Below are 57,671 nucleotides of genomic sequence, written 5' to 3'. Positions count from 1 at the left end.
CCAACACTCAGTACACCGCCGCTTCGGCCGAGGTGCCGCCCGAGGAGGCGACCTACCGGTTCGCCGGGTTCGCCGACCGGGCCGTGCCCTGGTCGGAGTTGTCCACACATGTGGAGTCCTCGTGGACATTCCGGTCGGCGCATGTGGCCGGGGAGGATCCCGGGCGGCTGCCGCTGATCGCGGTCAAGGCCAAGCCGTCGCTCGATCCGTACAACCGCGTGCCCGCCACGCCGATGACCGTGCTCCCGTTGCGGGTGGAACGGCAGCAAGGCGCGCCCGCACGGCCGCTGAAGTCGGTGAAGGCCGAGGTCTCCTTCGACGACGGCAAGACCTGGGCGTCCGCGCCGGTCATGGGTCTCTGCGCGTTCGTGGCGAACCCCGCGAACGCACACGGCTTCGTGTCGCTGCGGGTCAGCGCTTCGGACACGGCGGGCAGCGCGTTCGAGTCGACGGTGATCCGTGCCTACCGGCTGGGCGCCCCGTGATGAGCGGACGGGATTTAGCGGGCTTTATCCCGGAGCGGGATAAAGCCCGCTAAATCCCGGGCGTGGACCCGACGTCCGGCGGTAGACGCGGCATCCGGGCGGGCGTAGGACTGGACCATGGCGCTGCAGAGGTCCAGACGAGCCTTCCTGTCCGCGTCGGCTGCCGTGTCGGCGGTCGCGCTCACCGGGATTCCCGCGGGAGCCGACGAACTCGGCGACCGCGGGCCCGGTAAACCGATCGGTCCGCAACGTCCGGACGCCGAGCTGCGCGCGATCCTGCGTGAAATCGACGAGCGCCGCATCGAGGCGACCGTGCGCAGGCTCGTCGCGTTCGGCACCCGGCACACGCTGTCCTCGCAGACCGACCCGAACCGGGGCATCGGCGCGGCTCGCGACTGGATCTTCGCGGAGCTGAAGAAGGTCGCGGCGACGTCCGGCGGGCGGATGACCGTCGAGCTGCAGTCGTACGTGCAGCCACCCGCGCCGCCGCGGATCCCGGTGGCGACGACGATCACCAACGTCATCGCCACGCTCAAGGGATCCGTGGCGCCCCAACGGGTCTACGTCGTCTCCGGGCACTATGACTCGCGCTGCAGCGACGTGCTGGACGCGACCAGCGACGCGCCGGGCGCCGACGACGACGCGTCCGGTGTCGCCGTCTCGATGGAACTGGCGCGAGTGCTCGCCCAGCGCGACCCGGCCGCGACGATCGTGTTCGCGGCGGTCGCGGGCGAGGAGCAAGGGCTGTTCGGCTCGCGCCACATGGCCCAGCAGTTCAAGGCGGCGGGCGTCGACATTCAGGCGATGTTCACCAACGACATCGTCGGGGCCAGCCGGGCCGACGACGGCACCCGCGATCCGCGGACGATCCGGTTGTTCGCGGAGGGCGTGCCGACCTCCGAAACGCCTGAGCAGGCCAACCTTCGCCGCTCGATCGGGGGAGAAAACGACTCGGTTTCCCGGCAGCTGGCCCGGTTCGTGCGCTCCGTGGCGGTGAACGACGCGACCGGGATGGACGTGCGCGTCATCTACCGGCGCGACCGGTATCTGCGCGGCGGCGACCACATCCCGTTCCTCGAACTCGGTTACCCGGCCGCGCGGTTCACCGAGCCGAACGAGGACTTCGCGCACCAGCACCAGAACATGCGGGTGGAGAACGGGAAACAGTTCGGCGACCTGCCGGAGTTCTGCGACTTCCCGTTCATCGCGCGCGTCGCCCGCGTCAACGCCGCGGCACTGTGGTCACTCGCGACCGCGCCGGGCACCCCGAAGGGCGCCGGTGTCCGCACGGCCGACTTGACGAACGACACCGACCTTCTGTGGGACGCCGATCCCGCCGCGGCCGGGTACGAGGTCGTCTGGCGGGAGACGACCGCGCCGGACTGGACGCACGCGATCGAGGTCGGAGCGGTGTCATCGGCGAAGATAGATCTGTCCAAGGACAACGTGTTCTTCGGCGTCCGTGCCGTCGGCCGGGACGGCAAGCGCGGGCCGGTCGCGTTCCCGACGCCGAAATGAGCCACTGACCGCTAGTGTCCTGTGATCCCGCTGCCATGCGGCGCTGTGGATCCACGTGGTTCCTGGCGGTGCCGGGGAAAATCCCTCGTACCGGGTTGTACTCGGGGTTTTCCCCGGTGCCGCCAGGGGCCGCGTGGGCCGCAGCGGCGTATGGCAAGTGGGGTCACAGGACACTAGATTGAGGGCATGACGGTTCACCCGCTGCCCTTCGCCTCGTACGTCGACGCCATCGAGACCGAGACCGCACTGTTCGCCGAGGCGGTCGACGGCGCCGATCTCGAGGCGACGGTGCCGTCCTGCCCGGACTGGACGCTGGCGCACCTGGCCGAGCACGTCGGTATGGTGCAACGCTGGTTCACCAAGCTGCTCGCCGAGGACACCCAGGAACGCCCGGCCAGCCGCGAAGTCGAAACCGGCCTCCCGCTCGAGCCCGGCCAGCACCCGGCCTGGCTGCTCACCGGCGCGGCGAAGGCCCGCGCGGTGCTGGACGAACTCGACCCCAACCGTCCGATGTGGACCTGGGGAGCCGACGGCCGCGCCCAGTTCTGGGCCCGCCGCATGCTGTTCGAAACCCTGGTCCACCGCTGGGACGCCGAGCTCACCGTCGGCAAGGAGTCCGTAGTGGACACCACGCTCGCCGCGGACGGCGTCGACGAGTATCTGGTCAACATGCCGCATTCGTGGATCTTCGCGCCGAAGACGGCCAATCTGCGGGGCAAGGGCGAGGTCATCGCGTTCCACAGCACCGACACCGGTGAGGAGTGGCACGTCCAGCTGCGCGAGGACTCGTTCGGGCTGATCCCCGGCGGCCTCCCGGACGCGACGGTCAAGGGGACCGCGGTCGAGTTGCTGCTGTTCCTGGTCCGCCGCACGACCGACCTGCCCTACGTGGGCTCGCGCGAGCTGTACGAGCTGTGGACGGCCAACTCGGACTTCTAGGGCACGACCGGGGTGAGCACGACCGGGATAAAGCGGGCTTTATCCCGGGAAAAGCACCCGGGATAAAGCCCGCTTTATCCCTTGGCGGCGTTGCGCAGGATCGCGTCGATGATCACCGGCCAGGTCTGCCTCGGCAGGTCATGGCCCATGTCCGGCATCGGCAGCCACTCGGCGCCGGGGATCGCGGCCGCGGTCGCCCGGCCGCCGCTCGGGTCGATCAGCGGGTCGGCCTCGCCGTGGATCACCATCGTCGGCACCCGGACGCCACGCAGGCCCTCGGTGCGGTCGGTCGCGGCCGCCATCGCCATCAGCTGCCGGTTGCGGCCCTCCGGACAGTACGACCGGTCATAGCTCGCGGCGACCAGCGCGCGCACGTGGTCCTCTTCGCCGCAGAAGCCAGGTGATCCGACGACTTTCCAGATTTGCAGACCCTGCTCGATCACTTCGTCGCGATTCTTGGGCCGTGGCTGCTTGAACGCGCGCAGCGCGGTCTTGGTCGAGCGCCCGACCTGCGGATCCCCGGTGGTCGAGATCATCGAGCAGAGCGTGCGCACCCGTTCGGGGTAATGAATGGTCAGTTCTTGCGAGATCATCGCACCCATGGACGCACCGACAAGATGTGCTTTGTCAATATCCAATGCGTCCATTAGGCCGATTGTGTCGCGTGCCATGTCAAGTAGGGTGTAGCGCCGCCCTTCGCATTTCGTGGACAAGCCTGCGTCCCGATTGTCGTAACGCACCACGAAGTAACCGGCTTCGACCAGCGGAAAACAGAAAACGTCGGAGCATTCGAGCAGTTGCGCGCCGAGGCCGACGGTCAGAATGATCGCCGGATCGCGAGGATCACCCAGCGTTTCGTATTCGATCTGGATTCCGTTGGCCTCGGCGCGCGACATGCATGAGATTGTTTCATCTTTACGGCAGTCCCCAATAGGGCTTGGCCGGGTTCGTCGTCGGAGCGATGCTCAACTCCGGGCTGGAACCCCGCATGGTGATCACCACGTCGGCGTCGCGGGCCAGTGTGAGCTGGAGTGTTCCGTCGGAGTTCTGGGTGAAAGGAATTGTTCCACCGTCGGGCAGCGAACGGATTTCGTACGGCCCGGCGAGTCCGCCCGGCGCGATTCGGCACGGCTCGCCGGCCAGGCTCTTGATCCGGATGAACTGCGTCTTGCCCGCCTTGCGCACCGCGCTGACCAAGAACGCGCCCTCGGTGCGGAAGTTGTGCACACAGGTGTCGGTCCACGCCGACGGCACCGCGGGGAATACCCGGATCGTGCCGCCCCAGCTTTGCACGAGCATGTCGTGCAGGGTCTGCGCTCCGGACAACGGTGTTTCGATCACCGGACCGGATTCCTTGTACATGGTGTTCGGCTGAATGTATTTGTCCAGCAAAGCGGTCAGCTGCGTGCGTGCTTTGTCGCCGTCGCCGAGCGCCGCGTACATCGAGCCGGATCCGGTGAAGGTGTAACCCTGCTGGGCGCCGGTGAACCCGAGCCAGCGGTCGAGCGATTTCGTCAGCGCGGCGCGGTTGGCGCTGCTCGTGGTCACGTCGAGCCGGTACAGCGGGTAGAACCACAGCAGGTGCGAATAGTGGCGATGCGAGGACGTCAGCTGTTTGTCCGCGCCGATCCAGAACCCGTTCGTCGCGTCCTGGGGCGGTTTCACCAGATGATCGAGGACGTCCTGCCACTTGGCGGCGAGCGGGTCGTTCAGCCCGAGCCGCTTGTTCGCGGCCAGCAAAGTGCCGCAACCCCAATGGATGAGCGCCAGGTCGTAATTACAGTCCTTTGTGGACGCGTATTCCGGTGAGAACGTCTTGGGCAGGTGATAGACGCCGCCCGAGTCCTTCGCGAGGAAATGCAGGTAGTAGTTGATCGCCTTGCGCAGCAACGGGAAGACCAGCTCGCGCAACACCGAGTCATCCATGCTGTGCCGGTACGACAGCCACGCGTTGTGCAACGCCCACGTCAGGTTGCCGACCTCCGGATCGCCGTCAGCGCCCGGCTGTGGCGCCGTGCCGGACCTTAGGTCCTCCTGCGTGGTCCGCGCGATCGCCATCGAATCCGACCGGTACTGCGAGGCCACGTTGTCGACGAGCGCGGTACGCGAGCGGTCCAGTGACTCCGAAAGCGAGTCGAGTTCGGGATGACTGGTCGCGTTGAGCAGCCAATATTCGAGCTGGACGTTCAGGTTCCACCAGGTGCCCGGCCACGGCGTCGGCTCCAGCCACGGCCCGCACGTGCCCAGCACCGGCCGGTCGCGCCGGGTCGCACTGGCGAGCTTGTACAGCTGGATCCAGTAAAAGCCTTCCAACCTCGCGTCCGGAATGGACACGAAACTCTTGGGATAGAAGGCGTTCCACCAGCTCTGGTGCTCGGCCGCGAGCTGCGACTCGCTCAGCGCGCCCGCGGCGTCGAGCGTCTGGTTCGTCACCGCGCCCGCGGTCTTGCCGGGGAAGGTGTGCGCCACTGTGGCCAGCAACGTCTTGGTCTTGCCGTCCGGCTCGGTGCGCAGCCGCCACTGCGTGACGGTCTGCCCGCCTGCGGCCAGGTCCTGCGTGCAGGTCGTGCCGCTGACCGTCGCGGGCGGGTTGGTCTTGAGGCCGGAGGGCGCCGGTTTGAAGTCCAGCCGGGGGCTTTTCGCGACGGCCGCGGCGAACGTCCAGGTCACCGCCTCGGATCCGGACTGCACGCTCGCCGAAACCACGAGCACGTCCCGTTTCGCGTGCACGTAGGCGCGGATCTTCAGCACGCCCTTCGTGGTCGTGACGGTGCCGGTGACCTCGGCGTTCCACAGGGAGAGCCGCAGGTCGACGTCGGTCACGTCGCCGGTGGTCTTGAGCGTGAGCGTGCCGATGGGCAGACGCGCGTTGCCGAAGTTGGTGCCGCCGGTCCCTTGGTGGTCGCGCACCCGGCTGTCGCCCAGCTTGAACGCCAGCCGCTTGCCGCTCGCCTGGTAGAGCGCCGCGCCGAGACCGCCGTTGCCGAGGAACGGGCCCTGGTAGAACGTGGTCGGCACGGACTTCCACACCGGGTCCAGCGCGCCGAGGTAGCGCGCCCAGTCGACCTTGTCGGTGATCACCAGCGCGTTCGCGGAGGCCGATGGCTGCAGGAAGGCGGTGCCCGCCAGTGCGGCGGCGCCGCCGAGCAGGACACGCCGGGTGAACGGGCTACCGGTCATGGGGCACGCTCCCAGGGGCGAGGAAGGTGGTGGTGTGCAGGCGGAGGTCACGCGAGCCGCCGCCGACGGAGATCTGATACGCGCCGCCGGCGAGCCGCCACCAGTGTGTTTCGGTGTCCCAGTAAGCGAAAGCGCGCTGGTGCAAGGTGAAGCGGATGTGCTGGGTCTGGCCGGGGGAGAGCCGAACCTTCTGGAAGCCCTCCAATTCCCTGGGCGCTTCCGGAGCGTGCACTGTGGACGGTGAGCCGACGTAGAGCTGAGCGACTTCGGATCCGGCGCGGGTTCCGGTGTTGGTCACGTCGGCGTCAACGGTCACGACGCCGTACGGATCCTTGGTGAGCTTGAGGTTCGCGTAGTCGAACTTCGTGTAGGACAGCCCGTAGCCGAACGGGAAGAGCGGAGCGATCTTCTTGGCGTCGTAGTGCCGGTAGCCGACGAAGACACCCTCGGAGTAGTGCGCGGTCCCGTTCGTGCCGGGGTACTGCGCGGGCGTGTTCGCGGGCTGGTCGGCCTCGAAGGCGGGGAAGGTGACCGGCAGCTTGGCGGACGGGTTGACGTCGCCGAACAGCACGTCGGCGACCGCGTTCCCGTCTTCCTCGCCCGGGTACCAGGCCTGCAGGAGCGCGGGGACCTGCCTGAGCCACGGCATCAGGATCGGGCCGCCGGTCTTGGCGACCACGACCGTGTGCGGGTTGGCCTTGGCGACCGCGGCGACGAGCGCGTCCTGGTTGCCGGTGAGCGCGAGGCTCGGCCGGTCCTTGCCCTCGCTCTCGGTGTCCTCGACCATGACGATCGCGACGTCGGCCGTCTTGGCGGCCGCCGCGGCGCGGTCGGCCGATGTGCCGTCGTCCGTGGTCACCTTGGCGCCCTTGGCTTTGAGGCCGTCGCTGGGCTTGACGGTGTAGAGCGGCTTGACGCGCGAACTGCCGCCACCGCCAGTCTTGGCCTCGTCCTTGCCGATGAGCGCGATGGTCTTGTTCTTGTCGAGTGGAAGCAGGGCTTTTTCGTTCTTGAGCAGGACCATGCCGTCGGCGGCCAGCTGGCGCGCGACCTTGCCGTGTTCGGCGGCGGGGATCGGCGTGATCGTCGGCGTGCGGTCGAACAGGCCGAACTCGATCATCTTGGTGTAGCGGCGGATCAGTTTTTCGTCGAGCGTGGCGATCTTGATCGTGCCGTCGGCGAGCGCGGCCTTGATCGCCTTGGGGTTGAAGTATTTGTCGGTCGGCGTTTCGAGGTCGAGCCCGCCGTTGACCGAGGGCGCCGTGCTGTGCACCGCGCCGAAGTCGGAGAACACGAACCCGTCGAATCCCCATTCCCGCTTGAGGATCTGGTTCAGCACCAGCGGGTTCTCGCAGTTGAACGTCCCGTTGATCTTCGGGTACGCGCACATCACCGAGCCGACGGCCGCGTCCTTGACCGACGCCTCGAACGCGGGCAGGTAGATCTCCCGCATGGTGCGCTCGTCGATGTCGTTGTTGATGTTGAAGCGGCTGGCTTCCTGGTTGTTGCCGAAGAAATGCTTGACGTTGGCGATCACCTGGCGCGCCTGGATGCCCTTGATGTTGTTCACGGCGAACTGGCTCGCGAGATAAGGATCTTCGCCGTACGCCTCGAAATTGCGCCCGTTGACCGGGACGCGCGCGATGTTGACCGTGGGTCCTTCGAGCACGTTCCGGCCGACCGAAAGCGTTTCGGCGCCTTCGATGTCGCCGTATTTCCTGGCGTGCCCGACGTCCCAGGACGCGGCGAGCGCGAGCGGCGCGGGCAGCGCGGTCGCCTCCGGCTGGACGATCCCGCCGGTGCTGACCCCGGCCGGACCGTTGGTGAGCAGCAGTTTCGGGATGCCGAGCCGTTCGACGGCGGGCACCGTGCGGTACTCGGTGTCGGTCTTGATACCCGCGAGCTGGTTGATCTTTTCGTCTAGCGTCAGCTGGGCTACCAGTTCGGTCGCGCGCTGGTGGGGCGTCGGAGTGGCGTTGGCGGACGTCATCAGTGTGGTTGTGAGCAGCAGGGCCGCACCGATGGGGAACGCTTTCCTCATCAAGGACTCCTCAGGGTTCAGACATCCGAGGTTTAGTCCGTGAATTACCGCATGTCAATCTTTTGAAGGCAGCAAGCTGCGCTTTGCTTCGCTCACTGGGATAATACGTCTGATGAATGTCTCGTTAATACCCAAGCGGTGAGCGCTGTCGCCACGAGCCCGCCCGCGCCGGCGATGATGAGGGTGGCACTGGCGTCGGTCAGATCCAGCAGCAGCCCGCCCGCGAGATACGAGAACGCGGCCGCGGCCCCGATGGCGCCGTGGAAGTTCCCGAACACCCGCCCCAGCAGCGCGGCGGGCACCTTCCGCTGGATCAGCGTGTTCGCGCCGACGTCCATCGCGGCGATCCCGAACCCGCGCACGGTCTGCAGCACGAATGCGGCGCCCACCGCCCACGCGAGCCCGCTGAGCAGGTTGCCGACGCTGCTCACGGCGAGTCCCATGATCAGCCAGACGACCATCTGAAGCTTCGGCGAAACCTTGCTCAGCAGCGCGTATCCGGCCAGCAGCCCGATACCGACCCCCGCCAGCAGCAGCCCGGCCGCCGTCTGCCCGCCGCCCAGATCCTTGGCGAGGAACACCAGCGCGACGTCGTCGACCCCGTTGAACGCGACCACGGCACAGAATCCGACCACGATCGCCCGGATCGCGGGCGCCTTCGCGAGATACCTCAAGCCCGCCTTGGCATCGCCGAGGAAGGTCTCCTGGGTTTCCCCGGCTTCCATGCGCGGCAGAAAGGCCAGCAGCGCGGCCGAGATCGCGAACGTCACGGCGTCGACGAGCAGCACCCCGCGAATCCCCAACAGGGGAAAGAGAAGTCCGGCGACGAGTGGTCCCACCGCTTCGGCGCCATTGGTCCCGAACCCGAGCCGCGCGTTCGCCCGCTCCAGGTCCTTGTCCTCGACGAGCGCGGGCATCGCGGCCCGCGACGCGGGCTGGAAGATCTGCCCGGCCACCGCGCGCAGCCCAACGAGCACGAGCAGCAGTGGCAGCGACGGCAGCGCGAACGCGATGACCGCGACCAGCGCGCCCTGCGCGAGTTCGCAGGCGATCATCACCCGCTTGAGATCGAAGCGGTCGCTGATCGTCCCGGTGAGCGGACTGAGCAACGCGGGCGCGAAGTCCCCGACGAGCAGCAGCAAGGCCACGGCCAGCGCCTCGCCGGTCGTGGCGGCGACGTGGAGCATCAGCGCGACGAGGCTCAGCGAGTCGCCGAGGAACGACACGGTCCGCGCGCTCCACAGCGCCCTGAACGCCCCGTTCCCCCGCATTCGGCCGACCCTAGCGGCCCTTTCCCGCCGCCGCCCCCGATTAAAGGTCGTGAGTGTTCCGGCCGGTTCTAACCGGTCTAAACACTCACGACCCCCGGGGCTTAGTCCAGCGCGGGTTCGGCGGCCCGAGCGCTCGCCAAGGTGCCTTCACGCGTTGGGCGGGCTTGAAGTGAGGGGGCCATTGCGTGCGTAGTACGCACTCGAGGGCACCCTCGCTTCGCTGGCGGGCCGCGAGTGGCAACTCCGCTGCATCCAGCGGAGCAGCGTTACCACTCACCCTCACTGAGCGAGGGGAGCCCCTGCTCCACTCCGTGCAGCAGGGGCTCCCCTCGCCCGTATGAAGGCTCCCTCCATCAACCCCAGGCTGTATGAAGGCTCCCTTCATCGCGTATAGCGGCATGAAGGCTCCCCTCATTCACCCAAACCTGGATGAGGGGAGCCTTCATACACGAAAAGCGGCCCAGCGAGGGAGGCCCTCACTGGTCGTGAGTGCTCCGGCCGGTTCTAACCGGTCTAAACACTCACGACCCCGGGGTTCAGTCCAGCGCGGGTTCGGCGGCCCGAGCGCCCGCGAGAGCCGGGATTTCCGGTCCACGCGGCGGAATGGCGTCGGCCTTCGCCGGGTCCACCCCGCGCAGTGAGCCGTCGGCCGCCTTCTGCGCGATCGCCAGCATCGACGCGAGCGCGTCCTGGATCTGCGCCTGCTCCCGCGAGTCCATGGCGCTCAGCTCGATCAGCACGCTACCGCTGCCCCGCAGTCCGTAGGCATTGCGCGCGATGCCCTCGTAGTCGCCGCCGGGATACTGCGAAACATTCCCGCCGTGCCCGTTGATCGACTGCTGTGCCACCACGGCGATCTGCTTCGCGAAGTCCACGTCGGCCTTCTTCACGCCCGCGTTCGTCGGCCACAGCACGGACGCGGTGATCTCCTTGCCGCCGGCGTCGACATAGCGGCCCTGCATGTGGTAGTCGACCATGATCTCGGGCTGGAACGCCGCGTACCGCCGCTGCACCAGCCCGGATTCGGTGGCCGGGTTGAGCTCCGGCGCGAGGCTCGGGTTGTGGTAGCGGTTGAGGTCGTAGCCCTTGCCGTGCTCGCCGTACTCAGGGAAGGCCTCGGGGTCGTAGTTGTAGCGCCAGTCGTGCTCGTGGCCGTCCGGGTTCGCGCGGACCACGATGTCGACGGTCACCTTCGACCGCAGCCAGCGCTGCCACGGGCTGTGCCCGACGCCGACCTTGCGCAGGAACTCCAGCGCGGCGGGCGTGCCGAGCGGCTCGTCGCCGTGCTGCTGGGTGACGTACTGGACGCGCACCTTCCCGTGGCCGACACGCGCACCCCAGACCGGGCGGCCCTGGTTGCTCTTGCCGAGCGAGGTGACGTCGACCTCGCCGAGGCTCAGCCACTCGAGAGCCCGCAGCTCACGGGCCAGTTTCGCGGTGCTGGGACGCGGGTCGAGGCCGTGGCCCTCCGGCGCGGCCTGCGCGGGCGCGGAGCCGAGTGTCAGCGCGAGCGCCGTCGCGGACAGGAGGGTGACGAATTGCCGCTTTCGGATCATAGTGCGCAGTTTGCCGACCGGTCCGGTCCGTCACAAGGTGCATTCGGCGGTGCGCGTTTCCGTCACCGAGTCTCACCGTCGGTGACAGGGTGGCGTCACGGCTGGTTAGTTTGTACCTTAGTTCATGACTTAGACGAACGGAGTCGCCGTGGACGCCCGCCAGCTCGAGTACTTCGTCACGGTCGCGGAGGAGCTCAGTTTCACCCGCGCCGCAAGGAGATTGTTCACCGTGCAGTCCACGGTGTCGATGGCCATCCGAGCGCTCGAAACCGATCTCAAGGCCACTTTGTTCGACCGCTCGACCAGGCGGGTGGCGCTTTCGCCGGCGGGCAGCGCGCTGCTCCCGGAGGCCAAGGCCGCCCTCGCCGCGCTGGAACGTGCTCGCAACGTCGTCCAGGAGGCGTCGACCGGGCTGCGCGGCAGGCTGCGCGTCGGCACGATGACCAGCGTCGGCCTGGTCGACCTGCCGGACCTCTTCGGCGCGTTCCACGAGCGGTATCCGCTGGTCGACGTCCACCTCGCGGCCAGCCCGACCGGCTCGACCGGGCTCGCCGACGACCTGCGGCACGGCAGGCTCGACGTCGCGCTGCTCGCGTTGCCGCACGAGGACCTCGACGGGCTCGAGGCGCGGCCGCTGCTCACCGCGCCGTACTCCGCGCTCCTGTCGCCTGAGCACCGGCTCGCCGGGCGGGAGAGCGTCACCCTCGCCGAGCTGGCCAACGAAAGGTTCGTCGACCTGCCCCAGGGCTTCGGCAACCGGGTCACAGTCGACCGCGCCTTCCACGCCGCGGGCACACCGCGCCGGGTCGCCATCGAGGTGCCGGACCGGACCGCCGTGCCCGCCTACGTCAAGGCGGGACTCGGCATCGCGCTCCTGCCCAGCATCGGCCCCGACGACCCGGACGTCGTGGTGGTTCCGCTCGCCGGCACCACGCTGACCTGGACCTTGTCCGTCGCGACACTGGCCGGTTTACGGCCGGCGCCCGCCGTGCGCGCGCTGCTCGACCTGGTCAAGTACGTCGCCGACGCGGCGAAGGCCGAGCCCGGTGTCACTCCTGCAGCCGTTCGCACGTGATCGGCAGGTCGCGGACGCGCTTGCCGGTGGCGTTGAACACCGCGTTGGCCACCGCGCCGGTGACCCCGACGATGCCCAGCTCACCGATCCCGCGCGCGCCGAGCGGCGAGATCAGCGGATCCGGGATGCCGAGGAACCGCACGTCCAGCTCGGGGATGTCGGCGTTGACCGGCACCAGGTAGCCCGCCAGGTTGGCGTTGGCGATCCGGCCGGTCGGCTCCAGCCGCATGTCCTCGAGCAGCGCGGCGCCGATCCCCATGATCACCCCGCCCATGATCTGGTTGCGCGCCGCTTTGGCGTTCACGATCCGCCCCGCGTCCATCACCGACACGACCCGCGAGACCCGCGGCTCCCGGGTGCGCCGGTGCACCCGCACCTCGACGAAATGCGCGCCGAACGACATGAACTGGTGCACCGTGTCCGGGTTCTTGGGTGACGTCGCGGTCGCCTCGACCTCGGCCATGTTCAGCGAGGTCAGCAGGCTGCCGAAGGACATCGAAACGCCATCGGCCTTCACGAAACCGCGCTCGTAGACCGGGTTCTTGCCCTGGAACGGCGGATGCTCGTTCGCCACCTTGAGCAGCTCCGCCTTGACCGCGTCCGCGGCCACCTGCACCGCCGTCCCATTGCTGGCGGTGGACGCCGAACCGCCCGCGTTCGCGTTGACCGGCGCCGCCGAGTCGCCGAAATCGGCCGTCACCTGCTTCAGCGGGATGCCCAGGCTGTCCGCGCCGACAATGCAATAGACCGTGGCCTGCCCGGTCCCGGAGTCCGAGCCGGTGCCCGACACCACGGCCGTTCCGTCGGCGCGCAGCCGGATCTTGATCGAGGCCGCCCCGCGCCCTGCGGAGAAGAACGCGGTGCCCATGCCCATGCCGACCAGCCAGTCGCCATCGACGACCGAGCCGGGCACGGGATTGCGCCGTGACCAGCCGAACGCCTCCGCGCCGATCCGGTAGCACTCGTCGAGATGCTTGCCGGAAAACGGTTTCTTGCTCGTCGCCGCGACCGTTGAGTTGTTCTTCTGCCGCAGCGCCAGCGGATCCATGCCGAGCTTGAGCGCGAGTTCGTCGAGCGCGGATTCCAGCGCGAACGATCCGGTCGCGTCGGACGGCGCGCGCATGATCGTGGTCGCCGGGCTGTCCAAGGTGACGGTCTTGCGGTTGATCTCGATGTTCGGCGACGCGTAGGTGTTGAGCGAGATGTTGCCTGCGTTCTCCTGGAAGTTGGCGGACGCTGAACGGCTCGAGACGCCGTCGTGCTTGATCGCGTTGAGCGTGCCGTCGGCCGCTGCGCCGAGAGTGACTATCTGGCTGGAAAACGCTCGGTGTCCGACGACGGTGAACAGCTGCTCCCGGGTCAGCACGGTCTTGACCGGCCGCCCGAGTTCCCGTGCGGCCGCCGCGGTCAGCGGGGTGTGCGCCCAGTTGCCCCATTTACAGCCGAACGCGCCGCCCTGGAACGGGTTGAGCACATGGATCTTCGCCGCGTCCACGCCGAGCGTCTTCGACATACGGCTGACCACGAGCGGAGTGCCTTGGGTGGCCGTGTACAGCGTGAGGTGGTCGCCGGTCCACACCGCGACCGTGGCGTGCGGCTCCATCGGATTGTGGTTCTGCGCCGCGGTCGTGTACATCGCGGTGACCGTGACCGGGCTGGCCGCGATCGCGTCGGCGATCGAGGTCACGCCTGGCGCGAGCACGCCTGCCGTCGGCGAGTTCTTGATCGGGGTCGCGTTCGGCAGTGCCGCCGGGAACGACGCGGCGGGCGGCTTCGCGTCATAACTCACGGTCACGAGCGCGGCCGCGTCGCGCGCCTGCTCGAAGGTCTCCGCCACCACGAGCCCGATGACCTGGCCGTGGTAGCGCACGCCCGTGTCCTGCAGCGGGGGCGTCGATTCGTCGTTCTGGTCGCCGCCGTACGCGAACAGCTTCAGCGGGTTGAACGGTGTGTAGACCGCGAGCACGCCCGGCGAGCCCGCGGCGGCCGCGGTGTCCATCGCGGTGACCGTGCCCAGGCCGATCGTGCTGGTCACGAGGTAGCCGTAGGCGAGCCCGGTGACGTTGTTGTCGGCCGCGTACAGTGCCCGGCCGGTGACCTTGAGCCTGGCCTCGAAGCGGTCGATCTCCTTGCCCAGTGGTGAGCTCATCGCAGACCCGCCAATGCCCGTACGATCGTGTTCTTCAGCAAGTTGAGCTTGAACGCGTTGTGCTCCAAGGGTTCGGCACCGTCCACAGCAGACCGCGCGGCCGCTTCGAAAGCCTCCAGGGTCGGCGGCTTGCCTTTCAGAAGCGTCTCCACGTTCGGGAGCCGCCAAGGCATCGTGCCGACCCCGCCCGCCGCGACGCGGGCGTCGCGGATGCGGTGGCCGCGCACGTCGAGCGCCACGGCCGCCGAACACAACGCGAACTCGTACGACTGCCTGTCCCGCACCTTGACATAGGTCGAGGTCCGCGCCCATTCCAGCCTGGGCAGGATGACTTCGGCGATGAGTTCTCCAGGACGCAGCTGGTTCTCGACGTCCGGGGTGGTGCCCGGCAGCCGGTAGAACTCCGCGAGCCGCACGGTCCGCTCGCCGTCGCGCCCGATCAGCCGGACCGACGCGTCGAGCGCCATCAGCGCGACCGCGGCGTCGCTCGCGTGCGTGGCGACGCAGGCCGTGCTGGTGCCGAGGATCGCGTGCTCGCGGTTGTCCCCGATCCGCGCCGGGCAGCCGCTGCCCGGCTGCCGTTTGTTGCACGGCGTCGTGACATCGCGGAAGTAGCCGCACCGCGTGCGCTGCAACAGGTTCCCGCCGATGCTGGCCATGTTCCGGATCTGCGGGGAAGCGCTTACCGCGAGCGCCTGCGCGAAGACCGGATAGTGGCCCGTGATGGTCCGATCGGCGGCCAGGTCACTCATCCGCTCCAGCGCGCCGACGCGCACACCGTCGCGGCCGGTCCGGATTCCGCGCAGTGGCAAGGAGTTGATGTCGATGACGTGGTCGGGCCGCAGCACACCGAGTTTCATCAGGTCGACCAGCGTCGTCCCGCCCGCGAGGAAAGCGCCGTCGGACGAGGTCGCCTGCCGGATGTCGCGGGCGGTCGCGAAGTCATAGGCGTGCATCAGATCGCCTTTCCGCACGAGCGGGCGTGCTGCACGGCGTCGACGATGTTCGCGTACGCGCCGCAGCGGCAGATGTTGCCGGACATCGCCTCACGGACCTCGTCGTCGGTGCGGGCCCGGCCTTCCCGTAGCAGCGCGACGGCCGACATGATCTGCCCTGACGTGCAGAAACCGCATTGGAAGCCATCGCATTCGATGAACGCCTCCTGCACGGGATGCAGTTCCCCGTCGCGTTCCAGCCCCTCGACGGTGGTGACCTTCTTGCCGTCGGCCGCCGCCGCGAGCGTCAGGCAGGACAGCACGCGCCTGCCGTCGACGTGCACCGTGCACGCGCCGCATTGACCGCGGTCGCAGCCTTTCTTGGTGCCGGTCAGGTTCAGCCGTTCGCGCGCCGCGTCGAGCAGCGTCACGCGCGGGTCGACGCGCAGCGTCCGCGAGGTGCCGTTGACGGTGAGCGTGACGTCGACCAGGTTGCCGGGAGGCGGTGCGGTTTCCTGGCCCGGCACGGCTTCCGCCAAGGTTGGCGTGAGCGCCAATCCCGCGGACGCGGCCGCCGCCGAAGTGAAGAAACGGCGCCTGTTCACCTGGTTTCCGGTTTCTTCGCGAGGCATCAGATCCCACCCTTTCGACCCGATTCAGCGAAGCAGCAGCGGGCGGGCCCGTCAATGTCCCGCTGCCCGGGATTTGACCTCAAGTAATGTGGAGGTTTTACGTTCGGCGCCATGACAACAGGAAACCGGCTGCGGGTGGCCGTCATCATCGGCAGCGTCCGCAAGGGGAGAATCGGCCCGTCCGTGGCGAAGTGGTTCGCCGCTCAGGCCGCGGAACACGAAGGCTTCGACGTGGATCTCGTCGATCTCGCGGACTACGACCTCCCGGCCATGCTCACTGACGATCCGGCGCCCGAGGTGCGGGCGGCGCTGAGCGAGTTCACGCCGCGGCTCGCGAGCGCCGACGCGTTCGTGGTGGTCACCCCGGAGTACAACCACAGTTATCCCGCTTCCCTGAAATGCGCCATCGACTGGCATTTCACCGAATGGCAGGCAAAACCGATCGGTTTCGTCAGTTACGGCGGACTGTCGGGCGGCACCCGGGCGGTCGAGCATCTGCGGCAGGTCTTCGCCGAATTGCACGCGGTCACCGTCCGGGAAACCGTCGGGTTTTCCGGGCCTTGGGGACGCTTCACCGAGGACGGGACGTTGACCGACCCGGCCGAGGCGAACGTGGCCGCGAAGACGCTACTGGACCAATTGGCGTGGTGGGGTGACGCGCTGAAGCAGTCGAGGGAAAGGGTTCCTTACCGAGCGTGATGGGCTTCGGGTGTTACGGACTTTTGAATCGTCCGTAACACCCATAAGTCGCCTGATCGCATGACGGTGGCGGAATACCGACACTGGCGGTAAACCGCCGCGCGCAATTGGTCCAGACCAAGTTAGCGTCATCGGAACACCTCCTGAACGGGAGCCGCCGCCGATGACCTCCATGCACCGCCGCATGCCGTCACGCCGAGTGGTCGCTTTGACCGCCGGCGCCCTGCTACTGCCCGCCGCCGCATTGGCGATCACCCCGCTCGCCGGGGCGGCCACCGCGGCCTCAGCGTCGTTCACCCAGTCGTCCACATGGGACACCGGCTACACCGGCCAGTACACGATCACGGCCGGGACCAGCGCGTTGAATGGCTGGAAGCTCGAATTCGACCTCCCGTCCGGCAGTTCGGTCGGCACCTACTGGGACGCGCTGCTGACCACCAGCGGCGGCCACTACACGTTCACGAACCGGGAGTACAACGGCTCGGTCGGCTCCGGAGCGTCAACGACCTTCGGGTTCAACGGCACCGGCACCGGCATTCCGGTGAACTGCCTGCTGAACGGCCAGCCCTGCGCGGGCGGGACGGTCCCGACCACGAGCAGCAGCCCGACCAGCACGAGTACGACACCGACCACCACCCCGACCAGCACCACGAGTTCGCCACCGGTGCCGCAGGGCGCGATGGCGGGCGCTCCGTACTACATGCCGCTCGACAACGACCCGCAGGACATCGGCGCGGCCATCGCGGCCAGTGGCCAGAAAAGTTACATCCTCGCGTTCGTGCTCGCGCCGAACGGCGGCGGCTGCACGCCGGTCTGGGACGGCAACGCCGCGCAGCCCGTCGCCACCGACACCGCCGTCGCGGCCAAGGTGACGAAAATCCGCCAGTCGGGCGGCGACGTCTCGGTCTCCTTCGGCGGCTACAACGGCCTCGAGCTCGGCGCGGCCTGCGGCGACGCGACCTCGCTGGCCGCCGCGTACCAGAAGGTCGTCGACAAGTACGCGCTCACGCACGTCGACTTCGACATCGAGGGCGACGACCTGGGCGACGTGGCCGCTGAGAACAGGCGTTTCCAGGCCATCAAGACGCTCAAGCAGCGCAACCCGAACCTGCACGTCTCGCTGACCCTGCCGGTCACCACGGTCGGCCTGTCCGACCTCGGCAAGGCGGAGATCGGGCGTGCCAAGGACAACGGCGCCGTGATCGACCTGTACAAGATCATGGCCTTCGACTACGGCGGCCCGGCCGCCAGCATGGCCGCTGACGTCCAGCGCGTCATGGAACTGGTGCATGGCCAGCTCAAAACGCTGCGCCCTGACCTCGACGACGCCGGGGTCTACGCCCGCACCGGGCTGATCCTGATGAACGGGCACACCGACCAGCCCAGCGAACTGTTCACCCAGGACACCTTCCGGACCCTCCTCGGCTACGTGCAGGCGCACAAGCTGGGCCGGTTCTCGTTCTGGGCACTCAACCGCGACCGCGTCTGCACCGGGAACGTCGGCTGGGCCGACGGCAAGTGCAGCAGCGTGTCCCAGCAGCCGTACGACTTCGCCAAGATCATCGCCCAGTACCAGGGTTAGAAGGAGAGAGATGTCCAGAAAACGATGGCACCTTTTCGGTTTGGTGGCAGCGGCAGGCGCACTCGTCGCGGGGGTCGTGGTCGCCCCGGCGAACGCCGCGGGAGGTGTTTCCGCGGCATTCTCCAAAGGCTCTGACTGGGGCACCGGGTACGAGGGCAAGTACACGATCACGAACGGCTCCTCGGCCTCGATCTCCTCGTGGACGGTCGAGTTCGACCTCGCGGCAGGCCAGAAGATCGGCTCGCTGTGGGACGGCAGCTACACCGTCAGCGGCCAGCACGTGACCGTCAAGAGCACATGGAACGGCTCGGTCGCGGCGGGCGGCACCGCCAGCTTCGGCTTCAACGGGGTCTATTCGGGCACCTTCGTGGCGCCTTCGGGCTGCAAGATCAACGGCGGCTCGTGTGACGGTGGCTCGACGCCGACCACCACGCCGACCACCCCGACCACGCCCACGACTCCGACCACGCCGACGTCGAACACCACCCCGACGACGCCGACCACGCCCACGACCCCGACGACCTCGAACCCGCCGAACCCCGGCGGCTACAAGAACGTCGGCTACTTCGTGCAGTGGGGCATCTACGGCCGCAACTACCACGTCAAGAACATCGAGACGAGCGGCTCGGCCTCGAAGCTGACCCACATCAACTACGCGTTCGGCAACGTGAAGAACGGCCAGTGCTCGGCCACCGACGACACCTACGCGGACTACGACAAGGCGTACGACGCCGCGTCCAGTGTGGACGGTGTGGCGGACACCTGGGACGCCGGCGCGCTGCGCGGCAACTTCGGCCAGCTCCGGCGGCTCAAGAAGATGCACCCCGGTCTCAAGGTGATCTGGTCGTTCGGCGGCTGGACCTGGTCCGGTGGCTTCGGCCAGGCCGCGCAGAACCCGGCCGCGTTCGCGCAGTCCTGCTACAACCTGCTCAAGGACCCGCGCTGGGCGGACGTGTTCGACGGCATCGACATCGACTGGGAGTACCCGAACGCCTGCGGCCTCAGCTGTGACACCAGCGGTGCCGCCGCGTACAAGAACCTCCTGGCCGCGCTGCGTGCCAAGTTCGGCTCCTCGTACCTGGTCACCTCGGCCATCACCGCCGACGCCAGCAGCGGCGGCAAGATCGACGCGGCCGACTACGGCGGCGCCGCGCAGTACGTCGACTGGTTCAACGTGATGACCTACGACTTCTTCGGCGCGTGGGCGGCACAGGGCCCGACGGCCCCGCACTCGCCACTGACCTCGTACACCGGCATCCCGCAGGCGGGCTTCACCAGCGCCGACGCCATCGCGAAACTCAAGGGCAAGGGCGTGCCGTCGAGCAAGCTGCTGCTGGGCATCGGCTTCTACGGCCGAGGCTGGACCGGCGTCACGCAGTCGGCGCCGGGTGGCACCGCGACCGGCGCCGCGCCTGGCACTTATGAAGCCGGTATCGAGGACTACAAGGTCCTGAAGAACACCTGCCCGTCCAACGGCACCATCGCGGGGACCGCGTACGCCAAGTGCGGCAGCAACTGGTGGAGCTACGACACCCCGGCGACCATCGGCGGCAAGATGAGCTGGGCCAAGCAGCAGGGCCTCGGCGGCGCCTTCTTCTGGGAGCTCACGGGTGACACCTCGGGCGGCGAGCTGATCACCGCCATGAAGAACGGACTGTGACCATGACCAAGAGGAAATGGCTACCCGCACTGGGCTTGGCCGCCGCGGCCGGCGCACTGGTGGCCGGCATGGTGATCGCGCCGTCTGCGGGCGCGGCCAACGGCGTCACCGCCTCGTTCACCAAGGGCTCCGATTGGGGCACCGGGTACGAGGGCAAGTACACGATCACCAACGGCTCGTCGACGGGCATCTCGTCGTGGACGCTGGAGTTCGACCTCGCTTCGGGGCAGAGCATCGCCTCGCTGTGGGACGGCAGCTACACCGCATCCGGCCAGCACATCACGGTGAAGAGCACGTGGAACGGCTCGGTCGCGGCGGGCGGCACCGCCAGCTTCGGCTTCAACGTCAAGTACTCGGGCTCGTACTCGGCGCCGGCAGGCTGCAAGATCAACGGCGGGTCCTGTGACGGTGGCACCACGCCGACCACCACGCCCACCACACCGACGTCGTCGTCCTCGTCTTCGTCGAGCTCCACCCCGCAGCCCGGCGGGCGCGGCGCGCCCTACCTGTACATGGGCTGGGGTGACCCGCCCAACGCGACCGCGGTGATGAACGCGACCGGCGTCAAGTGGTTCACCATGGCGTTCGTGCTCTCGTCCGGCGGCTGCAACCCGGCATGGGACGGTTCCCGGCCACTGACCGGCAGCGTCGACGCGAACACCATCGCGGCCATCAAGGCGGCGGGCGGCCAGATCGTGCCGTCGTTCGGTGGCTGGAGCGGCAACAAGCTCGGCCCGAACTGCGCCGACGCGACCGCGCTGGCAGGCGCCTACCAGAAGGTGATCAACGCCTACGGGCTGAAGGCGATCGACATCGACATCGAGAACTCCGACGAGTTCGAGAACGCCACGGTCCAGGACCGGATCCTCGGCGCGCTGAAGATCGTCAAGCAGAACAACCCGGGGATCCAGACGATCCTCACCTTCGGCACCACCACGACCGGCCCGAACTACTGGGGCGGGCGGCTGATCGACCAGGCGAAGGCGCTGAACGCGGGCGTCGACGTCTTCACGATCATGCCGTTCGACTTCGGGGGCGGCGCGGACATGTACGCCTCGACCGTCTCGGCGGCGACCGGGCTGAAGGACAAGCTGAAGTCGACCTTCGGCTGGTCGGACGCCACGGCGTTCAACCACGTCGGCATCTCGGGCATGAACGGGCTGTCGGACCAGCAGGAGCTGACGACGCTGGCGCAGTGGACGAACATCAAGAACTGGGCCAAGAACAACGGGCTCGGGCGGCTGGCCTTCTGGTCGGTCAACCGTGACCGGGGCTGCCCGGGTGGCGGTGTGGTGTCCAACTGCAGTGGCATCGCGCAGAACGACTGGGACTTCACCAAGGTCACAGCCGGTTTCTAAGGAGAACGTGAGTTAGCGGGCTTTATCCCGGTCCGGGATAAAGCCCGCTAAATCCCTTACGACCAGTGATCCGCGGCCGCCTCGATGACCATGCCGTTGTCGAGGCGGACCCGGTAGATCGGCTGCGCCGCGCGGACCTGGGCGAGCTTCGCCTCGGCGTCCCGCACGCGGGAGCGGATGAAATTCAGCCGCAGTAGCCCTTTGCTCACCACGCATTCGTGGTTCGGGCCGGCGACCTTGAGAATGTGCCTGCGCAGTTCGTTGGTGCTCTCGGTCTCGGCCTTCTTAAGCGTTAGCTCGACGTCCAGGCCTGGGATCGCGTGCGTCGCCTGGAAGTCGTAAAGCTGCTCCGAAACGGCCGCTCTCGCCTGGTCGTACACCGCGATGGCGCTCGCCACACCCCGCTCGGCCAGCTCCAGGTCGCCTTCCCGGGTGGCCACGTTCTCGATCGCGCCCTGCAGCCCGGGCGGCACCGAGACGAGCAGCTCCCGGCCCTGGCCGATCCGCAGTTCGTGAAGCAGTGCGCAGCGATCGCCGACCTTCATGTGACCTGTCCTTCCGCCGTCGCCTCATCGCGTCGTCCTCGATCGTGACGCCGCATGGACGATCAACGGAAGCCCCTGTTCACAGGGTGCACCCCCTGAATGACTAGGGGTTCCCGCTCAGGGAGGTCCCAGCAGCCCGCGGATGGCCGCCTGGAGGCCCGCCTGGAAGCGCGTGCGGGCGCCGAGCGAGTCCATGACGCGGCGCACGCGGCGTTCCACGGTCCGCTGCGCGACGCCCAGCTTGCGGGCGATGGCCTGGTCGGTCAGGCCCGCCGCGAGCAGCGCCAGCAGCTGCTGGTCGTCGGCGCCGATCTGCGCGCCGGTCGCGCTGTCCGGCCAGAGCGGGCTGGCCCGGTCCCAGAGCTGGTCGAAAAGTGTCACCAGGCCGGTGAGCACGGCCGACGGCCGCAGCAGCACCGCTTGGTGGTCGCTGGGGAGTTCATAAGGAACAAGACCGAGCCGACGGTCGGCAATCACCAACTTGGTCGGCACCCCGGTCATCGCTCGCGCCTGCTCGCCGCAGGATGTCAGCCTGCGCAAGGAATCGAGACGTTCAGGCTGGTCAAGGGTGCTGTGGTCATAAATCGTCCGGTAGCGGACGCCACGTGCCTGGACGTCGCGCTGCAGCTTGTCCTGCGCTTCGTCGGGCTCGACGACGTACGGCGGCTTGTCGAGGATCAGCACCTCTTGCTTCGCGACCTGCTGGAGCTGGCGGAAGCGGTGGGCGATCGCTTCGCGTCCGCGCACCACCTGCAGCACGGGGCCGCCTTCGGTGCGGAACCGCGCGCCGAGCGCGGCCCCGGCGAGCCTCGCGCGCTCGATCTCCTCGCGCCTGCGCAAGGCCAGTATCTCCACCGCGATGTCGGGCGGGGCGGCGACGAGCCTGGTCGGCCTGCCGGGGGTGCGGCTCAGCATTCCCTTGTCCGCCAGTGAGTTCACCAGGCTGCGCAGCCGCTCCGCCGTCATCCGGGTCAGCTCGGTGAGCTGCGCCAGCGTGACATCGGGGTGGCGCAGCAGCACCTCGTAGACCCGTTGCTCGGTGGTATTGACGCCGAGACTGTCCAGCGTCATGTCCACTCTCCTTGATCAGGGGCTGTTCAGCGGGCTGAACAGCCTGTGAGTAGACATCGTCACCGAAGGTCTAGACCTGATCAAGCACCAAAAGTACCGCTATCAGCGACCGAGCATGCGCGCGATGAAACCGGTCACGGCCAGCCAGAACACCGCTGGCAGACCGTAGTCGAGGATGGCCGCGATGTCAGGATTGGACACCGGGAACAGGCCGGGGAAGAACAGCGCGAGCGGAACGGCCAGCGCGCGGATGAATCCGTAGAACGCGTTGCCCGCGTTCGCGCCCGCGATGATCATCAGGATGTAGACGACTTCGATGACCGCGAAGAGCGCGCCGATCCCGGTGATCACCCGGGCGGCGGTCGTGCGGCTGCTTCTGTGACTTCGCCAAGTGGTCATGCCGGGAAATTCCCCGGCATGACGTCACTCAAACGTGTGTTCCCCGGCTACTCTCCGACGTTCACTGAGTCGATCATTCCTCGGTGGCACTGACCGGCGCCGTCGGAGCGAGCGTGGCGACGGTCAGTAATGACGCCAGTAGTGCGAATAGGGGACGGGCGCGCATCCGCGGCTCCTCGGATCAGGCTGCCCGCGCCGGGGTTCCGGCGCGGGGACGGCGGATTCCCGCAGCTCGATGATCCTCTTTCATGACTTATTTTTAGTTGTATATTGACCTTCCGATTGTGACGGCCCTAACATCCTCGCGAGTGCGATGACGCACGGCGCTGAGGAGGTCTTGTGTTCGGCATACAAGGTTTTTCCCGCTCTCGAAGGAGAACGGCGCTCTGGGCGGCGGCCATGCTCGCGGCTGGAACCGCCACGCTGGTCTCGGCGCCGGCCGCGCAGGCCGCCATCACACCGGGCGGCGCGTACACGGTGACCGGGCTGGGCAGCGGCAAATGCGTCGACGCACGCGGCGCCGTCGCGGCCAACGCGACCGCCGTGCAGCAGTTCACCTGTAACTCCAGTGCCGCGCAGCAGTGGACCTTCGACGCCGCGGGCGGCGGCTACTTCCGCGTGAACAGTGGTCTGGACCTCGCGCAAAGCTGGGACGTCACCGACGTTTCCGCCGCCGACAGCGCCAAAGTCCAGCTGTGGGCCTATGGTGGCGGGAACAACCAGCAGTGGCAGGCGGTGGAGGAGTCCGGTGGGACGTACCACTTCGTGAACCGCAACAGCGGCAAGTGCCTCGACGTGCCCGGCGCGTCCACCGCGGACAGCGTCCAGTTGCAGCAGTACACCTGCAACGGCACCGGCGCGCAGTCGTTCCGGCTCGACCCGGCAGGCACCACGCCGCCGAACCCCGACCAGCCCGACCTCGGCCCGAACGTGCTCACCTTCGACCCGTCGATGTCGAGCGCCAGCATCCAGGGCAAGCTCAACAACGTCTTCGGCCAGCAGGAGCGCAACCAGTTCGGTTCCAACCGGTACGCGCTGCTGTTCAAGCCTGGCTCGTACAACGTCGATGTCAACGTCGGCTTCTACACGCAGGTGCTCGGCCTCGGCCTGACACCGGACGCGGTGAACATCAACGGCGCGGTGCACGTCGAAGCCGACTGGTTCCCGCCGCAGAACGCGACGCAGAACTTCTGGCGTGGCGCGGAAAACCTTTCGGTCACCCCGAACGGCGGCTCGGACCGCTGGGCCGTCTCACAGGCCGCGCCGTACCGTCGCATGCACGTGCGCGGCAACCTGATCCTCGACGACGGCGGCTGGGCCAGCGGTGGCTGGATGTCCGACGTCAAGATCGACGGCCAGGTGCGCTCCGGCTCGCAGCAGCAATGGATCACGCGTAACTCGCAGATCGGCAGCTGGGCCGGCTCGAACTGGAACATGGTCTTCGTCGGGGTCAACGGCGCGCCGGGCAACACCTTCCCGAACCCGCCGTACACCACGGTCGGCCAGGCGCCGGTCATCCGCGAGAAGCCGTTCCTCTACGTCGACAACGCCGGCGCGTACAAGGTCTTCGTGCCGTCGCTGAAGACGAACGCCTCGGGCACCACGTGGGCCAATGGAACCGCGCCGGGCTCGTCGCTGCCGATCGACCAGTTCTTCATCGCGAAGCCGGGCATGTCGGCCGCGACCATCAACGCGGCGCTGGCGTCGGGCAAGAACCTGCTGTTCACCCCGGGCGTCTACCACGTCAACGACACCATCCGGATCACCAGGCCGGACACCGTGGTGCTCGGCCTCGGCCTGGCGACGGTCATCCCGGACAACGGCGTGACGGCGATGTCCGTGGCCGATGTGGACGGTGTGAAGGTGGCGGGCGTGCTGATCGACGCGGGCACGACCAACTCGCAGACCCTGATGCAGGTGGGCCCTGCGGGTTCGTCGGCCGATCATTCGGCCAACCCGACCTCGCTGCACGACGTGTTCTTCCGCATCGGCGGCGCGACGGTGGCCAAGGCGACGACCAGCCTCGTGATCAACAGCAACAACGTCATCGGCGACCACAGCTGGATCTGGCGGGCCGACCACGGTGCCGACGGGGTCCCCGTCGGCTGGTACGACAACACGGCCGACACCGGACTGGTGGTCAACGGCACCAACGTCACGTTCTACGGGTTGTTCGTCGAGCACTACCAGAAGTACCAGACCGTGTGGAACGGCAACGGCGGCAAGACGTACTTCTACCAGAACGAAATCCCTTACGACGTCCCGAACCAGGCCTCCTGGAAGGATCCCAGCGGCCGCAACGGTTACGCGGCCTACAAGGTCGGCGACGCCGTGACCTCGCACGAGGCGTGGGGGATGGGCAGCTACTGCTTCTTCAACTCCAACCCGTCGGTCAACCTCTACCACTCGTACGAGGCCCCGAACCGGTCCGGCGTCCGTTTCCACGACCTGCTCACGGTTTCACTGGGCAACAAGGGAACGATCAGCCACGTCATCAACGACACCGGCGCGGTGACCCCGCCGGACACGAGACCGGTCAACGTGGTCAGCTACCCGTAGCGGAGTGAAGGTCGGGGGTGGTGCGAACCACCCCCGACCCCATATCCTGAAACGTTCGGCGATGGTCGCCGGAGGGTGCAAGGGGCCGCAGCGAATGGCGGAAGCCGGGTTCGAGCGGGAACTGAAGAACGCGTGGGCCGAGGTCTGGGTCCTCGTCGCGAGCCGCGACGAGGACGTCGTCCGCGCCGAGACGAGCAGGCTGGCCGGCCTGCTGGGCGGGGCGGACCAGGTGCTCGTGACCGCCGCGAGCGAAGACGTGACCCGGGTCGGGTTCGACCTGACCGAAATCAGCGAAAGCACGCCCGAAGAGTTCCTCGCGGAGCTCGCCGGGCGTTTGGGCTATGAGGGCTGGTCGGCGCCGGTCGAGGAGGACGGCCTCTTACAGACCACTTGGCAGCCATCACCCGCCCCGGCACACGGGGTCATCGGCGTCACGGTGCTCACGATGACCGCGTGGACCGGGCTGGTCCGCACGATCGAATGCGTCAGCGGCTCTTCGGCGTGAGCCGGGGGAGCGTCAGCGTCAACGCCGCCGTGGTCATCCAGCCGACCAGCTCCGGCAGCGGGATCTTCGAAAGCCGCTCCGGCCACTGGTCGGCGACGGTGTGCAGCATCAGGTCGCCGTTGCGGGTCTCGATCCCGGTCAGCCGGATGCCCGGCGGCAGCTCGGGCAGCGGCAGCGTGATCGGCTTGAACCGCCGCGGCAGCTTGTGCAAGGTCAGGCCGAACACGTGGAGCGCGCGCGGCTGGAGCAGGATCGCCTCTTCGCCGATGGTCGGCTCCAGCTCGGCGTGCCCCCAGCGCGGGTGCTTGGCCCAGCGGACCTCGAGCAAACCGTCGTCGCCTGGCTCCGCTTGGATGCCTGGCTTCAATTCGGCCACCCGCTCGCGGAGCACGTGCGACTCGACGAGGATGTGGATCTCGACCGACGCCGGCTTGACCGTCGGCGTCGGCAGCGACCGGAAGCGGACATCGCCCGCGACGACCGTCAGCCGCTTGACCGGGGTATCCGGCCAGGTGATGTCCTCGGCGACGATGCGGACGTCGCCGAGCCTGCCGGTGGCCAGCCGCAGCGAATCGGCCTGGTAGTCGAGCGCGGTCAGGGTCAGGTCGACGTCGTTGTCGCCGACCTTGGTGCTGATCCGGCGCCCGAGCAGCCGTTCACTCGCCATCCGCAGTGCCGATGCCGGGCTCGTCGGCACCTGGGGCAGCAGGGACCGGCCCACCGCGGCGAGGCCGGCGAGCTCGTTCCAGGGCACCAGACCGTCGAACCAGTTCGCGTCGCTCACCCCTCCAGTGTGCCGGACACCCCTGTCACTGCCCCTCGCCGTCATGCCCCGGGCCGCCATTCAGGGTGACGGAGTTGCGCCGTACGGGTGACCACGCACAACCCCCTGTGGGTCCGCTATGCACTTTCGGCCAGTCCGCTCTGGATTTTCGCTGCGCAAATCCTCCATACGCTCGACCTAGAGACGCGAGCCATGGAGGTGCGGATGCCCGAGTTCGACGACCTGCGCCGCTGGAACGACACCGCGGTCGACTTCCCCGCGTTGTCACTGCCCGCGCTGCTGCGCCGGGCCGCCCGGCTGCGTCCGGACACCGTCGCGCTCTCCACGCCCGAGCGGAAGCTCACCTACCGCGCGCTGATCGGCGAGGTCGACCGGGCCGTGTCCTGCCTGCGTGCCCGCGGCGTCGGCCGGGGCAGCCCGGTGGTGTGCGTGCTGCCGCGCGGGGTCGCCGCGGTGGTCGCGCAGGCGGCCGTGTTCGCGCGCGGCGCCGTCTACGTGCCGGTGGCCGAAGAAGCGCCAGTGGCCGTGCTCGAGCAGGCGCTCGGCGGTTTCGGCGCGCCGTTCCTGCTGACCGACCAGGTGGGGCTGGCCAGGCTCGATCACGAGATCGACCCGGCGATCCGGCGGATTTGCTTCGTCGAGCCATGGCTGCACGCCGGCGACGAGTCTGTCGCCCCGTGCCCCGATCCTTCGCTGGACGATCTCGCGTATGTCGTGCACACTTCCGGCCGGTCGGGGCGGCCGAAGGCGGTGATGGTCAGCCATCGCGCGATCGCGAACTCGACGCAGGCGCGGTTGCTTCGGTACCCCTTCCCCGTGGGGGAGTTCGCTTTCCTCACCCCGATGACGGTGGACACCGGCTTCGCGGGCATCTGGTGGACACTGGCGTCGGGCGGCACGCTGCGGCTGCTGTCGGCCGATCCCGCGCGGGCCGTCGGCGAGCTGGCCGAGGTGCTGCGGTCGGGGACCGTCACGCACACCATGGTCACGCCGTCGCTGTATCGCTCCGTGCTGCCCACCGTGGAGCATCCGTCGCCGTCGCTGCGCCAGGTCGTCGTCTCCGGGGAGCCGGTCCCCGCGGATCTGGTCGCCGAGCACTACGCGCGGCTGCCGCGGGTCGACCTCGTCAACGAGTACGGGCCCGCCGAGACGAGCGTCTGGTGCGCGGGCGTGACACTCCGGCCGGGTGAGGACGTCACGGTCGGCACCCCGATCGCCAACACCCAGCTCTGGGTGCTGGACGAAGAACGGCCACTGCCGCCTGGCCGGTTCGGCGAGGTCTGCGTCGCGGGCACCGCGCTCGCGGACGGCTATCTCGGCGACCCCGACGCCACCCGCGAGCGGTTCGTGCCGCACCCGTTCGAAGCGGGCAAGCTGCTGTACCGCACCGGTGACGTCGGGCGCTGGCGCGACGACGGCCGGTTCGAGCTGCGCGGCAGGCTTGACGACCAGGCCCGGATTCACGGGATCCGCGTCGAGCCTTCGGGTGTCGCCATGACGCTCGCGTCGCATCCGGCGGTCCGCCAGGCGGTGGTCGTCGCGCGGCCACTGCCCGGCCACTACCAGGACCGGCTCGTCGCCTATGTGACCCCGCACTGGCGCCGTGACCCGCAACCGGTCGAGCTGACCAGCAGTTACACCGGCGAGCGGCTGCCGGTCAGCGATCGGCGCGAGTGGATAGACCACAGCGTCGGACTGGCCTGCGAACGTCCCGCCGGCAGCGTTCTCGAACTCGGCTGCGGCACCGGCTTGCTGCTGACGCGGCTGGCGCGCGAGTGCACCCGGTATGTCGGCACCGACGCCTCGGCGGACGCTTTGGACGTCCTCGCGGCGCGAGTGTCCGGGATGGAGCAGGTCGAACTTCGTTGTGAAGACGTCCGGACCGCGCTGCGGGACCGGTTCGCCGAATTCGATCTGGTGCTGTGCAACTCCGTGCCGCAGTACTTCCCGAGCCCCGCTTTCCTGACCGAGGTGCTCGAAGGCGCCGTGCGCGCGTGCAGGCGCGGCGGCCGCGTGATCCTCGGTGACATCCTCGATTTCGGGCTGCGGGAGGCGTTTCACGCGTCGGTCGTGCTCGCGGCGGCGGACGAGGACGTGCCCGCGCAGGTGCTCGAGCAGCGCCTGCGGCAGCGGCTCGACCTCGACCCGTTGCTGTGGGTGGACGCGCGATGGTTCGCGCGCGCCGTCGCGTCGCTCGGGCGGTTCGCCGACGTCCAGGTCCGGCCTCGGCGTGGCCGCGGGCGCACCGAGATGACGGATTTCCGGTTCGACGTCGTGCTGTGTCTCGACACCGAGCCCGAGGTGCTCGAACTGGACGATTGGTGGTTCTGGGCCGACGACGCGCTCGACGCGCGTGCGCTGCGGAAGCTGTTGACGGCCAGCACCAGCGAGACCGTTGGCGTACTCGGCATCACCAATCAGCGCACGGCCGGCGCCTGTGCCGTGCGCGACGCGCTCGCCCAGCCCGGCTTCGGCGAGCCGGACTGCCGGGGGCTGCGCTGGCTCGCCGCCGAGGCCGAACGCGCGGCCGTGCACCCGGAGGAACTCGCCGAACTGGCCGAGGAACTCGGCTGGGAGCTGCGGCTTTCTCGGGCGGCGGGTTTGGCCGACGGGGCGTTGGACGCGGTGTTCCACCGGCCCGGTCCGGCCGAGTGGACGGTGCGGTGGCCGAATTCCGGCCAGGTCGTGCCCGAGCGCTGCCTGAGCACCGATCCGCTGCACCGGCACGTCATCGCCGACGCGCGGGAGCGGCTCGTGCCGGAGCTGCGCGAGTACGCCGCCGAGCTGCTCTGCGCCCACGAACGGCCCGCGGAGTACGTGGTGCTCGCCGAGCTTCCGCTGACCGCGCACGGGAAGGTCGACCATGCCGCGCTGCCGTCACCACCGGGCAGGCGGCCCGAGCTGGGCACCGGCTACGCGCGACCGGCGTCGCCGATCGAAGAACGGGTCGCCGAGATCTTCGCCGAGCTGCTCGGGATCGACCGGGTGGGCCGGTTCGACGATTTCGTGGAGCTGGGCGGTGACTCGCTGCTCGCCGTGCGTGCCGCGGTGCTGATCGAAGCCGAGTTCGCGGTGCGGCTGCCCATCCGGATCGTGTTCGACCTGCCGACGCCGCAGCTGCTCGCGGGCCGGTTGAGTGTTTCTCCAGCCGAACCCGCCGCCGTGGAGGCCGAGGCGCCCGACGAGGACGACCGGCTGCCGCTGACGGTGCCGCAATTGCTGCTGTGGGGCCACGATTCGCTGCTCGGCGGCGACATGGTCGCGGGCCCGGACTGCGCGCTGACGATCAGCTACCGCGTGCACGGTCCGCTGAACGTCCCCGTCTTGGCCGAAGCCGTCGACGAACTGGTCAATCGGCATGAAGCGTTGCGTACCAGCCTGCACTTGCCCGGAGGACAGCTCGAAAACGGCTACCAGCGCGTCGGCCCGGCGCGCTCGGGCGTGCTGCGCGTCGTCGACGCCGAGCGGCTGGACGCGGCCGCGGTGCTGCGGGCCCTTCAGGTCGATGAGCCGCTCGATCCCGGCTCGGGCCGGGTGTTCGCGGCCGAGCTGGCGCGAGTGTCCGATGTGGAGGCACTGTTCTCTCTGCGCATTCACCATTTGGTGGCCGACGGCTGGTCGATGGCGTTGATCGAGCGTGAGCTGACGCGGCTTTACGAGGGCATCGTCACCGGTCGCGGCCCGGACCTGCCCACGCCACCGAGCTACCGCGCACAGGTGCGGCATGCGACGACACCGTCGACCCGCGACCCGATCGATCCGGCCGATATCGCTTACTGGGCTTGGAAAGTGCGAGGCGCCAAACCGGTCGAGCTGGTGCCGAGCGAGTATCTGGAGATCCCGGTCGAACCGCCGCGCACGGAGGTGCGCAGCATCCTCGTGCCCCCGGACGAGGCCGAGCCGTTCCTCCGGCTCGCCCGCGCGCGCCGCGCGACGCTGTACACCGCCTTGTACACCGTGTTCGCGTCGATCATCGCCGCCGACACCGCCGACCCGGACGTGCGGCTGCTGTCGGTGAACGCGGCCAGGCGCAGCGCCGACCTCGAACGGACCGTCGGGCTGTTTCTCGACGCGGTGTTCCTGCGCGAGCAGGTGCACGCCGGGCTGTCGTTCGCCGACCTGCTGACCGTGCACGGCCGGGAACTGCACGACGCGCTGCGCCACGACAGCGTGCCGATGCTCGGGCTGTGCCGGGCGCTGCCCGAGATGCTCGACGTGTTCGGCCGGTCCCAGTCGGTCGTGTTCGAAAGCCTGGTGCCGCTGACGGAACTGAGGCTGACCGGCTGCTCGGTCCAGCGCCGTGACCAGTACCAGGAGGGGTTCACGGGGCGGGTGCCGCAGATTCCCGCGCATCTCGCGGTGGCGACGCGCCAGGAGTCGTCCTCGCTGCGGCTGGCCGCGCTGTACGACCCTGGTTTCGTTCCGAAGTCCTATGTGGACGATCTGCTGCGCCGGATGCGCGCGGTGGTGGTGGCCTGCGGGCGCGACGGCGCGCTCGCCCCGGGAGCCGTGGTGAAAGCCGATCACTGGTTGGAGACGTTGCGGATGGTGAGGGTGTGAACGAGGTGACTGGTCGTTTCCGGGTGGTCTGGCCGCCCGCGGTGCTCGCGCGGCGCAAGCGCCTGGGCTCGGTGGCCGATATGCCGCCGGTTCCCGTGCGCTTCGACATGCCGTTCACGGTCAAGCAGAACCCGTATCTCGACCGCGCACGGGCACACACCCTGGATTGGCTGCGTGGCAAGGGAATCGCGCGCAACGACGACGACGCCGCGAGATACGTGCACTCGCGCGTCGCGGACGCGGTCGCGCGGTTCTACCCCGAAGCCGGGCCGGAGGACCTGGAGCTCGCGTCCGACCTGGTGGCGTTGTTCTTCTTCTGCGAAGACCAGTTCGACGGCCTGCTCGGCCAGGACCCCGGCGCGGTCGCGCAGGTCTGCCGCAGGCTGTTCAGCGTCATCAGGCGCAGGCCGCACGCCCCGCCGATCCCGGACCCGACGCCGATGGAGTCCGCGCTGGGTGAGCTGTGGGAGAACAGCTGCCGAGGCATGTCGGAGACCTGGCGGATCCGCGCGGTGCACAACTGGGCCGATTACCTGTTCGCCAACGTCACCGAGGCGCAGAACCGGGTGACCGGCACCTTGCCAGCCCTGCACGGCCTGCTCGAACTGCGGCGCGTCGCGGTGATCGTCTACGTGCTGCTCGACCTCGCCGAACGCGTCAACCACACCGAAATCCCGGCGTTCCTCGCCGAATGCGAGCAACTGCGTGAGATGCGGGACATCACCGCCGAAACCGTCTGCCTGCTCAACGACGTGCGCGCGGTCGAGCGTGGTGAGGCACGCGGCGACATCCACAATGTCGTACTCGCGCTGGAGAGCGAATACGCGCAGTCCCGTGGGGAGGTGATAGTCACCGTCCGGGAGATGATCGAGCACCGGATTCACCGGTTCGAGCGCCTGCGCAAGGGCATCCCGGCGCTCTGTGAGTCGATGGGAGCGTCCGCCGCGGCCTACGTCGCGGTGGACCTCTCCGTCGAAACCATGTGCTGGCTGATCCGCGGCACCGACGAGTGGAGCAGCGGCGAGGAGTTCGCGTTCGAAGGCCCGGTGGGGTCGAGGTGACCACGACCGCCGTCGCCCCGCCGACCGTGCCGGGCGCGCTGCCGCTGGTGGGCCACACCGTCAAGCTGCTGCGCCGCCCGCTCGCCCTGATCGCCGCCGCCGATCCGCAGGACGACCTCGCGGTCCTGCGGGTCGGCCCCCGGCACTGGTACCTGGTCAGCGGCCCGGAGCTGGTGCGGCAGGTGCTGGTCACCGACGCGGCGAAGTTCGACCGCGGCGCCCAGTTCGAGCAGGTCGCACGCTTGCTCGGCCGCACCTCGCTCACCACCAGCGGCGAGCAGCATCGCTTGCGCCGCCGTCTGGTGCGGCCCGCGCTCGACCGCGTCCGCACGGCCGAATACGGCGCCGCGATGACCACCGCGGCGCTGGACGCGAGCGTGTTCTGGCACGACGGCCGCAGGCTCGCGCTGGAGCAGGAGATCAGCGCGTACGCCTACACCGTCGTCACCAGGACCCTCGTCCGCGCCGGACTCGACGCGAGCGTGATCGCCGAGTTCCAGCGGCTGCTCCCGCAGGCACTCGACGGCGTCACGCGCGCGATGTACGACCCGTTCGGCGTGCTGCGCACTCCGCAGATCCGGCGGACAAGACGGACCAGGCGCGCGCTCGGCAAGGTGCGCGCGACACTCGGCCAAGCCATCGCGCATCATCGGAACGCCGGCCACCTCGACCAGGGCGACGTGCTGTCGATGCTGCTCAGCCGGTGCACCGACGACCTCGGCCCGGTGCTGACCGACCGCGAGATCTGCGACGAGATCATGGGCCTGCTGCTGGCAGGCACCGAGACGGTGACCTCGGCGCTGTGCTGGGCGTTCCATATTTTGGCCACCCGCCCGGAGATCGAGCAGCGCGTGCAGGCCGAAGCCGACCGGGCGCTGCAAGGCTGGCCCGCGCGCGTCGAGGATCTCGCCCGCCTGCCGTACACGCAGCGGGTGATCACCGAGGTGCTCCGGATGTACCCGCCGCCGTGGATGCTCGCGCGGCGCACCGTCGCCGAAGTCGACCTCGGCGGGCGGCGGCTGCCCGCGCACACGCCGGTCTTCGTGTGCCTCTACCTGCTGCACCGGCGGCGGGAGAGCTTCCCCGCCCCGGAACGGTTCGACCCGGACCGGTGGCTGCCGGACGCGCGGAAATCGTTGCCACCCGGTGCCTTCCTGCCGTTCGGGGCCGGGCCACATCAGTGTCCCGGCGATCATTTCGCGGTGACGATGGCGACCTTGCTGCTCGCGACCCTGGTCCAGCACTGGACCTTGCGGCCGGCGTCGGCGCGCCCGGTCGTGCCGACCGTCACGCCGACGCTGCGTCCCGACCAGCTTGACATGATCGTCACGAGACGGCGCCGGGATTACTGAGCTAGTGGTCCTTTTGAACCGCGTAGGCGACGGTTTCGTCCATCGATTGGGCTTTCCCCATCGTCTCGGCGGCCGCTACCTCGTCGGGCGGGAGTTCGCGGCGGAAGCGCTCGACGGCTTCGGCGAGCTCGGTCGTGTAGATCGATTTCGTAAGCGTTCTCAAGTCGAGCGTGCTTATCAACGATTCTGCCGCCGCGTTCAGCGTGAGCGCTCGCACCGCGCTTCCGTTCCTGGCCGCGACCACCGCCATCCCTTCTAACGCACCCACTACGGGCAGCGGTTGCGAGGACAGCTCGAGGCACTCGAGGAACCGTGCGCGAGCCTGTGCGGTCAGCCCCATCGAAAGCGCGAGCGTGCCTTGGGTGTGCAGCACGCACGCCAGCAGGTGGCTGGGTCCATCGGCGCGATAGATCGGTATCGCCTCGTCGAGGAGCTCCGCGGCCCGAGTGTGCGCGCCGAGCTGGGTCCACGCCCAGGCGAGGTTGTGCAAGACCATCGCGAGCGCCAGCGGCTCGGCGGCGGCACGCAGAATCCGCGCGCACTCCGTCAGGTCCTCGATGGCCGCCTCGGCATCGCCCGCCAGCACGCGCACGTGGCCGAGCGTGTTGTGCACGCTCGCCAGCAGCATCGGATCATGCAGCGCCTGTGCCGCTTCCATGGCCTGGTCGGCCAGCCGCGACGCCTCAGTGTGGTCGCCCTGGCTCGCCGCGAGGAACGCCGCCCAGTCGAGCGCCACCAGCCGGTAATCGGGGCGCCCGTGGCGGTCCAACGCCCGGCTGAGCACTGCGCGGCCGTCGGCCAGGTACCCGCGGCGCGCGGTCGCCGAAGCGAGCCCGGCCGCGAGCAGGTGATGACGGTCGTCGTCGGCCCGCGTCCAGCCGAGTGCCGCGCGCAGGGCGTCACGCTGCCGGTCGATCCGGCCGGTCTGCTCGTCGGTCATCGCCATCGGGCTGTGCAGCAGCGGCTCGCAAAGCTTCGTAAGCCAGCTGATCAGCCGTTCCCGCGTGCTGTCGCGCTCGCCTGCCGCGGCCAGCTGCTCCGCGCCGTAGACCCGGATGCAGCTCAGCTGCCGGAACCGCAACGGCTCCGGGCCCGATTCGATCCACGATTTCGCGCGCAGGCGGGTCACCAGCTCGAGCAGCGCCGTCTCCGTCAGCCCGTCGCAGACCGCGGCCGCCGCGGCGAGGTCGAACCCGCCGCCGAACACCGAGAGCCTGCGCAGCGCGCGCCGTTCGTCCTCGCTGAGCAGCTGGTGACTCCAGTCGATGGTTTCGCGCAGCGTCCGGTGTTGCGACGGCGCCGTCTCGCCGGCGAGCGTCAGCAGCGCGGAGTGGTTCTGCAGCCGCGCGCCGATCTCGGTGACGGTCAGCATCGGCACCCAGCGCGCGGCCATCTCGACGGCCAGCGGCAGCCCGTCGAGCCGCACGCACAGCGTCGCGACCGCGGTGGCGTTGTCCTCGGTCAGGTCGAATTCCGGCACATGCTCCTTGGCCCGCTCGACGAACAACCGCACGGCGTCGTACCTGGTCGCGGTCGAAACCGGCAGCGGCTCGGTCAGCTCGGGCACCGACAGCGAGCCGATCCGGAACAACGCCTCGCCGGTGATCTGCAGCTCCTCCCGGCTGGTCACCAGCATGGAGCAGCCCGGACACCGGCTGAGCAGCACCTCGGCCAGCTCGGCGCACCCGTCGAGCAAATGCTCGCAGTTGTCGAGCACCACCACCGAATCCCGCCCAGCGAGAGCACCGATCACGGATTCGAGCAACGGTTCGTCAGGTTGTTCGGTCACGGCCAGCGCCGCCGCAACGGCCTGGACGAGCACCTGCTCGTCGTGCACATCCTGCAGCTCGACGAACCACGCCATCGCCGTCGCACGGGACGCCGACTCCAGCGCGAGCCGCGTCTTGCCCGCGCCACCCGGTCCGACGATCGTGACCAGCCGATGCCGCCGCACCATGCGTGACAACACGGCCATCTCACGCTTACGGCCGACGAACCGGTCGCCGGGTTCGGGCAGGTTTCCCCTGGTACGCGGCACTTTCGGCAGCGAGGTGGCCGAAAGTACGCCACCCGCGGCGCGACGGCGGTAGGCACGCTGGCGGCACGCGTTCGAGCAGTACCGGCGCACGGCGCCACCCGCGATTTCACCGCCGCACGCCACGCACTCCCCAGTGGTTCCCCTCGGCGCGCCCATTGTGGGGTCATTCAACCCCGGCGGCAGATCCGAGTGAACCCGGTTCAGTCGGAGGGAGTATTCGGTCAGAACCCTTCCGGCGCGGCGTCCCGGGCGATCAGTGCGGCTTGGACCCGGTTGTCGCAGCCGAGCTTGGTGAGCAGCCTGCTGACGTAGGCCTTGACCGAGCCCTCGCTCAGATGCAGCGCTCGTGCGATCCCGGCGTTGGCCGTCCCGTTCGCCAGATGCGTCAGCACATCCCGTTCCCGTTCAGTGAGCAACCCGACGCGCCGCCGCGCCTGATCGGCGCGTTCGGTGGGCACGCCGACGAACCGGTCGACGAGATGCCGCGCGGCGGCGGGCGAAAGCGTCGCCTGGCCCGCGGCGACCGCACGCACCCCGGCCACGAGTTCGCCCGAGTCGCTGTTCTTGAAGAGGAAACCGGCCGCGCCCGCACGCAGCGCCGGGAACAGCAGGTCACCCGAACCCGGCGAGGCCAGCATGATCACCTTGGTCGACGGCGCGTGTCTTCGCACCAGCCTGGCCGTGCTCGCGCCGTCCGTGCCCGGCAGGTCGGCGTCGACCAGCAGCACTTCGGGGCGATGGCGGCCGAGCAGGTCGACGAGGCCGGCGCGGTCGCCTGCCTCGCCGACGACGACGATGCGCTCGTCGCTCTGCAGCACTCCGCGCAACCCCGCGCGGATGAGCACTTGGTGATCTGCGATCCCGACGCTGATGGCGCTGGTGGCCGACCTCCAGTGCTCGGCCTGCGTCGTCACGAGGACGGTCATGACGGCTCCCGGTGTCTTCCGTCATCGGAGAAAAGGGAAGGGCAAGCCAAGTTTGGGTGCTCGCCACTACTCTCGTACAGATGCGCGTAACGGAGTTACGGTCCAGCCGTAACGGCGTATTGGGAGTAATCGATTACTGCGGGTGGTCCCGAGTATGCGGCTGACTCACCGGTGCGCCGAGTGCCTGACGCTTTTGTCCGGTGAGCCCGAAAGCGGGCGGACCTACTGTTCCAACGCCTGCCGTCAACGCGCCTATCGCCGCCGGATGGCCGGGACGCCGTCGAAGGTCTCGCCGCAGGCCAAGGTGCTCAGCAACCTTCCCGCCCAGCGAGACAGTTTCGTTGGCAGGGAAAGGGAACTCGGCAAACTCGCGGCGCTGGTGCGGCAGCATCGCCTGGTCACGCTTTCGGGTGGGGTCGGCGCGGGCAAGACGCGGCTGGCGCTGGCCGTCGCGAGCCGGGTCCAGCGCGATCTGGCCGATCGGGTGCTGCTGGTCGAGCTCGAGTCCACGGCCGACGCGCGCTTCCTCCCGCAAACGTTCGCGGCGGCGCTGGGCGTCATCGAACGCCCCGACGAACCGTTACGGGAAACGATCATCGCCACCCTGCGGCACATGCGCGCGCTCATCGTGCTGGACAACTGCGAGCACCTGCTCGACGCGTGCGCGGAGCTCGTCGAGGACCTGCTGCGGCGATGTCCCGATGTTGTCGTGCTGGCGACCAGCAGGGAGGCTCTGCGCCTGCGCGAAGAGGTGACCCTGCGCGTCGACGGCCTGGACGTGCCGGACCCGGCGTCGTCGCGGCGGACCGACGCCGTGCGGCTGTTCGTCGACCGCGCTCGCGAGCGGGTGCCGGAATTCCGCCTCACGACCGCTGACGCCGCGGCGGTCGCCGTGTTGTGCGCGCGGCTCGACGGCTCACCGCTGGCGATCGAGCTCGCCGCGCGCTGGATCCCGGTGTTGCCGGTGACCGAGATCTGCGCTCGCCTCGACGAGCGGTTCGACCTGCTGACCATGGGCGGGCGCACGAAACCACTGCGGCAACGCTCGCTGCGTGAGGCGATCGACTGGAGCTACTGGCTGCTCGTGCCCGAGGAGCGGCGGGTACTGCGTTCGCTTTCGGTGTTCGTGGGGGAGTTCGACCTGGAGGTCGCCCGTGCCGTCTACACGGGGAGCGGCGACCTCGGAGAGATCCTCGAAAACCTGCATGCGAAGTCGCTGGTGAGCATGGGGTCGGCACCTGGACGTTTCCGTTTGCTGGAGTCGATCAGGCTATACGCGGCGAGCAGGCTCGAGGCGGCCGGCGAGCTGCCGTCGGCGAAGGAAGCCCTGACGCGATCGTTCGTGGACCTCGCCTCGCCGTTCGTTCAGGCGCCGCTCGCCGTGCCGAACGAGGTGCACCAGAAGGTGCTCGCGCACCGCGACGCCCTGCGGATCGTGATCACGTGGACGAGCGGCGACCGCAGGCTGCTCCTGTCGACCGCGCTCGCGGTGTGCACGGCGCGGATGGGTTTCCTCGCGGACGCACGAAAACTGCTTTCGGAGGTGCTCGACGACGGCGTCCGTCGTACCGCGGCTCATTGCGCGGCGCTGGATCGCCTCGCCTGGTACACCGGCTTCCTGCTCGAACACGACGCAGCGCTGAGGATGGCGCTCGACGCGCTGGAGATCGCCTCCGTGCTGGCCGACACGCCGTTGATCACGACCTGCTTGACCACGCTGGCGTGCATCGAGCAGATGTCCGGCAAGCTCGAGCTCGCGGCGGCGCGCCGGGATGTCTGCCTTCAGCTGGTGCGGCCGCTCAACCAGCCCGCCGCCACCGCGCATTGTCTCGTCCACCTGGCTTGGTCGGTCCACCTGCTCGGCGACGACAACCGTGCGGCGGCACTCGCCGGCGAGGGGGTGGCGCTTTGCCGGACCGTCGACTCACCCAGCCGCCTTGGGGAAGCGCTCAACGTGCTGGGCGGGATCCTCGTCGAGCTGCGTCGCTTCGACGAAGCCGAGGCCGTGTTCCGTGAGGTGCTGCACGCGGGCTCGGCCTACCCGCACAACGTGCCCTCCGCCATCGAAGGCCTGGCACTCATCGCAGCCGGTCGTGGCAAGCCCGCGCGGGGGTCTCGGCTCGTCGCGATCGCGGGCGCCATTCGCGAGGAGATCGGGTTGTTCGGAGACCCATATTGGAAGCGGCGAGTCGCCGTGGTCGTCCGCGATGCGGAGTCCGAAGCCGCTCCGCTGACCCGGGCGCAGGCGATCGCGTTCGCGCTGGAGGACGGCAGGCCTGATCCGGACGAGGCTCCACCTCGGGGGCTTGACGGTCTTGAATATCACTTGGCGACTCTGGTCGCTGCCGGGTTGACCAACCCGCAGATCGCCGACCGGCTGGGTGTTTCGACCCGCGCTGTCTCGACCCGTCTCCATGCTCTTCGTCACAAATTAGGCGTTTCCTCGCGCCAAGACATTGTCCGGTGGGTCAATGGCGCCGATTTCGATTGAACGCAGCAAATAGGCGTTCTTTACGGATTCGAGTGCTCCGTCCGAATTGGACCGGATGGCTGGTGCTGATTGACGAGGATGACCGATACCTGGTTGGGTGCTTCGTAGTGCTGTGACCGGTGCCACGCGGAAAGCGCCCGAAGTCCGTCTGTGATCACCGGCCGCACCCGGTTCATCGCGCTGTGATCGCACGCTCTTGTCGTGCATTCTTTTGCTGCTCGCTGGTCACCTCCTGTTCAAATTCCGGACTTCCGTCTCGTGGACTGTTCGCTCGGCCAGTAGACGCAAGCCCCCATCGGAGGACAACGCAAGTGAACAGACGACTCGCCGGTATCGTCGCGGGCATCGCGACGGTCACCTTGACCCTTTCCGCGTGTGGTGGGGGCTCCGACGCGGCGGCCAAGGACAAGGGCGGCGCCGCGACCGCCAAATCGGCCGCGGACCTGGGCGGTCTCGACAAGCTCATCGAGGCCGCGAAGAAGGAAGGCGAACTCAACGTCATCGCCCTTCCCCACGACTGGGCGAACTACGGCGAGATCCTCGAGGCGTTCAAGAAGAAGTACGGGCTGAAGGTCACCGAGGCGAACCCCGAGGGCAGCAGCCAGGACGAGATCAGCGCCGTTAAGCAGCTGAAGGGGCAGGAGCGCGCGCCCGACGTGCTCGACCTCGGCGGTGCGTTCGCGTTGTCCGCGGCCAAGGACGGGCTTCTCGCGCCGTACAAGGTCGCGACGTTCGCCGACGTTCCCGACGCCCAGAAGGACCCGGAGGGCAACTGGGTCAACGACTACGGCGGCTTCATCTCCATCGGCTACGACGCCGCGAAGGTGCCGAATCCGCCGAAGTCGTTCGCGGACCTGAGGAAGCCCGAGTACCAGGGCAAGGTCGCGCTGAACGGTGACCCGACGAAGGCCGGCGCCGCGTTCGCGGGCGTGTACGCGGCCGCCCTGGCGAACGGTGGCTCGTTCACCGACATCAAGCCGGGTATTCAGTTCTTCGCCGACCTGAAGAAGTCCGGTAACTTCATCCCGGTCCAGGCCAGTGCCGCGACCGTCGAGAGTGGACAGACCCCGATCACGATCGACTGGGACTACCTGCAGGCCGGGTACGCCAAGAAGCTTCAGGGCAAGATCGACTGGAAGGTCGCGATCCCGGCCGACGGCATCTACTCGAACTTCTACTGCCAGGCGATCAGCAAGACCGCGCCGCATCCTGCCGCGGCCCGGCTGTGGCAGGAGTTTCTGTACTCCGACGAGGGCCAGAACCTGTTCCTCAAGGGCCTTTCGCGGCCCGTGCGACTGGGCAAGCTGACCGCCGCAGGCACGGCGGACTCCGCCGCGCTCGCGGCACTGCCTGAGGTCAAGGGCGAGGTCAAGTTTCCGACCAATGACCAGATCGACGCAGCGAAGAAGGTCATCGCGGACGAGTGGGCGAAGGCACTCGGCTGATTCATGACCACCGAAACAACCACTGCGGAGGTGGGCGTGGCTCCGGCCGCGCCCACCGCTGTCCGCGCCGGGGTCGTCCGGCGCGTGACGACCTGGGTCACCGCGCATCTAGGGCTGGTGCCCTTCCTCGTGTACACCGGCGTCTTCCTGGGCGCTCCGGTCGTCATGGTCTTACTGGGCGCGTTCCAGGACAACGACGGCGTCTTCACCACGGACAACATCGCGTCCGCTTTCAAGGACCAATTCGGGCGCTCCTTCGCCACCAGCATCGAGCTCTCCGTGCTCACCGCTGTGCTCGGGGCCGTGCTGGGTGCAGTGCTCGCGCAGGCGGTGCTGGCCTCAAAAGAGGACGGTTTGCTGCGCAAGTTCGTGTCAAGCGCGTCGGGCGTGCTCGCGAACTTCGGTGGCGTACCGCTGGCGTTCGCCTTCATCGCGACACTCGGCAGCATCGGCATCGTGACGAAAGCCTTGAAAGGCTTGGGCTTCGACATCTATGCCAGCGGCTTCAACTTGTTCAACTTCACCGGTATCGCGATCGTCTACGTCTACTTCCAGATTCCGTTGATGGTGATCGTGTTCACCCCCGCGCTGGAAGGCATGCGTGAGCAATGGCGAGAGGCCGCGGCTAACCTCGGTGCGACGAAGTGGCAGTACTGGCGTCACATCGCGGGTCCGATCCTACTCCCTCCTTTCCTGGCGTCGATGCTCCTGCTGTTCGCGAACGCTTTTTCGGCCTACGCGACCGCCTACGCGCTGACGAGTGGTGTGGTGCCGTTAGTGCCGATTCAGATCGGCTCGCTCGTCTCCGGCAACGTCGTCGCGGACCAGCAGAATCTGGGCAAGGCACTCGGGCTCGGCATGATCGTGGTCGTCGCGCTGGTGATGGCGATCTACAACTGGATGCAGCGTCGGGCTTCGAGGTGGCTGGGATGAGCAAAGCCTTCCGTTGGCTGATTTTGAGCCTGTTCGGTCTGTACTTCCTGGTTCCGCTCGCGGCCTCCGTCGAGTTCAGCCTCCGCGACGTGAACGACACGCACAGCTTCAACACCTGGGGCAAACTGCTCGACGAACCAGGCCTGTTCGAGACACTCGGCACCTCGCTTTGGGTCGCGTTCGGCACGGTCGCGTTGACGCTGATACTCATGGTGCCGACGGTCAGCTGGGTGCATCTCAAGCATCCGAAACTGCGCCGCCTGGTCGAAGGGGTCAGCCTGCTGCCTTTGGTTATCCCGCCGATCGTGCTGGTCAACGGCGTGCTCGTGGTCTTCCGTGACGCGCCAGAGGTGATCAACGGAACCCCGGTGATCCTGGTGTTCGAGTACGTCGTGCTCGCGCTGCCGTTCACATACCGCACTCTCGACGCGGGCCTGCAGGCGATCGCGCTGCCCACACTTGTCGAGGCCGCGCGCAGTCTGGGCGCCAGCTGGACGACCGTGCTCCTGCGCGTGATCATCCCGAATATCCGGTCGGCCGTGTTCGGTGCCGCATTCTTGAACTTGGCGTTGGTGCTCGGCGAGTACACGCTGGCCAGCATTCTCCTGATGAACACGTTCCCGGTTTGGACGGTCAGCACTGGCCAGTCGGAGGCAGGCGTTTCCGTCGCCGTCTCGCTGCTGGCGCTCTTCGTCGCCTTCCTGCTGCTGTTCGTGCTCTCTGTCGTGACTGGCCGTCGAAAGGCCACCCTAGGCGCTACCCAAGGAAAATCCTGATGACTCTGTTGGACACCCGCACCGGCGCCTCGGTCGAGTTCCGTGCCCTGCGCCGCGAGTTCGGCGAAGTGAAGGCTCTCGCTGGGCTGGACCTTTCGATCACACCCGGCGAACTGGTGGCGTTGCTCGGCCCGTCGGGTTGCGGCAAGACGACCGCCCTGCGTGTACTCGCCGGCCTGGAGAACGCCGACTCCGGCGAGGTGCTCGTCGATGGTTCCGACGTCGTGGGCGTACCGGCGAACAAGCGCGACATGGGCATGGTCTTCCAGGCTTACAGTCTCTTCCCGAACCTGACGGTTCGCGACAACGTTGCGTTCGGTCTCCGGTTGCGTGGGAAGCCGGCAGCCTCGAGGCACAAGCGTGCGCAGGAGCTGCTTGAGCTGGTCGGCCTCGACTCGCATGGTCCGCGTTATCCGCATCAGCTTTCCGGCGGTCAGCAGCAGCGGGTCGCGCTCGCCCGCGCGCTGGCGATCGAGCCGCGGGTGCTGCTCTTGGATGAGCCGTTGTCCGCGCTCGACGCTCAGGTGCGGAACCAGCTTCGTGACGAGATTCGCAGGCTGCAGCTGCGCGTCGGGATCACCACGCTCTTCGTCACCCACGACCAGGAAGAGGCGTTGTCGATCGCCGACCGGGTCGGAGTCATGCGTGCCGGCCGGCTCGAACAGTGCGACACACCTGCCGAGCTGTACGCGCGGCCCGCGACCGCCTTCGTCGCCGAGTTCGTCGGTACCATGAACCACCTGCCAGGGGTGATCGCCGGTGACGACGTCGAGGTCGCCGGGTGCCGGCTTCCGCTGGCGAACCGTGGCACGCGTACGGAAGGGCAGCAGGTGAAGGTGCTGGTACGGCCCGAATCCGTGAGTCTCGACCCCTCCGCGGACGGGCCGGTGAAGGTCACTGATCACAGCTTCCGCGGGGCGGTCACCCGGGTCACGGCCACCTTGCCGGACGGGACGATGGTGCTCGCAGATCTGCCCAGTGTGTCGGCCGTTGACCTGGTGCCCGGCACCTCCGCGACCGTCGGGTTCGGTACTCGCCCCGTGCTGCTGGCCACCGAGTCGTAGATGGACACCTCCCGTCGTCGTCTCGTCCGGGGCACCCCGGACTCGTTGGGTTACCAGCGACTCGAGACCGCACCCGGTGAAGGCCTGCAGGTCAGGGAGGACATTGCCCAGGCCGGGGAATCTCGGGCTCCCGAACGGCTGGTCGCCTTCGCGCATCTGTCGGACCTGCATGTGATGGATCCGCAGTCGCCGACGAGGGTTGAGTTCCTGGAACGCTATGCGGACCCTGACTCCCCTTATCGGGAGGTAATCCCGCTCGTGGGCACCTATCGTCCGCAGGAGATCTTCACGCCGCACGTGGTCGAAGCGATGGTCCAGGCGGTCAACGAGCTCGATGTCGAGTTCGCGATCTCCACCGGTGACGCCACGGATGCCTGTCAGGCCAACGAGCTGGACGCTTACTTGACGTTGCTCGACGGCGGTGAGGTGCGTCCGGACTCGGGAGACCCTGCGCGCTGGGAAGGTGTGCACTCCAGTACTGCCGAGACCTACGACGTTCGCTACTGGCATCCAGACGGACCGCCGCCCGGGCTCACGGAAGATTTGCCGCGGACTGTCTACGGCTTTCCCGAGGCGCCGGGCGCGCTGCGGGCGGCTGCCGCTTCGTTCGAAGCTTCGGGACTGGACGTGCCTTGGTTCGCCGTGCACGGTAACCACGACAATATGCTCCAAGGCTGTGTCCCGCCGTGGCCTGAACTCGCAGAAGTGACCGTCGGCCCACGCAAGCTCGTCGGCATGCCAGAGGGCAACGAGATCGAACTCGTTGACGGCTTCGACAAGGCAGACCGCCAAGTCGTCGCTCGGCTCGTCGGTGCGCCCGCCGTCGAAGTCACGGCCGACCCGGCGCGGCGGCACGTGACACGTGCCGAATGGGTCGGCGCGCACGTGGCCTGTCACGGCCACGGTTTTCGACAGGATCATGTTGACTCCGGGACGGCGTACTACGCCTTTGACATGGGGCCGCTGCGTGGTCTGGTACTCGACACCGTCAACCCGCACGGTTACTGGCAAGGTTCCTTCGACGTTGCGCAATTCGAGTGGCTGGAAGCGCAGCTACGCGCCGAACCCGGCAAATTGTTCGTGCTCTTCAGCCATCATCCTCTGCGGACACTGACCAACGATACCGGACCCGATCGCCGGATATTGGCGGACGAGGTCGCTGACCTGCTTGCGAAGCATTCAAACGTAATCTTGTGGGTGAACGGCCACACGCACGAGAACACGGTGACAGCGCACCAAACGTTCTGGGAAGTCACCACGGCCTCTCACATCGATTGGCCGCAGCAAGCTCGTCGCATCGAGATTCTGGACAACCGCGACGGCTCACTGTCGATCGTCACCACGATCATCGATCACGCCGGTCCGACGGCTTGGGATGGCGGGTCTTCACCCGTCTCACTCGCAGGGCTTTCCCGTGAGCTGTCCGCCAACTACTGGCAGGGCCGCGATGACGGCAGGCGCGAGTTCAAAGGTGCAGGCGGCGCCGCCGACCGCAATGTCGAGTTGCTCATCAAGAACCCCCTGGGCGCGTAGCCGCGCATTCGGACCGTTCGCATCGTTCGTCAGTCAAATTTTTGACGCCGCTGATCACCGAAATTTCATTGTGCGCCAATGCTTTCGGGGTTGAGGCGACGGGTTGAGCATGGTTTAGGTAGCGACAAAGTTTGCTGGTTTTGTCGGAGGTCTGGTTTAGCTTGGAGGGAGGTCGAGGAAGGGAGGTCCCGATGAGTTCTGTTGACGGGATTCCGAGTCAGAGACCTGCTCCGGATGGGCAGGCGGCAAGTATGGATCTACTGCTACTGAACAAGATGACCCGCGCCGAGCTGCTTTCGAAGGTGGTGTCGGCCGAAGCGGAGAGATCGCGTCTGGACGCGTTGAAGCTCCGCGGTGTCGCCTTACTGGCTGATTCGTCGGCGGGCTCGATTCGAAGTGTCATCGGCGAACTGGCCTTCGCGTTGTCGATGACGAAGTCCTCTGCCGGGAAACTGATCACGGTCGCCCGTGACGTCACCAGGCGGCTGCCAGGTGTATTGGGCCTGATGGAAGCCGGAAAGTTGGACTACGGCAAGGCAGCGCAGGTATCGAGTGCGTTGTCATGGCTGTCGGACGACATGGTCGGAGCCGTGGATGCGATCTTGGTCGAAAGGCTGGTAGGTAAAGATCCCCGTGGCGTGCGGCGCTGTGCGAACAAGCTAGCCGCCCAGGTCGACCCCGAGGGCCTGGAGCGCCGCGCGGCGCAGAAGCGTGCGGCACGCCGGGTGACTCTGACTCATCAGGACGCCGGCTCGGCAAGGCTGTCTGTGGAAGGTCCCGCGGAGAAGTGTGCGGCCGCATACACCCGGATCGACCGGCTCGCGCGCAAGCTCTCTGTCAGCGACAGATCACGCACGCTGGAGCAGCTCCGGGCGGACGTGATGATGGACCTCTGTCTATCCGGGACGGACGGCATCCAGGAGCGCGCCGAGATCTTCGTGTACATCGACTATTTGACTCTTGCCGGCGTCCGCGAGGACCCGGGATTCCTCGCCGGGCACGGTCCGATCCCGGCCGCCACGGCACGCGACATCGCAGCCGGGTCCCACTCGGTGCTGAGGCGTCTGATCACAGATCCGGCCACGGGGCAGCCCACCGACCTCGGGCGGAGCCGCTATCGGCCGAACAAAGCCCTCGACGAGTTCGTGCGGGTGCGGGATCAGGAATGCCGAGCTCCCGGCTGCACGCGACCGGCGCAGGTGTGCCAGCTGGACCACACCGAGGATTGGGCGGCGAAGGAGGGTGAGACGAATGAGAACAACTTGGCTTCGCTGTGCCAGGATGATCATAAACTGAAGGACGAGCCAGGCTGGCGATATGCACTTGGTGGCGATGCGACGTTGACGGTCACCACTCCGACCGGCGACCGCTACTCGACCAAGCTCGAACCGCTACACGAACCGCGGTACACGGACGAACAACCACCACCGGGCTCTGTGGGGAAACACGCGGCCTGACGGGTATTTGGCGATCCGTCTGGCCTCGGACGGATAGCCCGTCGCCACGTAATGTGATCGGCGCTGTTGCACAAGGTAACCGGTGGTGCTGCTGCGGGATGAACCGCTCACCTCGGCAAATGGGTGAACGGGGCGGCTTGTCCACGAGGTGACACCTGGGTTCCGTAACCTGTCACCCGACCCGGTGGTATGCGCGAGGAGAGTGGTGGCGGGATGACGGCTCGGCGACATCTCCTCGTCGTCGCCGCGCAGCGCCCGGCCATGCCTAGGCTGGACCAGCTCGACCGGGCGGCGCGGGCGCTGCACGACGTGCTCGCCCACGACGAAATCGGGGCATGTGCGCCGGGCTTGGCCGATGGGCGTGCCCTGCTCGAGGGCGAGTTCACGGCCGAGCATGTCCGCGAGATAGTCGCCGTCGCGGTCACGCACGCCGCGAGAGAGAAGGCGACTCTGGTGGTCGCGCTTCTCGGGGAACTGACCGGGGTCGACGTGCCCAAGCTGCTGAATCGGGCGGCGAGCAGGCACGGCGTTCGAGGCGTCCTGGCCATCGTCGATACCTGGTCACCTGACGTCCTCAGTCCGGCTAGGCAGCCCCGGCTCGGGCTGATGATGACGTCGTCGGACTACCAGAACGCCTTCAGGCTGACTTTTGGGCTTTCGCGATTGCTGGAGAACGGCATCCTCGAGGCTCGCCGGAACCTTGACATCCCGGCGATGGTCACCGAGGTCCGTGCGGTCGAGGGCGCGGACGTCGTCGACATCGCCCACCAGGACGACTCGGAGGCATTTTGGCTCGCTCGCAACCGCGGGTACAGCCTGGGCTACCAGCTTGGGCGCGCGCCCAGTGTCGTCGGTCGTCCAGGGCGCGCCGAACTCGCGGTAGCTCTCAAAGACCGGTTCGACGGAGTCGACTACACCCCTGAGCGGCTCTACGAGCTCTGGCAAAAGCTCGGTCGAGAGCCTCGGACGCCAGCCGTCCTCCGCGCCACCCACGTCTTGGACACTCTGCTGGTCGCCGCCCGGACCAGCTCCCTGCTGCATCGGGTGCTGACCGGCGCGCTGTCGACCAGTCGCTTGCGCCGAGCGGCGCCCGTAGCGGTGGCCGACGGAGAGGACGTGGCCGATGTCGTCGAGCGCGTTGCTCTCGAGCATCCAGCGGTCGAGGGGTCTTGCCGCGCGCAGCTGGCTCGATTCGTCGTCAAGCTGGCGGCCTTCGACAACCGGCTCGACGATCCGCAGCTGCTCGAGTGGGCGCAGGCCGTCAGCGCGGTCAAAGCGTTCAAGGAAGCCGAAAAGGCTGAGCTCGAGCGCAGGGAACCGCGCAGACTGTGGTTGATCGTGAGCCTCCACGCGTCTACGACGGGGCTGTGGCCGGAAGAGCTCGAAACGTGGCTTTTGCGTGACGGCGTGCTCGAGACGCACGACAGGCTTTCGTGCGAGCCCACTAAGGCCGGCGTTGAACTGGTGTTGACCGACGTGATCACGAAGGCCGGCAAACACGCAAGCGAACTCAGGACCCCGCTCAAGCGCGTCGACGTCGCTGCACCGACGGAGCTCCTCGTGCACTGGAAGCCGGACAACGCGACTCTGCGCTGGTCGGACCGGCTCAGCCCGCCACGTGGACACAAATGGATGCTAGTCACGGCTCGGCGATGCCTGGACAACATCAACTTCTTCGCCGGCGGTGCTCCCGTCGATTGGCTGGATGAGCAGGACACTCGTGATCTTGCCGGGCTGGTGCGCAAGCTGGCTTCCGGCGACTATGAACGGGCGATCGCGCTGAAGCGCCCGGATCCCGATCCGCGTCTACTGTGGACGTTACTGACCCACATCCCCGTGGTGCTGTGGCCGGAGTCCGTGGCAGCGGACCGCCGCCTCCGGCGGGCGCTCGACGAGGGGTGGGACAGCGTGCCGGATGGCCTGCGGGCCGTTTGGGACGACGAAGAATGGCTGGACTTCTGCCAGAGGTACCAGCGTGGAACGCGGAGCTAGAGGAGTATCGCCATGACGTGGACCCCTGCATACCGGGGTGACGGTGTCGAGCGCGGGCTGCCGCTGCCTGCGGCTCCGCCATGGCGGACGTTCCCTCGTTCCGCCGTGGCGTTCCAGCCGCCCGCGGGCCTTGCCGAGGCGGTCAACGCCGCACTCGCATTGCGTCGTCCACTGCTGATCACTGGAGCTCCGGGCACCGGTAAGTCGACCGCCATCGAGTCGGTCGCGACGGAGTTGAAACTGGGTCCTGTCCTGCGATGGCAGGTCACCTCACAGAGCACGTTGAGCGACGCGCTCTATCGCTATGACGCTCTTGGGCGTATTCACGCACACCAGCTCGGCAGCGCGACTGACGACATCACCACCTACCTGAGGCTCGGCCCACTCGGTACGGCCTTGTTGCCATCTGATCACCCTCGCGCGCTGCTCATCGACGACATCGACAAAGGTGACCTCGACCTGACTGGCGACTTGGCAGAAGTCCTGGAAGACGGCGAATTCGAAATTCCCGAACTGGTCCGCTTCGAGCGGGACGCGGTCGAAATCCGCGAGTCGGACGGTGAAGCTCGGCACGTGATCACGCGTGGCCGGGTGGTCTGTACGGAATTTCCGTTCATCGTGCTGACCAGTAACGGTGAGCGGGACTTCTCGTCGCAGTTCCTGCGTCGCTGTGTGCGCTTCACCATGCCTTCGTTCACTGACCCAGCCGCGGTTCGCCGTGTACTTGAGGCGCACTTCGGACTGAACGTCGACGATGCGGGACCGCTCGCGGAGCTGATCGACGAGTTCGCGACGCGTGTTCAGGCAGGCGAGTCGCTGGCGATCGACCAACTGCTGGCCGCCGCCCACTTGCTCACCGGCGAGCACGCGCCGCACGGGGAGGACAGGCGAGCGGTGCTCGATTACGTGCTGCGCGAGCTCACCCGTGCCTGAACCTGACTTCGACGCCGCGGGCATCGCCAAGGCCTTACAGGCGTTCCACCGCCCCTGGCCTGGCGGGCGCCGGGAGCTAGATCTCAACGCCACGGTCCGTGAGTACGGGCAGACGACGGTGCTGACTCCCCAGTTCCAACGTCGAGCGGAGCGGTGGTTCAGCGTCACGCTCGTCATCGACAATTCGCCGTCGATGGATGTCTGGCGATCGGTTGCGGCGGACTTTGCTCGCGTCTTGCGCTCGATCAACGCGTTCCGCTCAGTGAGAACCCGCGAGTTCGGCCAGGAGGTGCGTTCCGACCGGGGAGGTCGAGAACTCATCCTGGTGTTTTCGGACTGCGCCGGAGAAGCATGGCGTGGGGACAGTGCCTGGCAACAGGTGCGGCATTGGGCTGAGAGCACGCCTACCGCGTTGATAAACCCGTTGCCCAGCGGGCTGTGGCGGCGTACGGGGCTGGATCTTCCGTCGGTGCGGGTGACGGCGAAGGCGCCGGGTAGTTCGGTGCTGCCGCATCGGGTTCCGGCGTTGGTGGAGCTGGCGGGCGAACAGTGGACCCCGATCCCCACCGTGGCACTGACTCCGGCTTCGCTGCGGCGATGGGCCGAGACGCTCATGTGCGAAGACCGTGATGGCTGCGACGCCGTACTTGTCCCACCGAGTCCGCTGGCGGGCGATGAGTCGGCTTTCCTGACTTCGGACGAGTTGCTCAGCACTTTCCGGCATACCGCGTCGCCGCTCGCCCTCCGCCTTGCGGTGCTCGTTTCGCCGTTTCGTGAGGTGAGCTTGCCGCTGTTGCAGCTCGTGCGACGCGAGCTGGTGCCGGAGGCCGCCGACAGCGATGTGGCCGAGGTCGTCATCAGCAGACTCGACAGGTTCCGCGAGGGGCTGCTGGAGCGGCTCAGTACAACTGACGCTTGGCGACTCCATGAAATGCTGGCAGGGCGAGACTTTCCGGAGGCTCTGCGGGACATCCTCGAGTTGCTCGGAGTTGCGGAGGCTGAACCGGTCAGTGTGGTGGAGTCGGTCGAGGCACCCCCGGCTCCGATCGAAGTCGTGGGTCGCGAGCTGGACCTGGAGCTGCTCTGGCGTGGTTTCGAAGAAGCATCTGTCCAGGTGATCACCGGGCCGCCAGGGGTCGGCAAGACGACCATGGCCCGTGCGTTCGCCGAACGGCATCGCGGCGACTACGACTTCGTCGGCTGGACGACGCGCGCGAACTTCGAGAGCGCGGTCGACGCGAATGTCACGCCGGGTGAAGATTCCTGGTTGATGATCACTGAAGGTGTTCCCGACCTGCACTTCCTGCCGAAGCGCCATAACGGGCATATTGTCGTGATCGCCGAAGACGGCTTCTCCGGACGTCGTTGGCCGGTGGTGAAGTTGGGCCCGTTGACTACCACGAGCGGAGTCGGGCTCCTGATCGTGGTCAGCGGCGACGACGATCTCGTGGCCGCGCGAGAGTTCGTGACCGCGACCGGCGGGTGGCCGCTCATCGTCCGGCTGGCCGGCAGCTATATCCGGTATCTCGGTACGACGATCGCTGCCTACTCGGCGGAGTTGCTGCCGGTGCTTCCGGAACGGGTCAGCTACGCCCGTGTGTTGAGCGCGGTGTTCCGGTTGACCACTCAGCAGCTTTCCGGCGAGGCAGCGGCGCTGCTGGTTTCGGCGTCGGTTTACCGGGGCGAGGGCGTTCCGCTGCAGCGCATGCTCAGCTCGGTGTCGAAACCGCCGCGCCCGAGCCAATTCGTCGAGGTGGCGTTGTCCGCCATGTTTGGCGATGAGCAGCGCATCCGTACCGCGGCCGCGGAGTTGCTCGCGTTTGGGCTGCTCACCGACGGCTACGGCCTCGAAGTGAATTCTCCGGTTCGGGAAATGACTCTGGACCAGGTCGCCGACCCGATTTCGTGGGCGCGTTCACTCCACGAGCTGTTCAAGATGTGGCTGCAGGGGTTGCCTGATCAAAAGGACGCGCTTTCACTGTGGCAGGCGCATTTGCGGTCGATGCTGGACTTGGTGCCGGAGGACGAGGAAGGCCTGTTCATCCGGGGTGACTTCGCGGAGTGGATGGGCCGGGACGGCGATGTGAAGTCGGCCATCGACCTCTATTCCGCGTTGCTGGCCGACGCCGAGGTCATGGAGAAGGTCGACCCGACCTGGATCCGTGCGCGGTTGAAGAAGTGGCAGGGCAGGCTCGTCGCGTCCGAATCCGGCCGCTATGAACTGGGCTCGATTCTGGGCGCCGGCACGATGAGCTTTGTCTATCAGGCGTTCGACAAGGTGCTGAACCGTGAGGTGGCGCTGAAAGCGCCGAACCCCGAGCGAGCGCGTGATCCTCGTGCTGTGGAACGGTTCTTGCGTGGTGCGCGCATCGGTTCGATGCTCAACCATCCGGCGATCGTCGCGACTTACGACATTGGCGAGATGGCCATCGACGACTTCCAGCGGCCGTATACCGTGCTGGAGCTGATCGACGGTGCGACGCTGGCTGAGGTGCTTAAAAGCAGCAAGCCGCCGGGTGTGCAGCGATCCATCGAGATCATCGCCGACCTGTGCAGTGCACTGGACTCAGTGCACGCCAGAGGTTTCGTGCATGGTGACGTTAAACCGTCGCACGTCATGTTGACTTCGCTCCGCGCGGTCAAACTGGTCGGATTCAGCATGTCGCGAGAGATCGGCGGAGCGCCGGAGGAGATCGACAGGGTCATCGGCGCGTCGGAGTACCGTGCTCCTGAGCAGGCGAACCGGCACAAACTCGACGGTCGAGGCGACATTTATTCCGCGGGGTGCCTGCTGTACGAGCTGCTGACAGGCGAGCGGCCATCGCAGACAGGCACGATCAGCCCGCCGTCCAGCATGCGACCGGTGACGCGTGCTTTGGATGCCGTCGTGCTCAAGGCTCTGGCGCCCAATCCGGAGAACCGCTACCAAACCGCGATGGAGTTCCGCGCGGACCTCGTCAGGGTGCACATGGGGACGCTTCAGGCGCCCGCACAGCCGCTGTCGGAGGAAGGGCCGCTGGACGACGACAAGGGAAGCCGGCGGTCGTGGTGGCCGTTCGGACGCTGAGCGAGCTCCTCGGTGAGCAGCGTGTCCAAGGTCCGGGTGGCGCGACGTAGGCAGACCACGGCAGGCACGACGACGGCGATGGCCAGAATGCCCCACTGCAGCATGCCCGTCTCCTTCCCCGCAGACGCAAGACCGATATTAGACGTCATCACACTGGAGGCTCAGCAAGCGATAGCCCCATATCCCACCTAGAGGGGTTAGCTCCGTTAGCCTGGCCGGGTGACGGAGGACCAGACTTTCCACCGCGTGGACTGGTACGCCGAGGAGCTGACGGCGCGGGCTTTTACGCGCTGCCGGTTCCTGGAAGTCGACCTGACCGAAGCGTCCACGCGCGGCGTTGTGTTCACCGACTGCACGTTCGGCAACGTGCGGTTCAACGCGTCGAAGCACGCGGACTCCGCGTTCACCGGGTGCACGTTCGAGCGGTGCAACCTGTTCGACGCGGAGTTCGTCGACTGCAAGCTGGTGGGCAGCGGGTTCACGGAATGCTCGCTGCGGCCGCTGCGGGTCACCGGCGGAGACTGGTCGTTCGTGAACCTGCCGGGCGCCGATCTGCGGGGTAGCACCTTCCAGGGCGTTCGCCTGCGGGAAGTCGACCTGATCCGCGCGAACTGCGTTGAGGCGGTCTTCACCGACTCGGACCTGTCCGGAGCTCAACTGCATGAGACGAAGTTCTCGCGCGCGGATCTTCGGGGGAGTGACTTGACGGCGCTTGACCCGCGCCACGCCGAACTCGACGGCACGATCATCGACGCTGGCCAGGCAGTCGTGCTCGCCGGCGCGCTTGGCCTGCGGGTCCGCTGAGGACCGCAGGCGTGGAACGTTCGTCGCGGGCGACACGGTCGAACCGCCCGCGACGAACATAGTGACGGCTAGTTGTCGCCCCTATCCGTCGGTCATGACTTTATTCAAGGTTGGTATTAAGCGCCAGCCCCAGTTGTCCGGTGAGCCACAGCGGGCGCGTCGAACGGCACGTTCGGTGGCGGATTCGTGGACTGGCAGGTGAGCCTGCTCGCAGGCAGGACGCCATCGAGCAGGTAGGTGTTGACAGCGTCGTCGACGCACGGATTGGCCGCCGGGAAACCGGTGATCGGGTCCGGCACGTTGGCATACTGGCCGTGCGTGCCCTCCCCGGCGACGCTGACCAGCGCACTGCCCAGGGTTTCGGCCATGACCTCGCCGTTCACATAAGGCGTGTTCGTGTCGCCGTCGCTCTGCAGCACAAGGCCAAGCGGGTAACGCGCACGGCCGATCTTGGGTAATGGCTCGGGCGTGAAGCTGCGGAAGGTGCAGTTCGTCGGCGCCATGTACGACACCGTGTTGCCGTACGGGAAGTGGTCGCGCGCCTTGCGCATGTCCGCGTAGTAGCCCTCCACGTTGGACGGCCAGTCCCACTCGCAGGTCACGGTCTGGAAGACACCGTTGCGGGTCGCTTTGATGTCATCGCGTTGCGCCGAGACGACGCGATCGATGCGGCCGCGGGAGGCTGTGTCCGGTTCGGCGCCCGCGATCTCGTCGAGCGCCTGCCGCATCGTCTCGCCGAACTCCTTCCACAGTGGACGGTAACGAGTGGAAACGCCGACGTTCTCGTCGAACAGCGAGATGTCGCGGAAGCCCGCGACCGGCTTGGCCTTGACGGCTTCGGCGACCTTGTCGACGGAGGCGCGTACTTCGCGCGGTGTCGTGCCGAGTTTGAACGTCGCGTTGCGGTTGGCGGCCCATGTCGCCCAACGGGTGAAGTTCGCCTCGATGGTGGTCAGGATGTCGTCGTCCTGCTCGTGCCAGGTCTTGAGCGGATCGAGCGCGGAATCGAGCACGCTGCGGTCCAGCCGTTGCGGGAACATCTCGCCGTAGACGGCGCCGAGCCAGGTGCCGTAGGAGACACCGAGGTAGTTGATCTTCCGCTCGCCCAGCGCCGCGCGGGCCCGGTCCAGGTCGCGAGCGGTGTTCATCGTGGTGATGTGCTGCCGGAGCTGGCCGCCTCCGCGCTGGCACTGCTCTTCGGAATCTCGCGCGACCGCGGTGAAAACCGGAAGGTCCGTGTCGGACGGCCTGCTGGGCAGGTCCGGTCGCCATGAGCTGATCAGGCACGCCAGCCGCGTTGAGCGGCCGACGCCACGCGGGTCCATGCCGATGATGTCGTAGACCTGGCCGATCGGCTGATCCGCGTAGTCGATCGGCAGCTGCAGGCCGGCGCCGCCGGGGCCGCCGGGGTTGGTGAACAGGACCCCGCGGCGCCGCTTCGGGTCGGTCGCCTGGTGCCTGCTCAGTGCGATCGACAGGTGGGCGCCCGAGGGGGACCGGTAGTCCATCGGCACGGTCAGGGTGGCGCATTCGAGGCCGTTCAACGCCGACCCCTCGCAGGGCTCCCAGTCCAGGCTGGCGGCTTGTGCTTCGGTGGCCGGGACGAGCGCCAGTGCGCTCAGGACGGCGACCGCCAACGTCGTGGACCTCACGATGCGTATCCCTTCGGCGACTGTGCGAAGTTATAGCACCGCAAGGGTTTCCACGCAGGGCGATGCGTTGTTTGGATGCGGGCGTGCGATTCCAGGTCCTCGGCCCGCTGGCGGCGTCGGTGCCTTTGCCGTCGGCTGCCCAGCCGCGGCGGTTGCTCGCCATCCTGCTGGCCAGGCCCAATGAGTTCGTGCACCGTGACGCCCTGGTCGATGAGCTGTGGCCGGATGGGGCACCGTCGAGCGCGGCCGCGATCGTTCAGGTCACCGTGTCGAAGCTGCGCAAGGTGCTGGGTGAACAACGGCTGCGCAACGGCCCGCTGGGATACCGGCTGACCGTTGAGCCGGGGGACCTGGATACCGATCGGTTTTTGGCGTTGGCGGACGCGGGCGCGCTGGAGGAGGCGCTGGGCTGCTGGCGAGGGCCGGCGTTCGAGGACGTCGCGGGCGGGCCGCTGGTCGAAGCGCACAAGGTGTGGCTGAATGACCGGCGCTGGTCGGTTTTCCGCCGGTATACCGCGCTCGAGCTCGAGCGGGGCAGGCATCGTGAGGTGGTCGACGAGCTGGCGAAGGTCGTCGCGGACCGGCCGACCGATGAGCAGCTGGTCGCCCAGTTCGTCGTGGCGCTCGATCGGTGCGGGCGTCGTGATGCCGCATTGCGGGCTTTGGACCGGGCCAGGGTCGCGCTCTGGGAACAGGCCGCGGTGCGGCCAGGTGACGACTTGCATCGCCTCTACCGGCGCATCGCGGGCCGGGAGTGGACGTCCGGCGACCCACCGGCCCAGCTGCCCGCCACTTTGCCGGACTTCGTCGGTCGAGCGGTTCAGCTTGCCGAGTTGGAACGGGAGCGAGGGCTGGTCGTACTGCACGGACCGCCTGGGATCGGCAAGACGGCGCTGGCCGTGCAGGCCGCGCGACGGGCACGCAAACGCTTTCCTGATGGCCAGCTCTATGCGGAGATCGGGCGGCTGGCGCCGCGCGACGTGCTTGCGGGCTTCCTGGCCGCGTTAGGGGTCGAACCACCCGAGGACCTCAACGAGCTGGTCGGGCTTTGGCGGGGGCAGACCAGCGATCGGCGCCTGCTGATCGTGCTCGACGGCGTCGTGTCGGAGCGTCAGCTGCGCTCGTTGCTGCCGAGCGGGCCGGGCTGCTTGGTGCTCGCGACGTCGCGGCGCAGGTTGCTCGGGTTGCCGGGGCAAGCGGTCGAGGTCGGGGAACTGGCCGAAATCGAGGACTTGCTGGGGCGGGAACGAGTGCTCGCCGAGCCGGTGGCCGGGGTGGAGCTGATCCGGCTGTGCCGTGGTTTGCCACTGGCCGCGCGCGTGGCCGGGGCAAAGCTCGCGCAGCGTCCGCATCTCCGGGTCAGCGAGCTGGCCGAGCGGATGGCCGATGAAACGCGGGTGCTCGACGAGCTGATCGCCGGGGATCTCAGCGTCCGGAGTGCGCTGTCGTCGGCCATGCGGGAACGGTCGGCTGAGGAGCGCGAGGCGCTTCGGCTTCTCGCGACCTGTTCGCCGGAAGTCACCGAGTGGTCGGCGGCGGCGTTGCTCGGGTTGCCGGTGCCTGCGGCGAGGGACCTGCTCGACGCGCTGGTCGACGGTCATCTCGTCAAGACGGATGGCCGCGATGCGCTGGGGTCCGTCCGGTATGTGCTGCCTGATTTCGTGCGGCTGTTCTGGCGTGCGGCGCCGGATCCGGGAGCGACCGGGCGCGCGTTCGCGGCGGTGCTCGAGCGGCTCGCGGTGGCCTATGGCGCGCTGGCGGCCAGTCCGGCGGGGTCCGCGCACACGGTGTCGCTGCTCGGGCTCGCCGCCGATGGCCCGGAAGCGGCCGTGAAGCTGCTCAACGCGGGTTCGCTGCATTGGGAGGACGGCCGGTCACAGCGCGCGCGGCGATACTTCGAGCTGGCCGAGAGCCGGTTCCGCACGCTCGGGGACGATCGCGGGACCGGGGCTTCGCTGGTCGCGCTCGCCGATGTGCACGCTGAGCTCGGCGACGGGCAGCGGGCTTTGAGCGAGTTGCGTGAGGCGTTGGTGCTCTTGAAGGGCGACGCACAGGGGCAGTCGGTCGCGGCGTATCAGCTCGGGTCGCTGCTGGAGGACCTCGGGGACGTCAGGCGAGCGATCGAAAGCTTCGAGCTGAGCATGCTGCTCGCCGAGGACCGCAACGACCAGGCGGCGAAGCGCTACGCCGACGTGCTCCGGAGGCACGGCCGTCATGACGAGGCGGGGACCTTGCTTGAGAAGGCGCTCGGCAACGCCACACGCGCGGGGGAGCAGCACTGGGAGGCGCATGTGCTGCGCAGCCTCGGTGATCTGCACACTGAGCTGGGTGAACCCGCGGACGGCGGGCGGCACCTCGCGCGCTCGTTGCGACTGTTCGAGCAGCTTGGGCATCGGCACGCGGCCGCGTATACGCATCGCAGCCTCGCCGACGCGTGTCATCTCGCGGGTGATCAGGTGGCTGCGGAAGGGCACCTGAGGACGGCGATGACCACGTTCGCCGACCTGGGTGACCGGCGCGGCGCCGGGTACGCGCTGCTGAGCCTCGGACGGATCCGGGGTGACGCGTCGGCGTTCACGCTGGCCGCGAACCTGTTCCGTGAATTGGGCTTCCCGTTGTGGGAGCTCAGGGCGCTCGCGGGGCT

Annotated in this window: 40 protein-coding genes (2 of these 40 running past the window's edge); 25 read left to right on the top strand and 15 right to left on the bottom strand. The window is 67.9% G+C overall.

Features of this window, described 5'->3' with window-relative positions; genetic code table 11:
• The 3 genes from BLV57_RS31445 to BLV57_RS31435 all read left to right on the top strand — a co-directional run.
• Positions 1–485 carry the 3' portion of a S8 family serine peptidase gene (locus BLV57_RS31445; RefSeq protein WP_091294955.1) on the top strand. 2,800 nt of this gene lie to the left of the window's left edge, so 485 of the gene's 3,285 nt are visible here — the last part of the coding sequence; its start codon lies off the left edge, out of view; it ends in the stop codon at positions 483–485.
• A gap of 117 nt (positions 486–602) precedes the next feature.
• Positions 603–2,003: a M20/M25/M40 family metallo-hydrolase gene (locus BLV57_RS31440; protein ID WP_091294954.1), complete on the top strand. Its 1,401-nt coding sequence runs from the start codon at positions 603–605 to the stop codon at positions 2,001–2,003.
• A 186-nt stretch (positions 2,004–2,189) separates the two neighbouring features.
• Positions 2,190–2,942 carry a maleylpyruvate isomerase family mycothiol-dependent enzyme gene (locus BLV57_RS31435; protein ID WP_091294951.1) on the top strand — a complete coding sequence of 251 codons (753 nt, stop codon included), beginning with the start codon at positions 2,190–2,192 and terminating at the stop codon, positions 2,940–2,942.
• Between the two features lie 74 nt (positions 2,943–3,016).
• Here the strand turns inward: BLV57_RS31435 and BLV57_RS31430 are convergent, their stop codons facing one another.
• From BLV57_RS31430 to BLV57_RS31410, 5 genes are all read right to left on the bottom strand, one after another.
• A complete protein-coding gene (locus BLV57_RS31430; RefSeq protein ID WP_091294948.1) occupies positions 3,017–3,838 on the bottom strand; it encodes an alpha/beta fold hydrolase in 822 nt (273 codons plus the stop codon).
• 19 nt (positions 3,839–3,857) lie between these two features.
• On the bottom strand, positions 3,858–6,122 hold the full coding sequence (locus BLV57_RS31425) for a glycosyl hydrolase family 95 catalytic domain-containing protein (RefSeq protein WP_091294946.1): 2,265 nt from the start codon (positions 6,120–6,122) through the stop codon (positions 3,858–3,860).
• On the bottom strand, positions 6,112–8,163 hold the full coding sequence (locus BLV57_RS31420) for a beta-glucosidase (protein ID WP_091294944.1): 2,052 nt from the start codon (positions 8,161–8,163) through the stop codon (positions 6,112–6,114). The genes BLV57_RS31425 and BLV57_RS31420 overlap by 11 nt, the downstream gene beginning before the upstream one ends.
• 92 nt (positions 8,164–8,255) lie before the next feature.
• Positions 8,256–9,434: an MFS transporter gene (locus tag BLV57_RS31415; protein ID WP_091294941.1), complete on the bottom strand. Its 1,179-nt coding sequence runs from the start codon at positions 9,432–9,434 to the stop codon at positions 8,256–8,258.
• A gap of 536 nt (positions 9,435–9,970) precedes the next feature.
• Entirely contained in the window at positions 9,971–10,990 is a 1,020-nt protein-coding gene (locus BLV57_RS31410; protein ID WP_091294938.1) for a M14 family zinc carboxypeptidase, read from the bottom strand.
• A 148-nt stretch (positions 10,991–11,138) separates the two neighbouring features.
• Here BLV57_RS31410 and BLV57_RS31405 point away from each other — a divergent pair, with 148 nt between their 5' ends.
• The gene (locus tag BLV57_RS31405; protein ID WP_091294935.1) at positions 11,139–12,065 is read left to right on the top strand and encodes a LysR family transcriptional regulator; all 927 of its coding nucleotides are present in this window, start codon (positions 11,139–11,141) and stop codon (positions 12,063–12,065) included.
• Here the strand turns inward: BLV57_RS31405 and BLV57_RS31400 are convergent.
• Genes BLV57_RS31400 through BLV57_RS31390 form a run of 3 tightly spaced genes read right to left on the bottom strand, consistent with a single transcriptional unit; the run spans position 12,040 to position 15,781 of the window.
• Complete coding sequence (locus tag BLV57_RS31400; RefSeq protein WP_091294932.1) at positions 12,040–14,214, bottom strand: xanthine dehydrogenase family protein molybdopterin-binding subunit; 2,175 nt, start codon at positions 14,212–14,214, stop codon at positions 12,040–12,042. The genes BLV57_RS31405 and BLV57_RS31400 overlap by 26 nt on opposite strands.
• A complete protein-coding gene (locus BLV57_RS31395; RefSeq protein WP_091294930.1) occupies positions 14,211–15,170 on the bottom strand; it encodes an FAD binding domain-containing protein in 960 nt (319 codons plus the stop codon). Before BLV57_RS31395 ends, BLV57_RS31400 begins: the two co-directional genes overlap by 4 nt.
• Entirely contained in the window at positions 15,170–15,781 is a 612-nt protein-coding gene (locus BLV57_RS31390; RefSeq protein ID WP_091294927.1) for a (2Fe-2S)-binding protein, read from the bottom strand. Before BLV57_RS31390 ends, BLV57_RS31395 begins: the two co-directional genes overlap by 1 nt.
• A 111-nt stretch (positions 15,782–15,892) precedes the next feature.
• Between BLV57_RS31390 and BLV57_RS31385 the strand changes: the two genes are divergently transcribed.
• The 4 genes from BLV57_RS31385 (at position 15,893) to BLV57_RS31370 (ending at position 21,080) form a co-directional block, all read left to right on the top strand.
• On the top strand, positions 15,893–16,480 hold the full coding sequence (locus BLV57_RS31385; RefSeq protein WP_091294924.1) for an NADPH-dependent FMN reductase: 588 nt from the start codon (positions 15,893–15,895) through the stop codon (positions 16,478–16,480).
• 163 nt (positions 16,481–16,643) lie between these two features.
• A complete protein-coding gene (locus BLV57_RS31380; RefSeq protein ID WP_091294922.1) occupies positions 16,644–18,062 on the top strand; it encodes a glycoside hydrolase family 18 protein in 1,419 nt (472 codons plus the stop codon).
• Positions 18,063–18,072: 10 nt separating this feature from the next.
• Positions 18,073–19,722 carry a glycosyl hydrolase family 18 protein gene (locus BLV57_RS31375; protein WP_091294919.1) on the top strand — a complete coding sequence of 550 codons (1,650 nt, stop codon included), beginning with the start codon at positions 18,073–18,075 and terminating at the stop codon, positions 19,720–19,722.
• Positions 19,723–19,724: 2 nt separating this feature from the next.
• Positions 19,725–21,080 carry a cellulose binding domain-containing protein gene (locus tag BLV57_RS31370; RefSeq protein ID WP_091294916.1) on the top strand — a complete coding sequence of 452 codons (1,356 nt, stop codon included), beginning with the start codon at positions 19,725–19,727 and terminating at the stop codon, positions 21,078–21,080.
• 56 nt (positions 21,081–21,136) lie between these two features.
• Here the strand turns inward: BLV57_RS31370 and BLV57_RS31365 are convergent, their stop codons facing one another.
• The 3 genes from BLV57_RS31365 to BLV57_RS31355 form a co-directional block, all read right to left on the bottom strand.
• Positions 21,137–21,625: a hypothetical protein gene (locus tag BLV57_RS31365; protein WP_091294914.1), complete on the bottom strand. Its 489-nt coding sequence runs from the start codon at positions 21,623–21,625 to the stop codon at positions 21,137–21,139.
• A 117-nt stretch (positions 21,626–21,742) separates the two neighbouring features.
• A complete protein-coding gene (locus tag BLV57_RS31360; protein WP_091294912.1) occupies positions 21,743–22,696 on the bottom strand; it encodes a TrmB family transcriptional regulator in 954 nt (317 codons plus the stop codon).
• Between the two features lie 102 nt (positions 22,697–22,798).
• Positions 22,799–23,095, bottom strand: a complete 297-nt coding sequence (locus BLV57_RS31355; RefSeq protein WP_091294910.1) for a hypothetical protein — start codon at positions 23,093–23,095, stop codon at positions 22,799–22,801.
• 399 nt (positions 23,096–23,494) lie between these two features.
• Between BLV57_RS31355 and BLV57_RS31350 the strand changes: the two genes are divergently transcribed.
• Both BLV57_RS31350 and BLV57_RS31345 read left to right on the top strand, forming a co-directional pair.
• On the top strand, positions 23,495–25,654 hold the full coding sequence (locus BLV57_RS31350) for an RICIN domain-containing protein (RefSeq protein WP_091294907.1): 2,160 nt from the start codon (positions 23,495–23,497) through the stop codon (positions 25,652–25,654).
• A gap of 94 nt (positions 25,655–25,748) precedes the next feature.
• Complete coding sequence (locus BLV57_RS31345; RefSeq protein WP_091294904.1) at positions 25,749–26,159, top strand: hypothetical protein; 411 nt, start codon at positions 25,749–25,751, stop codon at positions 26,157–26,159.
• On the opposite strand, the gene BLV57_RS31340 is transcribed toward BLV57_RS31345, so the two are convergent.
• The gene (locus tag BLV57_RS31340) at positions 26,140–26,943 is read right to left on the bottom strand and encodes an LmeA family phospholipid-binding protein (RefSeq protein WP_091294901.1); all 804 of its coding nucleotides are present in this window, start codon (positions 26,941–26,943) and stop codon (positions 26,140–26,142) included. The two genes, BLV57_RS31345 and BLV57_RS31340, sit on opposite strands and share 20 nt — an antisense overlap.
• A 204-nt stretch (positions 26,944–27,147) precedes the next feature.
• Between BLV57_RS31340 and BLV57_RS31335 the strand changes: the two genes are divergently transcribed.
• The 3 genes from BLV57_RS31335 to BLV57_RS31325 are packed head-to-tail and all read left to right on the top strand — an operon-like array spanning position 27,148 to position 33,916.
• Entirely contained in the window at positions 27,148–31,503 is a 4,356-nt protein-coding gene (locus BLV57_RS31335) for an AMP-binding protein (RefSeq protein ID WP_176968889.1), read from the top strand.
• Between the two features lie 5 nt (positions 31,504–31,508).
• On the top strand, positions 31,509–32,564 hold the full coding sequence (locus BLV57_RS31330) for a terpene synthase family protein (RefSeq protein ID WP_143047191.1): 1,056 nt from the start codon (positions 31,509–31,511) through the stop codon (positions 32,562–32,564).
• Positions 32,561–33,916 (top strand): cytochrome P450, encoded by a 1,356-nt coding sequence (locus BLV57_RS31325; RefSeq protein ID WP_176968888.1) that lies wholly within the window; start codon positions 32,561–32,563, stop codon positions 33,914–33,916. The genes BLV57_RS31330 and BLV57_RS31325 overlap by 4 nt, the downstream gene beginning before the upstream one ends.
• Before the next feature lies 1 nt (position 33,917).
• Here the strand turns inward: BLV57_RS31325 and BLV57_RS31320 are convergent, their stop codons facing one another.
• Entirely contained in the window at positions 33,918–36,044 is a 2,127-nt protein-coding gene (locus BLV57_RS31320; RefSeq protein WP_143047190.1) for an ATP-binding protein, read from the bottom strand.
• Between the two features lie 131 nt (positions 36,045–36,175).
• Complete coding sequence (locus BLV57_RS31315; protein WP_091294887.1) at positions 36,176–36,880, bottom strand: response regulator; 705 nt, start codon at positions 36,878–36,880, stop codon at positions 36,176–36,178.
• Positions 36,881–37,034: 154 nt separating this feature from the next.
• Here BLV57_RS31315 and BLV57_RS31310 point away from each other — a divergent pair, with 154 nt between their 5' ends.
• The 11 genes from BLV57_RS31310 to BLV57_RS31260 all read left to right on the top strand — a co-directional run bounded on the left by BLV57_RS31310 (position 37,035) and on the right by BLV57_RS31260 (position 53,375).
• The gene (locus BLV57_RS31310) at positions 37,035–39,371 is read left to right on the top strand and encodes an ATP-binding protein (RefSeq protein ID WP_091294884.1); all 2,337 of its coding nucleotides are present in this window, start codon (positions 37,035–37,037) and stop codon (positions 39,369–39,371) included.
• A 311-nt stretch (positions 39,372–39,682) separates the two neighbouring features.
• Positions 39,683–40,816, top strand: coding sequence for an ABC transporter substrate-binding protein (locus tag BLV57_RS31305; RefSeq protein WP_091294882.1), 1,134 nt, complete (start codon positions 39,683–39,685; stop codon positions 40,814–40,816).
• 3 nt (positions 40,817–40,819) lie between these two features.
• Positions 40,820–41,749: an ABC transporter permease gene (locus tag BLV57_RS31300; RefSeq protein WP_091294880.1), complete on the top strand. Its 930-nt coding sequence runs from the start codon at positions 40,820–40,822 to the stop codon at positions 41,747–41,749.
• Entirely contained in the window at positions 41,746–42,525 is a 780-nt protein-coding gene (locus tag BLV57_RS31295; RefSeq protein WP_091294878.1) for an ABC transporter permease, read from the top strand. The genes BLV57_RS31300 and BLV57_RS31295 overlap by 4 nt, the downstream gene beginning before the upstream one ends.
• Positions 42,525–43,589 (top strand): ABC transporter ATP-binding protein, encoded by a 1,065-nt coding sequence (locus BLV57_RS31290; protein ID WP_091294876.1) that lies wholly within the window; start codon positions 42,525–42,527, stop codon positions 43,587–43,589. Before BLV57_RS31295 ends, BLV57_RS31290 begins: the two co-directional genes overlap by 1 nt.
• Positions 43,590–45,122 carry a TIGR03767 family metallophosphoesterase gene (locus BLV57_RS31285; RefSeq protein ID WP_091294875.1) on the top strand — a complete coding sequence of 511 codons (1,533 nt, stop codon included), beginning with the start codon at positions 43,590–43,592 and terminating at the stop codon, positions 45,120–45,122. It abuts the gene before it with no gap.
• 191 nt (positions 45,123–45,313) lie between these two features.
• Positions 45,314–46,579 carry an HNH endonuclease signature motif containing protein gene (locus tag BLV57_RS31280; RefSeq protein WP_245757591.1) on the top strand — a complete coding sequence of 422 codons (1,266 nt, stop codon included), beginning with the start codon at positions 45,314–45,316 and terminating at the stop codon, positions 46,577–46,579.
• Between the two features lie 213 nt (positions 46,580–46,792).
• A complete protein-coding gene (locus tag BLV57_RS31275) occupies positions 46,793–48,571 on the top strand; it encodes a vWA-MoxR associated conflict system protein (RefSeq protein ID WP_091294871.1) in 1,779 nt (592 codons plus the stop codon).
• Between the two features lie 12 nt (positions 48,572–48,583).
• Positions 48,584–49,504, top strand: coding sequence for an AAA family ATPase (locus BLV57_RS31270; protein ID WP_091294869.1), 921 nt, complete (start codon positions 48,584–48,586; stop codon positions 49,502–49,504).
• Positions 49,497–52,571, top strand: a complete 3,075-nt coding sequence (locus tag BLV57_RS31265; RefSeq protein ID WP_091294867.1) for an SAV_2336 N-terminal domain-related protein — start codon at positions 49,497–49,499, stop codon at positions 52,569–52,571. The genes BLV57_RS31270 and BLV57_RS31265 overlap by 8 nt, the downstream gene beginning before the upstream one ends.
• 219 nt (positions 52,572–52,790) lie before the next feature.
• Positions 52,791–53,375 (top strand): pentapeptide repeat-containing protein, encoded by a 585-nt coding sequence (locus BLV57_RS31260; RefSeq protein ID WP_091294866.1) that lies wholly within the window; start codon positions 52,791–52,793, stop codon positions 53,373–53,375.
• A 116-nt stretch (positions 53,376–53,491) separates the two neighbouring features.
• On the opposite strand, the gene BLV57_RS31255 is transcribed toward BLV57_RS31260, so the two are convergent.
• Positions 53,492–55,027 carry an alpha/beta fold hydrolase gene (locus BLV57_RS31255; protein ID WP_091294864.1) on the bottom strand — a complete coding sequence of 512 codons (1,536 nt, stop codon included), beginning with the start codon at positions 55,025–55,027 and terminating at the stop codon, positions 53,492–53,494.
• 83 nt (positions 55,028–55,110) lie between these two features.
• Between BLV57_RS31255 and BLV57_RS31250 the strand changes: the two genes are divergently transcribed.
• A protein-coding gene (locus tag BLV57_RS31250) for an AfsR/SARP family transcriptional regulator (protein WP_091294862.1) crosses the window boundary here: on the top strand, positions 55,111–57,671 show its 5' portion. The gene runs 73 nt beyond the window's last position; the window shows 2,561 of its 2,634 coding nt (coding positions 1–2,561); it begins with the start codon at positions 55,111–55,113; its stop codon lies off the right edge, out of view.

The sequence above is a fragment of the Amycolatopsis xylanica genome, from assembly GCF_900107045.1.
Classification (GTDB): Bacteria; Actinomycetota; Actinomycetes; order Mycobacteriales; family Pseudonocardiaceae; genus Amycolatopsis; species Amycolatopsis xylanica.
Note: the sequence above shows the minus strand (reverse complement) of the source record. Positions and strands in the feature narration are given on the sequence as shown.

Coding starts and splice junctions, on each gene's coding strand:
- BLV57_RS31440 (WP_091294954.1), top strand. CDS start 603: ATGGCGCTGCAGAGGTCCAGACGAGCCTTCCTGTCCGCGTCGGCTGCC.
- BLV57_RS31435 (WP_091294951.1), top strand. CDS start 2,190: ATGACGGTTCACCCGCTGCCCTTCGCCTCGTACGTCGACGCCATCGAG.
- BLV57_RS31430 (WP_091294948.1), bottom strand. CDS start 3,838: ATGTCGCGCGCCGAGGCCAACGGAATCCAGATCGAATACGAAACGCTG.
- BLV57_RS31425 (WP_091294946.1), bottom strand. CDS start 6,122: ATGACCGGTAGCCCGTTCACCCGGCGTGTCCTGCTCGGCGGCGCCGCC.
- BLV57_RS31420 (WP_091294944.1), bottom strand. CDS start 8,163: ATGAGGAAAGCGTTCCCCATCGGTGCGGCCCTGCTGCTCACAACCACA.
- BLV57_RS31415 (WP_091294941.1), bottom strand. CDS start 9,434: ATGCGGGGGAACGGGGCGTTCAGGGCGCTGTGGAGCGCGCGGACCGTG.
- BLV57_RS31410 (WP_091294938.1), bottom strand. CDS start 10,990: ATGATCCGAAAGCGGCAATTCGTCACCCTCCTGTCCGCGACGGCGCTC.
- BLV57_RS31400 (WP_091294932.1), bottom strand. CDS start 14,214: ATGAGCTCACCACTGGGCAAGGAGATCGACCGCTTCGAGGCCAGGCTC.
- BLV57_RS31395 (WP_091294930.1), bottom strand. CDS start 15,170: ATGCACGCCTATGACTTCGCGACCGCCCGCGACATCCGGCAGGCGACC.
- BLV57_RS31390 (WP_091294927.1), bottom strand. CDS start 15,781: ATGCCTCGCGAAGAAACCGGAAACCAGGTGAACAGGCGCCGTTTCTTC.
- BLV57_RS31385 (WP_091294924.1), top strand. CDS start 15,893: ATGACAACAGGAAACCGGCTGCGGGTGGCCGTCATCATCGGCAGCGTC.
- BLV57_RS31380 (WP_091294922.1), top strand. CDS start 16,644: ATGACCTCCATGCACCGCCGCATGCCGTCACGCCGAGTGGTCGCTTTG.
- BLV57_RS31375 (WP_091294919.1), top strand. CDS start 18,073: ATGTCCAGAAAACGATGGCACCTTTTCGGTTTGGTGGCAGCGGCAGGC.
- BLV57_RS31370 (WP_091294916.1), top strand. CDS start 19,725: ATGACCAAGAGGAAATGGCTACCCGCACTGGGCTTGGCCGCCGCGGCC.
- BLV57_RS31365 (WP_091294914.1), bottom strand. CDS start 21,625: ATGAAGGTCGGCGATCGCTGCGCACTGCTTCACGAACTGCGGATCGGC.
- BLV57_RS31360 (WP_091294912.1), bottom strand. CDS start 22,696: ATGACGCTGGACAGTCTCGGCGTCAATACCACCGAGCAACGGGTCTAC.
- BLV57_RS31355 (WP_091294910.1), bottom strand. CDS start 23,095: ATGACCACTTGGCGAAGTCACAGAAGCAGCCGCACGACCGCCGCCCGG.
- BLV57_RS31350 (WP_091294907.1), top strand. CDS start 23,495: ATGCTCGCGGCTGGAACCGCCACGCTGGTCTCGGCGCCGGCCGCGCAG.
- BLV57_RS31345 (WP_091294904.1), top strand. CDS start 25,749: ATGGCGGAAGCCGGGTTCGAGCGGGAACTGAAGAACGCGTGGGCCGAG.
- BLV57_RS31335 (WP_176968889.1), top strand. CDS start 27,148: ATGCCCGAGTTCGACGACCTGCGCCGCTGGAACGACACCGCGGTCGAC.
- BLV57_RS31315 (WP_091294887.1), bottom strand. CDS start 36,880: ATGACCGTCCTCGTGACGACGCAGGCCGAGCACTGGAGGTCGGCCACC.
- BLV57_RS31310 (WP_091294884.1), top strand. CDS start 37,035: ATGCGGCTGACTCACCGGTGCGCCGAGTGCCTGACGCTTTTGTCCGGT.
- BLV57_RS31300 (WP_091294880.1), top strand. CDS start 40,820: ATGACCACCGAAACAACCACTGCGGAGGTGGGCGTGGCTCCGGCCGCG.
- BLV57_RS31295 (WP_091294878.1), top strand. CDS start 41,746: ATGAGCAAAGCCTTCCGTTGGCTGATTTTGAGCCTGTTCGGTCTGTAC.
- BLV57_RS31290 (WP_091294876.1), top strand. CDS start 42,525: ATGACTCTGTTGGACACCCGCACCGGCGCCTCGGTCGAGTTCCGTGCC.
- BLV57_RS31285 (WP_091294875.1), top strand. CDS start 43,590: ATGGACACCTCCCGTCGTCGTCTCGTCCGGGGCACCCCGGACTCGTTG.
- BLV57_RS31280 (WP_245757591.1), top strand. CDS start 45,314: ATGAGTTCTGTTGACGGGATTCCGAGTCAGAGACCTGCTCCGGATGGG.
- BLV57_RS31275 (WP_091294871.1), top strand. CDS start 46,793: ATGACGGCTCGGCGACATCTCCTCGTCGTCGCCGCGCAGCGCCCGGCC.
- BLV57_RS31270 (WP_091294869.1), top strand. CDS start 48,584: ATGACGTGGACCCCTGCATACCGGGGTGACGGTGTCGAGCGCGGGCTG.